Below are 57,372 nucleotides of genomic sequence, written 5' to 3' on the forward strand. Positions count from 1 at the left end.
AACTGATCGGCATTAACGCCTAGCGTGGTCTTTTTGTATCTACGTCTTATGCATCATTTGCTGACTGTCTTGTCACTGGTTTCTCTTAGTGGTATCACCTGACTCTCTTTTCTTAGCTACCCTTCTCGTTAACTACTAATAGTGACATCCCTATAGTTTGCTTTCTGATAGTAATGAACTAATGAACTAATGAACTAATGAAAGCAACGCGAGAGCACTAATAAAAAGAAAGGGCTGCGATTATGCAGCCCTTTGTCGTTCTTGTTTATGGTAAGCGTTTATGCCAGTGGTTATGCCGCTTTAATGTGCGTGGTAATGTACGGTTGCCATGCTTGTTGGTAAAGCTCTAAAGATTGGCGTCTTAGGCTTTTGATTTGTGCCGATTCGATATCGTTGATTGGGCGATGTTCTGCAATTGCGTGACGCTCAATGCCTTGGATGATTTCGTAGAGTTCGTGCTCAGGGCCACTTTTCACATCAGCAATCGCTTTTAAGTGAAGTTGAACCTCTGCAATGATGTTGGTCTTTGGCAAACGAACCAACAAGTTAAGGTCACGGTAGCCAGAGTCAGCTGGTGATTTAAACTTGTTTTTCAGCTTAACAACGTCTGCTTCACGGCTTAGCGCTTCGTAAACTTCAACCAAGCTCTCTACATCGTTCGCGATGATAGTTGCGCGGGCTAAGTCGGTAATTTTTGTTACATCACCATCAAGCTCAAGGGCGATTTTTTCTTCTGCACGAGCTTGAGATTTAACGCCAGCAAATAGCGCTTCAGAATTGGTGAGTAGGGCAGTACTTTTACAGATAGTTTCTAGTTCAGCTTGGCCTTGATGCGCTTTGCTGTACAGAATATCGAAGTCGGTGTAAGGCTGAGTCGGGCGTGAGTCGAAGGCTTTGATGCCGTAAAGGCCGCTCAAACTATGACGGAATACGTTTGATGAAACTTGGTTTTGCGCAGGAGTGCGCGTTTGATCAGTCGAACTTGTTGAAACAGGTGCTGCTGCGAATGCAGGCGCTCGGCTCAATACCAATAGCATTAGGGCCGTCGTACGGAGAAATACACTCATTCAAACTCCAAAATACAAGGTTACAAAAACGGGTAGTTAAAAGGGGTAACCAGTAACGCACAAGAGTAAAAACAGCTTAACTAAACTCACTACATATTAAATGGGGCTAGCTAAGACAGAAACCAACTCTAACGTTTAATATTGCTTTAAAATGTGAAGATATAGACAAATAATCCAACCGTTAGTTCCGCAATTATTAGAACTTTGAACTTAGCCAGTTTCTGATTTCATCGAAACCAATTTGGTACTTTAAACCAAGCTAAGGTTGCTCTTACCTCTCTATACTGTACCCTTGCATTATGACTGTTTAACATGAATGAAAGATGAATAATCCTGAATTTTGGCACAATAAATGGGCAGCCAACCAAATTGGTTTCCACCTCGAAGATGTAAACCCACTTCTGATTAAATTTTGGGAAAAGACTGAGCCTAACTACGAGAAGAGTGTCTTTGTGCCTCTTTGTGGCAAGAGTGAAGATTTGATTTGGTTAGCGACCAAGCATGAAGAGGTTCAAGGTGTCGAGTTAAGCCAGATTGCGGTTCGCGCATTTTTCTCTGAGCATTTATACACACCGACAGTGACTCAAATCAGTGGTCAGCATGAGCTGTATCAATTCGATGAACTGAACATCTACACGGGCGATTACTTCTCAGCGCCAATCCAGCCTGTCGATACCATTTACGATCGCGCGTCTTTAGTCGCATTGCCTGAAGAGATGCGAGTGCAGTACGTAGAGCGTTTGAAACAACTACTGAAACCGGGTGGTAAGATCCTTCTAGTGACGCTGGATTACGACCAAAGCGAGATGGCAGGGCCTCCGTTTAGCGTACCTAAACTAGAGATTGATCAGTTGTTCGCGGGATACAAAATCACATTGTTGAATCAAGATATTGCAGACGATGAACATCCGAAGATTGCCAAAAAAGGCTTGTCTCGATTCAGTGAAGAAGTGTACTTGATTGAGTCAGACGCTTAAGCGCAGTGAGCTCTCTAGCGAAAAGACCGCTTCAATAAAAAAGATAACACCAACAAAAAGACGGGCTCGATAGCCCGTCTTTTTTATTGTTCAGATTTGAAGTCGTGATTGTTCAGATGCGAGAACGTAATGGTTCAGATCTGAGTTAGTCGTTACCAATTAGTAGTCTAGTTGTCATTAGCTAGAAAATGGTAATTAACAGTTAGTAAATTACTTTTACTTTAGAAGCACTCTCAATTGCATCTTCAATCGCAGTCTCAGTGCTGTTGCGACGAGTCAGCGCCACACCTAGACGACGGCGACCATCGATATCAGGCTTACCAAACAAGCGAACTTGCGTTTGTGGTGCGTCTAGCGCCTCTGTAAGACCTTCAAAACGAATGTTGGTTGAAGTGCCTTGGCCCAGAATAACCGCTGATGCACATGGGCCGTATTGCGTGATGGATTTGATCGGCATACCGGTAAACGCGCGTACGTGCAGTGCGAATTCCGATGAGTCTTGAGACATAAGAGTCACTAAGCCAGTATCGTGTGGGCGAGGGGATACTTCGTTGAAGATAACGTGATCGCCTTTAACAAACAGCTCGACACCAAAGATGCCGTGACCACCTAGTGCGTTAACCACTTGTTCAGCCGTGTATTGCGCGGCTTTAAGTGCGTTGTCTGACATCACTTGTGGCTGCCAAGACTCACGGTAATCACCGTCTTCTTGGCGGTGACCGATAGGTGCACAGAAGTGAACACCGTCGACTGCGCGAACGGTAAGTAACGTAATTTCGTAATCAAAGTCGATGAAGCCTTCAACGATTACGCGACCCGCGCCAGTACGACCGCCTTCTTGTGCGTAGTCCCAAGACTTTTGAATGTCTTCCTCTGTTTTGATAACGCTTTGGCCTTTACCTGAAGAGCTCATTACTGGCTTAACAACGCAAGGCATTCCCACGAATTCAACAGCGGCAGCGAAGTCTTCAAAGGTGTCTGCAAAGCGGTAAGGAGAAGTGCTCAGTTTTAGCTCTTCTGCCGCTAGGCGACGGATACCTTCGCGGTTCATCGTTAGCTTGGTCGCATTCGCAGTCGGAACGACATTTAAGCCTTGTGCTTCTAGCTCTACCAACTTGCTGGTGGCAATAGCTTCAATTTCAGGAACCACATAATCTGGCTTTTCTAGTTCAATGATCGCTTGAAGTGCATCGCCGTCTAACATGTCTAATACATGGCTACGATGCGCAACTTGCATCGCGGGTGCGTCTGCATAACGGTCACAAGCAATAACTTCCAAACCTAAACGTTGGCACTCGATAGCAACTTCTTTGCCGAGTTCACCTGAACCTAATAGAAGTACACGAGTAGCATTTTCACGAGTAGCAGTACCAAACATAGAAATTCCTTCCGATCTTTTGAACGATTGATTGAAAACGGGGTGATCATACTTATTTCAATAATAAAAGCAAACGTTTGCGCAAGTTGTTGCGTTAATTACAGGTATAAAAAAAGCAGCCCCGTTAAATAGGGCTGCTTATTTGAATTTTTGTTAATTAGATGTACTTAGATTGCTAAGTAAGTCACTGGAATGTCGGGATTAATCGCTTCTAATGTAGATTGCGTATCCGCTAGGTGACTGATGCTACCTTCGGCGATTTCAACCAAAGCTGCACTTTCAATTTGTTCAAAATCGAAGCCAGCCAGTTTAAGTTGAATTAACGCGACTTGCAGAGGAGGTAGGCTCGGGTTGAACGCTGCGTTTTCAGCGTAAGCACCCGTAAAAATTTCACCTGACGTCAGTTGTAGCGAAACACCACTTAGGTTTTTGGTGTAAGGCGCATGGCTGCGGTTTAGTGCTGCTAGCGCTTCTACAACAATAGGTGTTGTTTCTTCGGTCGTGTACTTATGATCAAGCTTTGTCATTAGGCCTGTTGTTACACCTAAATCAGCAGGGCCGAAAGAGTCAGGTAGGTATTCTTGCAGTGACATTTCATCACGCTGTGGTAATTGAACTTTAAGTTCTTTTGCCGTCGTCAATTCGTTCATGAATTGGCGACAGTGACCACAAGGGCTGAAGTTGATCGTGATATCAGAAAGGCCTTCTTCACCCTTCATCCACGCGTGGCTGATGGCTGATTGTTCAGCATGAACCGTTTGACCAAGTTGCGCACCTGCAATTTCCAAGTTTGCACCGAAGTACAGACGACCAGATAGGCCACGCACGATGGCACCCACATAGAATTCAGATAGCGGCGCGTAAGAATACGCAGCGGCAAAAGGAAGTAGCGCAATACGTAGCTCGTCATCCGCTAAACCACTTGCTTGCAGGAGGCTAGCAAATTGTTCTGGAGACAATGTCGCGTCAAAGTTGTCTGCTAATACGATGTCACTCAAAAGTGCTTTGATTGCTGTTGGAGCACTTTCCAGCGCCAGGGTAATACGACTGTTCATGTTGAATCCTTATTTGACCTTAGGCTTTAATTTTATGCAATGTGTAGGAATTTTCTGTGATAGCGATCACTATTGTATTGTTGTTATTACATTGGTTTGCATAATTAGAGTGAGGTCACAGATGAAATCGATTGCAAGCGCAAAAACCATCGTTGATATCGCACTTATTGGCCTAAACAGGACGCGACTTGGCTGCTATTGCTGATTAAATGCGAATAAAAAGCCCAAGCAGGCACTGAAATCAACAGTATTCTGGTTGGGCTGATTCGTGTGGTGAGGTTTTAGTTAAGAATAGAACCAAACCACGAGCGAAAATATACTCGGTGCGATGATTGAGGTAATGACGCCACAAAGCACAAGCGCTAGAGAGCTGAATGCTGCATCTTCTTGGTTCTTTTCAGCACAGGTCGCAGTACCTAATGCGTGAGATACCGTGCCCATGGTTAAACCACGCGCGATAGGGCTCTTAATACCAATGAGATTGTAGATTGGATAAGCAAAAATTGCCCCAAATAGACCAACAATCAATACCAGTATTGCCGCAATCGCTGCTTCACCACCTAAATGGCTCGATACTTCCATCGCAATTGGTGTGGTGACTGACTTACCTAATAAACTCGCAATCAAACTCAAGTCCGCTTTAAAAGCCACTGCGATCAATGCTGTCGTTGTCATCGACATCACACTGCCTAGCGTGCAAGCAAAGGTGATGATGCGCCAGTTGGCTCTGATTTGAGGTAGCTGCTCATAAAGCGGGTAAGCAAGTGCAACAACAGCAGGCTGAAGCATGTAAGTAATCCAGGTGTTGTCCGCATAGTAAGTCTCAAACGGTACTTTGAAGAACGTGAGTATCGGAATGATGATACCAATGCTGATCAGCAGGGGATTACACAGCGGTGAGTTTACTTTTTGACTTACCCAGCGAGCAAACAGGAATACCACGATGGTGAGTAGAATCCACATGATCAGTTACCTCTCGAAAGCAAGCGGTCTAAGAACCATGATAAAGACACCAACACCAACAACGTGCCGCCAACGGCGCTCGCCATAATTGGCAATGCGTTTGCGATAAGCATGTCGAAGTGATCCATCAACCCTACACTGATCGGAACAAACAGTAAGATCATTAGCCGGATAATCAAGCTTGCACCGGGTTGTACCCAGTGCGAAGGAACAATACCAATCACCATGGCGGCAAACAGAATCAACATGCCAAAAATACTGCCTGGGATTGAGGTATCCAAAAAGTGCTGTAACGCGTTACCTGCTGTAAGTGCACCTATGATTAAGGTGAAGGAGATTAAGCAGTAAACCAGTTGGATCAATCTTTCTTTCAAAGTGTTACGTCTCTTGATAATGGAATTAGCTAGCTAACTTTTCTACGTATTGATAAACCGCCTTCAAGATAGCCATTTTCTTCTCGTCGCTTTCATGTTCATGCGCGAGGTTTTCAAGGTTGAGCATGTACTCTTCTAAACGGCTTTCATAAAACTCACGACAATGGTTCGCCCATTTCAATTGCTCAGCTTCGTCGAGCGTCCATGGGAAATGACGAGCACGGTAACGGAACAGTAACGGTTTAATACGTTCATCACCGAAGGTGATATCTAAAGCTGCCAAGTTATTTGGGTCAGTTTCGCGAATGATGTTCATCGCTGTTTTATCAGCAGGTGAAAAGAAACCGTCGTAAAGGTGGGTATCAACATCATCACTTTTTTCGTACTCGCGCTCTTGAGAGTACAGGCCAATGAGTTTTTCGCGGATCTCTGGGTGTTCGCGCAACAGGGCCAAGTTCTTCAAGCATTGTTGGCGATCGATGCCAATGGTTTCGGCATTTTCAGCCGTCAGCGTTTTGGCTGGAGCAAGAATAGGGCACTTGTTCAGTTGAACCAATTTGATTGGCACGGGTAGCTCGTCTTCACCCAGTTCACTGCGCTTGGTGTAGAGCCTTTCTCTGAGTTCATCAGCATCCAGTTCTAACAGTGGGCTTGGATCTTTAGCTAAATCAACCACGATAACCGCATTTTGATTGGTTGGATGCCAAGCCATAGGCACAACCCAGCTTGTGTAGTTGCAGTCACGGCCAAACATGCCTGACACGTGCATTAGAGGTGTCATGTTTACGATGTCGACAAGCTCATTCAACTTACGCTTGTGGCGCATGTTGTAGAGATAATCAAACATCTTAGGTTGTGCAGCTTTTAGCTTTTTCGCCAACTCGATAGTCGCAATAACATCGGCCATTGCATCGTGCGCGTTCTCATGTTCAATGCCGTTTGCCACAGATAAGTGTTCCAGTTTGAAACTTGGATAACCTTCTTCGTTCTCTGGCCAAACAATGCCTTCAGGGCGCAGTGCGTGAACAGCGCGCATTACATCGAGTAGATCCCAACGAGAGTTGCCGTTCTGCCAGCTCCACGCATATGGGTCGATGAAGTTTCGGTAACAGGTGTAACGCGTTACCTCGTCATCAAATCGAATACTGTTGTAACCAAGGCTTGTGGTGTTTGGTTTGGCCAACTCAGCATGGATCTTAGCGATAAACTCTGGCTCAGGGAGACCTTGTGAAGCCGCTTTCTGTGGCGTGATACGGGTGATCAGCGCAGCTTCAGGCGCAGGGAGGTAATCAGCAGGAGGTTGGCAATAGATAACCAGAGGCTCTCCAATAACATTGAAATCTTGGTCGGTACGAACACCCGCAAACTGACTCGGACGGTCTTTTGCTGGGCTAACGCCCCACGTTTCGTAATCGAAAAAGAAGTAGGTCGGCTGATTATCTGAACTCATTGAATTTCCTGAACAGTAAGCGTGGAACATTTACTGTGGCTGAAGGTTAGTTTTGTTCAGTATCTGATAGTATGCGGTACACGTGCAACCCAGATCACAAATAAATTGCCGTAAAACGGTGCTTTACTATTCAACCGAGCCGCGTGGGTATGCCTTTGGAGCGCATTGTGGCGGTTTGTTACTATCTATTACTCGTTTAATCTGACGGAGGCGAGAGTATCAACCGGACTTTCTGTTTCATGGTTAGCTCTCGGTTTCTCAAATCTTTGAATATAGCCTTCCATTCTTGAAAGGTGACGATTATAGGGTTAAAACTGTTTACGGGTTTGGTGACACCGTAACGCACGGTTTCAATTTCAGGCTCGAACGTACCAAACAATTTATCCCAAATGATTAAAACACCGGCGTAGTTCTTATCGATGTACTGCGGGTTTTTACCATGATGTACTCGATGATGCGACGGGGTATTAAAGATGTACTCAAGCGGCCCCAAGCTTCGTATCCATTGTGTATGGACAAAGAACTGTAAACCTAGGTTGAGAAGGACCACAAAGATCACCCATTTAGGGTCGAAACCTATGATGACGAGCGGCACCCAGAACAGCCACATCCCAGCAAGTGGATACATAAAACTCTGACGGAAAGCCGTACTGAAGTTCATGCTTTCTGAACTGTGGTGCGCGACGTGCGCGGCCCACATCCAGCGAACACGATGGCTTGCTCTATGGAACCAGTAATAGCAAAAGTCTTGTAATACCATCAATACAACAAAACTCAGTACGCCCATTTCAACGTCCATTAAGCGCCAACCAAACAGCCAAAGATACAACTGCACGACCAATAACCCGGTGAGCAAATCGGAGAGTTGATGCATTCCCGCCAGCGTGAAGTTACACATCACTTCTGAAAGTTTATAGTTGGAATTGTCTGGTAGTCGACCTTGCTTCTGACCGATAAAATACTCAGCCAACATGCACACCACGAATAAGGGCGCTAATACCAGCAGTAGCCATTCTGGGTGATTGATTAATGCGTCGATATTCATGTTTTATCCTTGTTGAGACGCCATACGCGTTCTTAGTATCAAGTTTACTTAAACTTGCTCGCCTGAGATTCAATCAGCAGAATTACGTTACCAGCGAGCAAAGTGATCTTCTGTTAGGCCAAGAACACCATCGAGGTGATGTGTCACTCCATTGTTGTCTTCAATCGAGCCAGAAAAGTGACCAATGAACTGACGAAAGTTACTCTTTAACAGCCATAAATTGAGCTTTTCGCTGCGGTTATTTAAGGGCGTAAAGGTCAGGTTTATACGTCCATCTTGTGATGTTATCTGCCAAGGTAAATTCGTGTCTTGGCGACTGAACGTAAACTGTACCGGGTTAAGTAAGTGTCTGGTTCCATTGACCCATAACACGTTTTCGCAGCCTCCGGTTTCATTCACGCCCGCCGCGAGGTTTAGGCCAATATCTGTGCCATTGGATTGCGTGTTGATGCTTGCCCAGCGCCAACTGGTTTCACGTCTCATGTAACCCGCTGAAAAGTCATAACCAGCACGAGCTTGTTCGAGAACGAGTGATTCTCCCTTGATTTGGATGTCACCGCTGATGCGCAAAGCATTGTGCTTTTGGGTGTAAGTCCAACCTGAATAACCCGTTGGGCTGCACATCGCCAAGGGCAAGCTGTCGGCTTTAGGCTCTAAAGCGATATCGGCCTTGATGAGTTTGGTATTCAATCGAACTTGCCATTGCCCGCCTTCAATATTAAAGATGATGCTTTGGCCTGCAATGTTTGTCGTGCCGTCAAATGGCGAAGCGGTAACTTGTTTATCAAACCCTAATGGCCTCAACCAAGATGACTCTTCTAGATGGTTGTTTTCAATATCGTACAGATAACAAAATGCCGAGCCTAAGTAGCGAATATCCGCGATAGCGACACCAATAATGTGCGTGTCGGTGACGATGCTGACAAATTGAAATTGCTTGTAGTGGAAGTGCTTCTGCCAAAGGTTTGCTTTTGAATCCATTGCGTTTCGGTAGTCAAAGTTCTCGATGTTCAGGTGCTTTGGGATGCCATCGAAATGTCCAATGGTTGGCTGGCCATTAGAATCAATCAAACTGTATGGGGCTGGGTTCGTTTTTATCATTGCGATGGTTCACATAAATTTAACAACTAAAGCCATTGTGCGATGAGTAGCGTAGAATTGGGAGGTCATATTCGGACAAGAGCGCGTTGCCAATCACGATTTTGTCAGTAGTGTTGTTGAAGCTGAGTAGTCATGTTGATGGGAATGAGCTCGATATAAGGAGAGACGATTGGAGATTATCGCGGAGTATAAGCCAACCGGACATAGGCATCAGTTGGGTACATTAGATATCGCGCTGCTGTTGAATACGTTAGAGCAACGAGGTATCGATATTGAAAGGCTACTCAATGATGTGGGTTTGCCGAACATGGATTGGCGAGACCCGAATGGAAAGCTGACTTACGCTGATAAACTTGCGTTATTTAGCGTGGCGAATCAGAGCTTTCCTCACGATGGCTTAGGGCTTTGGCTGGGGGAACACGCTAGCTTGAGCCACTTTGGTGTGTTGGGTTATGCGTTATCGACCAGTCAAAATGTCGGGGAGGCCATCAAGTCGGGCTTTAAATATCTGCGCCTGAACGGTCCTATCTTCTCGGTTAAATTGTTTCTAGATTCCAAGCAAGCAGTGATTCAGATTGAGAACACCTTGGAAGTGGGCGATCTCCTACCTTTCTGCAGTGAGTATTTCTTGAGTTCAATCGTCTCTTTGTTCGAAGAACTGACTGGTCATGAGTTGGATATTCATACTTTGGCTTTGCCTTATGCTCGCCCTAATTACACCAAGCTTTATGACGAGCGTTTCCAGTGCCCGGTGATTTTTGAACAAAACCATTGTGAACTGCGTTTTGATGCCTCGGTTTTATCAAAAACCTTATTGACTCATGATGCCGCGACACTGAAGCGCTATCTTGCGTCTTGCCAGTCGATAGTGGAAACGCTGGACTCTGAGCATCTGCTGACTAACCAAATCAAAACGATCTTTTATCAAACCGCAGGCAGTTTCCCGAATATAGAGCAACTCGCGGATGAGTTTGGGTGTAGCTCTCGTACGCTCAGGAGAGAGCTAGTGACCCATGATTCCAGTTATCATATATTGCTTACCGAAGTTAGAGTGGAACTGGCCAAAGAGCTGTTACTCGGCACAACCATGAGTATCGATGACATAGGTGAAAGGCTCGGTTATAGCGACCCCGCAAATTTCAGAAGGGCGTTTAAAAGTTGGATCAATAAAACGCCAGCGCAGTTTCGTGATGGTTTAAGTTAAAGCGTTACTTGCTAAAAAACTGCTCCCTGAAGTCGGTGACTTGCTGTTGATAATAACTGTCCCAATTTTGTTGAGTCCAAGTGGCATAACTTGATGAGCGCTGAGAGCCTAAGGTCGCTTTGAGCTGATCCAGTTGCTCGTGATAACTCATCACGGTTTGTTGCTGTTGTGCGACTTGTTGTTCTCGCGTGGCAATGTTGCTGGCCTGCGCTTCATCTAAGTAGGCATCTTGGAGGCCGGTTTTGACTGATGCTACTTCAGCAGGGCTATAGCTGCTGGATATCAAAGATACTGCCAGTTCATATTTTTGAAGCTGTGTTTCGGCGTTTAACGTGCCCGTATTGTTTTGCCATTCATTAAGCAAATCTTGATAGTTGGCCAAAAACTGGTTCGCATCGTTTTCTTTAAGGATGTTTGCGTCGAGCGTAAAATCTAGATGCGCAAACTGGTCTGCGAATAGCTGGTGGGCCAACTCGCCCCATATTTGCTGTGCAGACTGCTTGAATAAGGCAACACGATCTTCAAGAGTCTCTATGGATTCAAGTGGGATGGTACTTTGGGCTAATTGCCAGTCGACTGATAGCTGCGGATAGTCGCTCAGTAACTTAAACCATATACTCGGCAACTCTGATTTCAATCGTGCGAGTTGCTCAGTGCAGTCATCACGTTGTTGGCAAAGCTTCCAGAACCCATCGAGTTCATCGAATAGAGCTTTACCTTCAAGTTCGCTCAAGTTTTCAACATGCGTTTCTCCGCCCGATGATTCTGCTTCGGCTTGTTTGTTCTTCGATGCTGCATTTCCCGAACTGGTGGTTGCAGTGGGCGTGGAATTATCGTCATCAGTTGTCGTAGAAACACGGGGCTTAGCTTCTGCGTGTTGAGCCGAAGATAGCGGTATTCCGTTCGATTTTGATGACCATGAGTAGCCAATAATGCTCGTCACCGCGACGAGCATTAGGATTAATATAACTCGATGCATTATGGGTTCACCGCGCTACTTGATCACGGCACTGACAGGGAAGTGGTCTGAAAGGTTGTAGTGCTTCCATAATTCACTGCTGGTTGAGCGAGGAACATCAACACGGTTATTGTTGTGAGTTTTTTGTGCGTACTCCGAACTCACCACTACGTAATCCAAGTATTCGACATTTTCCCCGCCAGACATAGGTTCGCCCGCAAAGTTGTTGATGCGTGGATCAAAGGTTGAAGCGGTATAACCTGAATACTCCGGCTCATCGGCTTGCAGGTTAGCGAACATTTGTTGGTAGTCGCCTGGGAACTTCAGCTTGTTCACGTTGAAGTCACCGCTGTAAATAACCGTCTCTGAAGTTGGTATTTCCAGTGATTGAGCAAGCTGACGCATCTGCTTGAATTGACGTTGTCGGTAGTCACGAGCGGTGTCTGTATCGAACGATGCGGTGTGAGTGCCAAACACGTGGTAAGCCTGACCGTTTTTGATGACTTCAGCGTAATTCACGCCTTTATCAGCGAAACAATCTGTGCCTGTACAATCAGGAAACACGTATTGCGCTTCGTTGACAATAGGGTAGCGGCTCACAATTATCACACCGCCGTCATAGATGTTAATCCCATCTTTATCGAGCATTTTGGTTTGATAAGGATACTCTTTTGCAAGTTCACGCAAGAATTCATCTCTGCCGTTAGCAAACACCTCTTGTAGAGCCAACACGTCATAGCCCTTTACGTATTGAGGGGTCAGGTCATAGCGGTCACCAATATGCGAAGCGATGGCAGGCAGTGCCCAGATGTTATAAGTCATGACTTTGAGTGTATTGGCATCTGGCTCTGGTTGCTCATCCACTTTTGGTGGAGTGATGGTGTAATAAATATCATCGTAGCGCGCCGTAGAATCGGCTTTAAGTGCTAGCTCTGCATTGACCCCGAACGCATCGGTTGTGCTGCGATGAATATTGCGGTCGTCATGCAACGTTAGGTTGACGTCTGCGGCGCTTAAACCATGTTGCAGTGTCGAGTTGTACCAATGACCCTTCATGGTTTGGTTGAGCGTGACACTCTCACCCACAGCGTTCGATACCACAGTGTCAAACTCATAGGTCTTCCCAGATTTCACACCAGTCCAGCGATTGAAACTGATCAGCTTCTTCGTCTCCCAAGGGCCAATCTGTTCAACATGTTGCTGCCACTCATCACCGAATTGAAGCTGGTCGGTACCCGTGTGATTGGTTTGAATCGTCATTACTTGGCTCGTGTTATTGGTCAGGTACACATCGGTATCTGCAATAGCCGAGGTTGAAATGAATGAAGCTGATGCAAGTATTGCACTCAGGCAAGTCCATTGAGTTTTCATTTTAACGTTATCCTTACTGATTGGTTTAAAGAATAACGTAGTAAAGAGTTGTGACATTGGAGTTATAACTCTATGGGAATTATCCAAATATTAGATATATGCCATGGTTTTATAAATTAGATTACTCATTGAAAATTAACATATTGCTTTGCCTGAATGATAAGTGATACGCGCGCACGCTAAAAAATAGAGGAACGATTTGGGTTTAAGGGTAAGTCACTAGTGGTTGTTTTCGTGGAAATCATAGGTCGGTAAATAACCAGAAATGGATGCTGTGAATCAAGATAAGGGAAAACGCTAACCGCCTTGCTCTATCAGCATAAATTTTGCCATTGTTCAGTAAACAGATTCCTCAAAAACAGGTATGATAGTGTCGTTTTTAATCCTGAACTGGGAAAGTCATGGCAAAGTTAACACTCCAAGAGCAAATGCTTAAAGCTGGCTTGGTAAATGAGAAAAAATTAAAGAAGGCGAAGAAGGGCTCTAAAAAGTCTCGCGTTCAGTCTCGTGAAGCAAAAGCGGCAGCAGAAGAAACTAAACTGGCGCAGCAAGCGAAAGACAAAGAGTTAAACCAACAGTTGAAAGAACAGCAGTTGAGCAAAGAAATTAAAGCTCAAGTGAAGCAACTGATTGAGATGAACAAGATCGAACAGAAGAACGGTGAGATCAAATACAACTTCACCGACGGTACGCTAGTTAAATACCTTTACGTAGAAGAGCTGACTCAAAAGCAACTAAGTAAAGGCATTCTAAGTATTGCGCGCCAAGGCGAAAGCTATGTTGTTATCCCAACAGCAGTAGCAAACAAGATCGCGATGCGTGACGAAGAATCTATCGTTGATACGCAAGCTTCAAGCTCAGATGAAGTAGACGAAGATGACCCGTACAAAGACTTCGTGATCCCAGATGATCTAATGTGGTAATTGCCCGTTAGTACTGAGTAGAAGCACGAATTAAAAATGCAGCTGACAATCCTTCGATTGTGGCTGCATTTTTTGTTTATGAGCTGTGAATCTTCTAGATACTAAATGACCACTAGCCAAATAGCTAAATAACTAACTAGTTAGATCATGGTTGAAGCGATCAGGCGTCACCGGGCTTCTCACGTTTGCTGTTCCAACCCATAAAGTTGTAAAGGTTGTAACGAGCAAAACCCAATTGTTCATGCAATGCAAAGTCTGTAACTGCGAAGTTGTACCATAATGGTAACCATGAAATTTGAGCAGCCATGTAGTCGGCTCGTATTGGGACGACGTTTAATCCAAAATGATTAAAGTAGAGTTCACTACGACGAATATGTAGGCCTGATGAAACAAGAACAATGTTGTCGAACTGGTGATGCTTCATTAGGTCACTGGTGAGCTGCGCGTTTTTCCAAGTGTTGACGCTATTCGATTCTTGAATGATATCGGCTAGTGGAACGCCGAGTCTAAGCAACTGCTGTTGATAAACTTCCGCTTCGGTTACACCATTATTTTGTGCATCTCCACCACTAACAATCACTTTGCATATGGTTTGAGCCTTCGCACAGTTTTTATATTGGCTTGCCGTTTCATTGATACGACCGAACGAGAAAAAGGTCGGCTCAAATTCTTGTGTACTTGCGATGAGCTGAGTACCTGCACCAAGCAAGACAATGGCATTGTGAGAGGTCCACTGAATGTCAGGTTTGCGCTCATAATTGGCTTGCAGGTCGTTTAGTAGATAGCGAGGGATTAAACCCGAACCAATCAATATAAATAAAGAGATAAGAAGAAGTTTGATAAAACTAGAGGTTTTTCGCCACTGAAATAAACGTGTAACGCCAACGAAGACTAGAAGAAGTAATAATATAATAAAGCTCATGAGGATCCTGTTATCGAACGGGTGCCAGAATGATGTGACATATTGAAGCGGTGCATCATATATCAGTTTGGCTGATGTTTCATGGCTAACTTATTGTACTATTGAACAAATATAGAGTTTTGCGTTATAGACTGTGGATGATCGTAAAGTAATAAACAAAACTAATAAGCAATAAAAAACCGACGCATGTGCATCGGTTTTTGTGTAACGAGACTCAAGTTATTGGATCAATCGAACCCATTAAGCGTTCGCTTGTTCCAAATCTTGCTGCTTGTCCTTTTTAGCCAATAGGCGGCTTGTGATCGTACCGGCTGTCATTGCACCAGATACGTTAAGCGCTGTACGTGCCATATCGATAAGGGGCTCGATAGAGATAAGCAGTGCTGCAATCGTTACAGGAAGGCCCATAGCAGGAAGTACGATAAGTGCCGCGAACGTTGCACCGCCACCTACGCCAGCAATACCGAATGAGCTCACTGTGATAATAGCAATCAGAGACAGAATGAAGTTGATGTCCATTGGGTCAATGCCAACCGTAGGTGCAACCATTACTGCTAGCATTGCAGGGTAGATACCCGCACAACCGTTTTGACCAATTGTTGCACCGAAAGACGCAGACAGGTTAGCAATCGCTGGTGGTACGTTTAACTTAGTGATTTGAGCTTCAACGTTCAGGGGAATAGTTGCTGCAGAGCTACGAGACGTGAAAGCGAACGTCAGTACTGGCCAGATCTTTTGGAAGTACTCTTTCGGGTTGACACCAACAAAAGAAACCAACACACCGTGAACGACGAACATCAGGATAATAGCGACGTAAGAAGCAACGATGAAGCCCAATAGGCTTAGGATGTCAGAAGCACTTGACGTTGCGACTACCTTCGCCATTAATGCTGCGATGCCGTATGGCGTTAGTGCCATGATCATCTTAACTAAGCGCATAACGATAGATTGAGCCGCTTCAACGAACGTACGGATTGGAGATTCTAATTCTTCTTTCTCTGCCATCACCTTACGAGCAGCAATGCCCGTTAGCACGCCAAAGATAACTACCGCGATGATAGAAGTAGAGCGAGCCCCTGTTAGGTCTGCAAATGGGTTAGTCGGAATAAAGCTAACCAGCATTTGTGGAATAGTTAGATCTGAAACGCTGCCGATGCGGCTTTCTAGTGTTGCGATACGTGCTGTTTCACGAGCGCCTTCAGTTAAACCTTCAGCCGACAAGCCGAATGCTTGTGTTACAACAATACCAACAATCGCAGAAATTGCCGTTGTTGCTAGCAACACAGAAATGGTGATGCCGGAAATCTTACCTAGTGAGCCGCCTTTCTCAAGCTTCACTACTGCCGCAATCATTGAAACTAACACTAATGGCATGATGACCATTTTTAGTAGGCCAACGTAACCACGACCCACAATGTTTACCCAGTCGAGCGTCTCTTTGATAATAGGATTGCCTTCACCAAATAGCAGTTGAAGACCAAGGCCAAAAGCACTACCGAAAACTAAACCGAGTAAAACGAGGCGAGAAAGTGTGTTTTCTTTTTTCTGCTGTCCGTAGAGAAAAAAGAGGATACCAGTGAATACCGCTAAGGCAGCGATAGCTGAAAATGACATTGTTTTTCCTTATGAATAACCATGAATCGATAGGGCGCTTAGATATATGGGCGCAAATACTGTTAGCTAAAATAGCGACCTGTAACAAAACGTAAAATAAGGAAAAGTAATTTATTAGAACGATTAGTAATATCCACCCAATGGGTTGGATGGATATTCAACATTGTGGTGAATAGATAGACGTTTTAATGATATTTCGCTAATAAATTAAGCATGTCAGTCGAGGTGTAGATTTCGATACTTTGGAAATTATTTTCGAACAATCGGAATAATATTGCTTTCGCTACATCTTCCGATTGGATAGGGCGTAGGTTTTTGAATTTGCCAAACATTAACGGAGATATTAAAGGGAAGACTCTTTGTAGGAGCTTTTCATCAGTTCTGGGTTCGGCACGTTCACCCACCAGCGGGCCTGGACGAGCGATGAAGAGCTGCTTGAAGCCAATACGTTTTAGGTTTTGCTCCATTTGTCCCTTACAGCGCAGATAGTGTGAATAGGAGTCTGGCGAAGCGCCATAGCTAGAAACGACTGCGACACGTTGAACTCCAAGGAATTTCATCGACTGTGCCACTTGGCTAACCAGTTCTACATCGATCTTTCGCAGCGCTTCTTTTGAACCTGCTTTTTTCTTGGTTGTGCCTAAGCAGATAATGCCTAAGTTGGGCGTCGCTTTGGTGTCGTCCCAACTCGTTACTTGTAGATCGTTGTGGATGAGTGTATCGAGTTTGTTGGAGTGAAATTCTTCACCTAATGCTCTTCGTGACAAAGCATAGATGTGTTCTACAGCGGGCTCGTTAATGAGCAGTCTCAGGACATGATGACCAATTAGCCCTGTCGCACCAGCTATAACAACCGATGTTTTATCTCCATTAATACTCATTCTATTCCTTACTCGCTCTACAAGTGCTTGTTTAATATAAACAGTTTTTGAATTTTAAGCGAACAAAAGTTTCATGAATGAGCGTTAGAAGGATCGGGTTTGATGATGGGCTTTTACACGGAAGGTATGTGCTTGGCTAGGTAAACCTCTATTAAAGTGTTAAAGATAACAAAGCCCGCTGGGCGACGGGCTTTGTTACTTACTTTGCTAGTTTGCTAGTTTGCTACTTTGTTGTCTTATTGCTTCGACAACTATTAGGTGAAGGAGAGTGGGATTTTCCTTACCTTTTTGCTGGTTTTCTTACTCGATTTATTTGGTTTTCTTTTACTTGTGTTTGGAATCATTTCACCTCCTAAATCATTGTTTGGTTTTGTCTTTCAATCGATTGTTTTCTTTTAAAGCAACTGCGATGTGGGTATTCACAGTATGGGCACTCATCAATGGAGAGATTAACAAGTACTTTAGATAAAGCATAAACGATGCCAAAATGTAAGTTATTGATAAATCCATTATCAGTATTGTAGGTGTTTCGGGTTCGTCAATTTGACTGTCAATTTGAGAAAATACCGGTGTGATCTGTTTAAATTAAGAACACTCTCTACCGTTTCTGTTGATTAGGCATAGATACAGCATTGCTTAACACGTAAACTGAGTCGTAATTCACATAGACCAAGGACGTGCTATGAACCTCAAACTTGATACTCTTGCTCCCACTCAGATTTATCACCTGATGACACAAACCGTTGTGCCTCGCCCGATAGCGTGGGCATTAACGGAATCTTCCGACCAAGAGTACAACCTAGCGCCTTTCTCTTATTTCACGCCTGTTTCCAGCAATCCGCCGCTACTGATGTTATCAGTTGGGAAAAAGCCGTCGGGCGAAATCAAAGATACCACCCGTAATGCCCTTGAAACGGGTAAGCTAGTGATTCACATTGCTTCTTCAAGTTCTGCCGAAACCATGACGGCGACAGCAGCTACCCTTGAACATGGTGATTCGGAAGTCACCGCGAATAACATTGACCTGGTTGAATTTGAAGGCTTCTCTTTACCGAGATTGAAAGAGTGCGCGGTCGCTTTTGGATGCACCTTGTACGAAGTAAAAGAGGTTGGAGAAGTGCCACAAAGCCTTATCTTTGCTCAAGTCGAAACCGTGTACATTTCCGAAGACGTGATCGATAAAGAGAGTGAACGTCTTAAGATTGATGCGTTGGCATTGGACCCACTGTCTCGACTTGGTGGCGGTGAATACGCGACGCTTTCCAATGTGTTTTCTGTCGCACGCCCTAAGTAACAATCCCTAAGTAGCAGTCCTTAAATCAACGTACCCAGAATAAGCGTTTTTAAAAACTATGTTAGATACCCAATACTCGCAGTACATCCAACACCGAATTGACCAAAAAACCAAGCCACTCGGTGCGCTTGGCTTATTAGAAAAAGTCGCACATCAACTGGCATTGATTCAGAGCCAAGGCAAAGAAACTGCGGTTGAGCACATCGAATTGAATAAGCCACGTATCATCATTTTTGCTGGCGACCATGGCATAGCAGATGAAGGTGTGAGTATTGCACCAAGTGCCGTCACGCAACAGATGGTGTTGAACTTCTTAAGCGGTGGCGCAGCGATTAATTGCTTTTGTGCGGTAAACAACGTCGAAATTACAGTCGTGGACACTGGGATTTTGTTGCCTGTTGAATCTGACAGCGACATGTTGATTTCTCAGCGCTTAGGTACGCGAACCAATAACTTTGCCAAAGAAGCGGCAATGAGTTTAGAAACTGTTGAACGTGGGATTGAACTGGGAGCTGAGCTTGTATCTAGAACCATTTCGAATGGCACGAATATCATCATGTTTGGTGAAATGGGCATCGGCAATACTAGCAGCGCGTCTGCCATCTTAAGTGCGCTAGCAAACCGAACTGCAGATGAGTGTGTTGGTTTAGGCACTGGTATCAACAATGAACAGCTTGCACGTAAAGTGGCGGTGGTTAAGCAAGGTGTTGCTCGTTGCATAAATCCTGACGCAAAAGAGGTGTTAAGCCAAGTCGGCGGTTATGAAATCGTTCAAATGGTGGGGGGCTTCCTTGGCGCTTACGAAAACAGAACCCCTGTGTTGGTCGATGGTTTTATCGTGTCGGTTGCGGCGTATGTCGCGACTCTAATTGAACCGAGTTGCCGTGATTACATGATCTTTGCACATCGCTCTGAAGAGTCAGGGCACAAAATTCTATTAGAGCTGCTAGACGCTGAGCCACTGCTCGATCTTGGATTGAGATTGGGCGAGGGCACAGGTGCTGCGCTAGCTATGCCAATAATTCGTGCGGCGGCAGAGTTCTATAACAACATGGCGAGTTTTGCGAGTGCTGGAGTCACGGTTTAATGAGTGATGCACCAAAAAGATCGTTGAAAGATAGCATCACATACCAATGGGAACTTTTTTCGTTGGCGATGGGTTTCTTTTCTCGTTTGCCGATGCCGAAGAATACGCCTTATTCAGAAGAGCGAATGAACCGTTCTGGTCGCTACTTTTCAACGGTTGGTTTGTTACTTGGTGTTCTGTGTGGCGGTGTGTTCTTGCTACTCGATGCCATACTGCCGAGTGCAGTGGCCATCTTTTTGATGATGAGCTTTAGCTTGATGCTAACCGGTGCTTTCCATGAAGACGGCTTAACCGATATGGCGGATGGTATTGGCGGCGGTATGACCTTAGAACGCCGTTTGACCATCATGAAAGACAGTAGAATTGGTACTTATGGCGCGTCTGCACTGGTTATGGCTCTGCTTGGCAAGTGGGTTCTATTAAACGAACTAGCGAATATGACAAATTTGTTTATGGCTATCGTGACCAGTTATACGTTTAGCCGCGCGATTGCCGCATCACTTATTTTTGATATGCCTTATGTCAGTGATTTAGATACCAGTAAAAGTAAGCCATTGGCGAACAAGCAAACTAAAGGTGAACTTGTCTTTTTATTGCTTGTGGGCGTTCTGCCTAGCTTGTGGTTTGGTCTTGAGCTCGCTTTGGTTTTATCTGTCGTCGCCTATCTGTTTAGATTAGGTTTCAAAAAATGGTTATTGGCTCGAATTGGCGGCTTTACTGGCGACTGCTTGGGTGCGGCTCAACAGTTGATGGAGTTGCTGATTTACCTTGTGTTCATTACTGCTTTTTACAATGGTTTTCTATAACAGGTTCCTATGACAAACACGAATCAAGCTAATCAAATTAATCAAGTAAGTCAGCGAAATAGCCATCTGGTATTGGGCGGCGCTCGTTCTGGTAAGTCTAGTTTTGCAGAACAACAGGCATTATGTGCGCTTGAAGCATGTTCAAATGGACGCCTCAACTATATTGCGACGGCCACTTATTTGGACGACGAAATGCGTGAGAGAATTGCGCATCATCAACAACGTCGTGGCGAGCTGTGGGTTGAGCATGAAGCCCCTGTTGAATTAGCCGAAAAACTGCAGTCTTTTGATCAAAACGATGTGGTGTTGATTGACTGCCTAACTTTGTGGTTGAACAACATTATTTTTGAGTTGGGTGATGATGCGATCAATGAACAGGTTGAGGCCGTGGTTGAAGTTTTAGTGAAAAGCGTAGAGCAAAGCCCAGCGCAAATTATCATGGTTTCTAACGAAGTCGGTTTAGGTGTGGTGCCGCTAGGTAAAGTGTCGCGCCTATTTGTCGACAATGCGGGTCGCATGAACCAAGCGCTAGCTCGCGTCGTTGAACGCGTTACGTTGGTTGCAGCAGGATTACCATTGAGCTTAAAACCGTCGAGCCATTCGACTCAAAGCTCGACTCATAATTAGATTGGTATCAAAGGTTAGTTGAACAAATGGAAAATGGAACAACCAAGAACATCTATCTACTAAGACATGGCAAAGTCGAAGGCGAAGCGGCACTTAATGGTTTATCTGATGTGTTGGTTAATCCTGATCTTCAAGATCGGATATGTGGGGCGCTGATAAAACAAGATATTGCCTTTGATTGCGTGGTTACCTCACCATTAAGGCGATGCAGCGACCTCGCAAACAGATACGCACAGCGTATGTCTGTGACTTTATCTGTAGCACCAGACTTTCAGGAAATGAACTTCGGTGACGTTGATGGTGTCCCATTTGATGAGCTTGAAGACAAGTGGGGAATGCTAGAAACCTTTTGGCAAGATCCTGCTAATCATCAACTGACTGGTGCAGAAAGTTTACAGAGCTTCCACGACAGAGTAACTCAAGCTTGGTCGCAACTTTTGGACGATCCAAGTGACAATCTATTATTGGTTACTCATGGTGGTGTGATTCGCATATTGTTAGCGCACTGCCTTGATATCGATTGGAAAAATCCGAGTTTGTACTCGAAGCTATCGATAGAAAACGCGTCGATAACTCATATTCAAATCACTCAGTTTGCGCAGAGCTTTACCAGTGTCAAATCGATAGGGCTACCTGTTCTCTGAGTGTTCAAAAAACACAGTTTAAGAGTTAACAATCTATTGGACCTGTAAATTGAAACAGAAACAGAAACAGAAACAGAAATAGAAATAGAACCAGAAATAGAAGTATAAAGCGGCGTTCACAGCCGCTATACCAGATTGGTATTACTACCTACGTGAAAGGAATTTAGTCATGACAACACCGAGTTGGGATCTAAGCATTGCTTATCGTGATCTTGATGATGCAAAAATCGAGCAGGACATTGAACTCATCCAGCAGTGCATTGAGCTGTTGTACCTACACGTTGAAAAGCGTCATATTATCCTAGCGATGCAAAACGCCATTCAAACTTCTGAAGCGGCAGGCACGTTACTGAGTACAATCAACACCTTCGCTAACTGCCACGCATCGGTAGACGCGACACACACAGAAGCCAAAGCACTGCTTGGTCGAGTTGCGAAACTGAATTCTGAAATGTCTCAAGCGTTCAGCCCTTATGAAGACACGCTAATCCACGCAGAACCAGAGTTTATTGATGCAGTTTTAGAGCATGACAGCGCAGATGTAGCAGGACAACGCTTTGCGATTGAAAGCTCGCGTAAGTTATCAAGCAGCCGCCTTAGTGTTGCTGAAGAGCAGTTATTGGCCGCGATGAAGGTTGATGGCCGTGATGGATGGGGTCGTTTGTACGATAACTTAACCGGTTCTTTAAAACTGTCGCTAAAGCTGAACGGTGAAGACGAAGCGCTAGGTTTTTCACAAGCTGCGAGCTTGTTGTACGGCAGCGAATTCGACAAACAAGAACCGGCATGGCGCGCAGTCCAAGGCGCAATGAAGACGCACCAAGAGTCTTTTGCTTCAATTCTAAATGCGCTTGCGGGTTGGCGACTGACAGAGAACAAAAAGCGATCGAAAATAAGCGACGTGCATTTCCTTGATCCAAGCCTACACGCCAGCCGCATCGTACCTGAAACGCTAGACACCATGATGTCGGTAGCAAAGGCAAATCGCGAATTAGGCCAGAAAGCAGGTCTGTTAATGGCAAGAGTTCACGGGCTCGATGAAATGAAGCCTTGGAACCATTTAGCCGCGATGCCTCCGCTGGGTGACAGCGAATCTAAGGTTTACCCATTCGATGAAGCGATCGAAGTGATTAAAACCGCCTTCGCTGAAGTCAATCCAGAGATGGCTGATTTTGTTGCATTAATGGTTGAGAACGGTTGGGTTGATGCCGCACCAGCAGCCAACAAACGTCTAGGTGCGTACTGCACCAAGTTTGCTGCGACACGTACACCGCTTGTGTTCATGACATGGAGTGGTAGCCGCTCAGACTTAATGACATTGGCGCACGAGCTAGGCCACGCGTTCCATAACTGGGTGATGAAGGACATGCCGTTGTGTCAGACACGCTACCCAATGACGCTAGCAGAAACCGCTTCAATCTTTGCTGAAAACATCGTTCGTGACCATTTGTTAAAGCAAGCACAAACACGCAACGAGAAACTTGAAATGCTGTGGGAAGAGCTTTCTTCTTCACTGGCTTTGATGGTGAACATTCCAGTACGTTTCGAGTTTGAAAAAGCCTTCTATGAGCAGCGTGAAAAAGGTGAGCTAACGGTTCAGCAGCTGTGTGACTTGATGGAAACCACTTGGAAGGAGTGGTATGGCGATGCAATGACAGAAGCCGACCCTTACTTCTGGGCAAGCAAACTGCACTTCAGCATCTCTCAAGTGAGCTTCTACAACTACCCATACCTGTTCGGTTACCTGTTCAGTAAAGGTGTTTACGCTCAGCGCGATGCTAAGGGCGAACAATTCTACGGTGATTACGTTTCCTTGCTTCGTGATACGGGCAGCATGATGGCGGAAGAAGTCGTTCAAAAACACTTGGGAATGGACCTGACTCAAGCTGACTTTTGGCAACAAAGCATCGACATGGTCAAAGTTCAAATCGATGAATTTGAAAGATTGCTCGATCAGGAAGATTAATTGATCTCTATCTGTTCATGGTAGGTAAGAGCTGTGTTAGCTTACGTGGCTCTTATCTTGCTGATATAAACAGAGATAACCAAAAGTTGTTCTAAATAGGTGAAATTATTTGGAACAGATGTCGGTTAGTAAAGTCAGCAGGTAATACAAAAATATATGGGTAGTATTTGTGAGTGATAACGGAGTTTCTATTGATAAGTGCGATCCTAGCAACACAATTTCTATGTACAATTTATTAACATACGGCCGTGCAATTAAGGAGTAGCGCATGACGAAGACCCTCTTTCGCCAATCATTTCTTTTTGACAGCCTAGATCTTGAGCAAGAAGTGGTTGCAGGACAGACCGTACTGAGTAACGGTGTTCAAATTAAGCTTCATCAACGCGGTGTATTGGAAGTGATTCCCGCAGAGTATAATTCTGAGACCAAGAACATCATCTTTTCAACAGGTGTTCATGGCGACGAAACTTCACCAATGGAGCTGATTGATAAGCTCATTGAGGATATTGAAACCGGCTTCCAAGTCGTGACAGCAAGATGTTTGTTCATCATTGCTCACCCAGAAGCGACCAATGCGCATACGCGTTTTCTTGATGTGAATATGAACCGTCTGTTTGATGAAAAACAGTACGAGAGTAATCGAGAAGTGGACATCGCGAAGAACCTTAAGTACTTGGTTACTGAGTTTTACAAGGAAACGGTGCCTGCCACTCGTTGGCACTTAGATCTGCACTGTGCGATCCGTTTGTCTAAGCATTACTCTTTCGCCGTAAGCCCTAAGGTTCGACACGAAGTTCGCAGTAAAGCCTTGTTCGATTTCATTAACAGTGCTCACGTTGAAGCGGTGTTGTTATCCAATGCGCCAACGAGTACTTTCAGTTGGTACAGCGCTGAAAACTTTGAAGCCCAAGCACTGACAATGGAGCTAGGGCAGGTAGCAAGAATTGGTGAGAACCAGCTTGATAAGTTAACTGCTTTCGATTTGGCAATGCGCAATTTGATTGCTGAAATAGAACCAGAGCATTTGCCAAAGAAAACCATTACTTATCGCGTAAGCCGAACCATTGTTCGTTTGCATGATGATTTTGATTTCATGTTCTCTGATGCCGTTGAAAACTTTACGGCGTTCAAGCACGGTGAAGTGTTTGGTCATGATGGTGATAAGCCATTGATGGCGAAGAATGAAAACGAAGCAGTAGTGTTCCCAAATCGCAACGTTGCTATCGGTCAACGAGCGGCCTTAATGGTGTGCGAAGTTGAAACACGATTCGACCACGGTCAGCTTGTGTACGATTAATACCGACTCGGGTTTAAACGACGAAAACAACCGCTCAACTGGTTGAAATATCAAGGTTCACATTACGGTGTGAGCCTTGAGTTTATTTGGGGATACAGGTAAGGTTACGCGAACAATTTCAAAGTAGCTTGATATGGATTTCCAACAACTTCTTCACCAAAAACAGCGCAAATGGACCCGAGCCATTTATCTGATGGCAGCACTGCTTGTCGCGCTGAGTGCGATTTACCTAATGGTTGGCGATCTTTTCATTTCCCCTCTGGGCACCTTGTCCACGTTAGAACAAAAACTACTGATTGATTTACGCTTACCTCGACTATTGGCGGCTATTGCTATCGGGGCAGGGTTAGCCGTATCTGGCGCAAGCTTACAAGTCTTATTGGGTAACGTATTAGCAGAGCCCGGTGTGCTCGGCATTTCTGGTGGTGCAAGCTTAGCGATGGTGATCGTGCTGTTCTTCTTACCGTTTGCTCCTACACCAGAACTGTTCATGATTGCCGCCGTTTTAGGGTCACTCTGTTTTACCGTGATTCTAGTGAGCATGGTTAAAACGATGCGACTGACTACGGCCAAGTTATTGCTGGTGGGTGTTGCGTTAGGCATTCTTTCTGGCGCGATGGTGACGTGGGCGTTCTATTTTAGTGATGACCTCAGCCTACGCTTATTGATGTATTGGCTGATGGGCAGCTTAGGTGGCGTCACTTGGTACCAACACTCGCTCACCTTAGTAATGATCCCCGTGATTATCTGGCTGTGCCTGCAAGGTAGCAAGCTAGACAAACTCATGATTGGCGAGACCCATGCTGCGCAGTTAGGCGTGAACGTTCCGAGATTACGTTGGCGTCTAATCTTCGCTGTGTCTATTTTAGTCGGCTGCGCAGTAGCGTTAGGTGGCGTGATCAGCTTTGTGGGTTTGGTGGTGCCACACTTACTCCGTTTAGCGATTGGTACCGACAACCGATACCTTCTTCCTTTGTCTGCCGTTGCAGGTGCCGCGTTACTGGTGTTTGCTGATATTTGCGCACGTACATTACTCGATTCTGCAGAATTACCCTTGGGTGTGATGACCACCAGTATCGGTGCACCAATCTTCATTTGGATGTTAATTAAAAATCATGATTCAAATTAAGAGCCTGAGCGTCGGCGCTCGTTTATTACCACTATCATTTGAGCTCAAGCAAGGGCAGGTGACTCATGTCATCGGTCCTAATGGCAGTGGGAAAAGTACCTTATTAGAAGCGATATCTGGCGTTGGTGATGGCTACAAAGGTGATATAAAGCTCGACGGTCAAGACTTGTCAGTATTATCACTACAAGATTTATCATTGCATCGCGCTTATCTTTGTCAAAGTGCAAGACCCGCCTTCAACTTGGAAGTGTTCCAATACCTTGCGTTATCACTGCCAAGTTCATCACATGGCCTTGATACTGAAATCAACACGGCTTTGGAAGAGATAAGCCAGATGTTGGACATCACAGATAAACTTCATCGTTCAATTCAGACACTGTCTGGTGGTGAATGGCAACGCGTTCGTTTGGCGGGAATGTGCCTGCAAATTTGGCCGACGCTTAATCCTTACGCAAAGCTCCTGATCCTCGACGAACCTGCAGCGCCGTTAGATATTGCTCAAGAAGCGTTGCTGTATAAGCTTATCGAACGAGTGGCTGAGAAGGGCATTGCGGTTATTATGGCTAACCACGACCTGAACCGAACCTTGAGGCATGCCGACCAAGTACTGCTGCTCGAAAAGGGCGTACTACAAGCATCAGGCAGTGCAGAGCAAGTGCTTGTGCCTGAACAGCTAGAATCCGTATTTAATACGCAAGTAAAAAGCATCTCGGTCGACAATCAAACTTCCCTATTGTTTGGTTAACTTAGGCTCATCAATACAAGGCAATCTATATGTTTAGATATATTCAACGACGACGAATCAAGAAAGTAATCAAATCACTTTCTGCAAAGTTGGTGAAAGCGTACGGAAGCAGTGACTTTTTCTCTATTGGGCAAGTAGAAACGAGTTCATGTGAATTGAGTAAGCGCCAACAACTGGTTGCCTTAGCATTGTTTGCTGATCCACAAGACCTTGCTGCTGAAATTGCTCCAGCCATTCAACTGCTGCGTAATGATGTGTCTAATGACTTCTTCGGTGGTGAGGAATATAACGCGCGTGATGTACTTAATTTGTTGGGCGGTGGCGGTTGGAAGGGCGGTCGTATGGACGATGATATGTCGAATCGCTTTGGTATGCATAGCCGCTATTAGTTTAGCTCTTTCAAACTAACGTTTAGTGGTTTAGCGATTTATAAACGTATACGCTTAATAGCTTAGTCACTTAGCGACTTTGCAACAGTCTCAACAACGTTTTGATGATGATCAAAAGCACTCAATATCATTATTTATGCGAGCGTTTCACTCCAATTGATTCCCTAAAAAAATACCTTCCTAGTGAACTATTTTCTTAGGGAATGCGTAATTCGTGTCGGTAAAAATCGATAATTCGAAGCAATATCATCTATCTCTAACACATTTCTTTGAGTTGTGTGACTCTGATTCCTTTCAAAATAAATCCCACTTTTATTGATAGTTATGACGTATATATTTTCCGTGTTCTTTAAGTCAGAAACTATAAACCCTCGAACTGCAATCTTGATTAGTAAATATCCAATCAATATTGCATATGGGGGTAAAATAATAGAGAGTGGGAAAGTGAAAACAGCAAATAATAATATTCTAAAAATAGCAGTGGGGATGGCTATGCTATCCAGCGTACCATCAGTAGCAAACGCTCATGGTTGGTCTGAATTTCCAAGTGCACGTCAGAATACGTGTTATGAACAAGGCGGAGTTTGGTCTGGTACGCCACCAAATGCGGCGTGTGCTCAAGCAAAAGAGATTTCAGGGTCATATCCTTTCGTTCAACGCAACGAGTATGCGAAAAATATCCAAGATTTCAACAATATCAATGCTGTGAAAGCTGCGATTCCAGACGGCACTTTGTGTTATGCCAATGATTCGCAAAAACGTGGCATGGGTGCTCCTCATACTGGTTGGACTCGCACCGAGCTAAGCACTGGTACATTTGAATATGTATTCAACGCGACTGCACCACACAACCCGTCATTCTGGGAGTTCTATCTAACAAAACCAAACGCCGACCTGAGCAAAGGCCTAGCGTGGGGTGATTTAGATCTTATCCAAGAAGTTGGGAATGTTCCTGTAAGTGGTGGCAAATACCGTATCAACGTAACGATTCCTTCAGACCGCTCTGGCGACGCAATCTTATACGTACGTTGGCAACGTGACGATGCCGCGGGTGAAGGTTTCTACAACTGTTCAGACATCACTATCGCGGGGGGAACAACTCCTCCACCAGAGCCGGGTCCTCAACCTGATCTAGTCCGTGGCGACCTGTTTGTTTCTGACCAGTTTGGTACGCCAGAAATTGGTGATACGGTTAAATATGACATCATCAACAAGTACGGTGAAGTAGCGCGTAGCTTCGACGTCGTTATCGACGCTTCAAACGTTAACGATTGGGCTCGCTTGTTGGCTTCAGAGATTAACGGCTGGCATGAAGAGTTTAAAGATGGCGCGATCTTCATTGGTGACTGGCACGCTGAAATGCAGCACTACATGTATTTCCAAAACGATCCTTCACGTAACTTCTTCAACTCAAAAGATAGCCGTGCTTCTGGTCAGTTAACGCTGATTGATGGTGGCGACGGTGGTGTTGAACCATTGAAAGGCGACATCTACGAGCTAGTAAAGAGTGACAACGTAGTGAATGCTGGCGACAAAGTTGTGATTGCAACAAGTGAAGCGGCGACATTAACTCAAACTCAAGGTTCTGCTGTAAGCATCCAAAATAACGGCACTGCGTCAGTTGTCGTAGATACGACTGGTATAGTAGCTAATGAAACCTTGTCATTCATGGCTAGTTCTATTGAAAGTGACAGTGTTGAAACCTTCACTTTTGAAGTAATTGCCGATGACGGTGGTGTAACACCAGACCCAGATCCAACGCCGGATCCTGATCCGACTCCAGACCCAGACAATGGCACGTGGGACTCATCAGCGACTTACCTTGGTGGCGAAGTCGTGACTTACTCGAACCAGTCATGGAAAGCGCAATGGTGGGTTCAAGGTGGTACAAACCCTAAAGCGACCTACGAAAATGATCAGTGGGGCGTTTGGCGTCCAGCTAACTAGTCAGCTAGTCAAACTAAGTAACTAAATAAATAAGACACCACACTCGATTGATGAGTGTGGTGTCTTTTCTTATGGGAGAGATAAACAAGTCGACCGTGAAGGTAATTGGGTTTAGGGTAGGGCTTTGTTATACCTGAATGTCTGAGTACTTCGAATATTCACGGTTTAGTAATATTTTACACATTAGATAGAAAAGACTTTTTGATGAAAAAATCTCAGATACTCGCCAATACAATCAAGAATCAGATAGAACAAAACATCTGGCTTAGTGGTGAGAAGATCCCATCAATAAGAGACGCGTGTAAGCGCTACAAACTCAGTATCGAGACGGTACTTCAGGCCTATCAACAGCTTGAAGACCAAGGCTATGTGCGCTCAAAGCCTAAGTCTGGTTATTTCGTGTTACCGCGTAGAAATGTATTCACCTCAGAACACACGCAACAAAAAGCCATCAAGCCGTATCCCGTTAAAATCAGTGACCTGCTTTACGATGTGCTTCAACGAGCCAAAGACCCTAGCATCATTCCACTCAGCTCGGCATTTCCAGACCCTGCCTTGTTTCCGCATCAAGCGTTGTCGCGCAGTTTAGCCAATGCCAGTCGTCAAATGCCCGATAACAGCATGCTTACTAATCTGCCACCGGGCAGTGAAACATTACGCAGGCAAATCGCTCAGCGCTATCAAGCTGGTGGGCTAGATGTATTGCCCGACGATATTGTGATCACGTCAGGGGCAATGGAAGCACTTAACTTATGCCTGTAATCCTGTACCGAGCCGGGTGACTTAGTCGCGATAGAGTACCCTGCGTTTTACGGTGTGTTACAGACTATTGAAAGGCTAAACCTGACGGCAGTTGAGATACCTACAGACCCAGAAACCGGAATCGATCTTGATGTGTTGGAATCGGTTTTCGCTTCAATGAACATCAAAGCGTGCTGGTTCATGACCGAATCGCAAAACCCAGTGGGTTATTCGATGAGTGATGGAAACAAGCTGCGGTTGGCCGAGTTGGTGAATCAACATAAGATCCCGATGATCGAAGACGATGTGTATCGAGAACTTCATGTCGGCAACCAAAGCTCATTGCCTGCTAAAGCCTATGACACTGGCGAGCAAATCATGCTGTGCGGTTCGTTTTCCAAATCATTGTCGCCCGGCTTTCGAATCGGTTGGGTAGTTGCAAGGAAACAAGCGTTAAAGATTCAGAGATTGCAGCACCTTTCGACGCTCTCAAGCAGTATTCCTATCCAACTTGGACTGTCTCATTACCTGACGTTTTATAGTTATGACAACCATCTTAAAAAACTTCGCAAGCTTTTGAATGAAAGGAAGAAGGCACATATTGCATTGTTAGAATCTAGCTTACCTTCAAGTGCGATGGTGCATAAAAGCCAAGGTGGTTACTTCCTTTGGATAGAGTTGCCTCATTCTGTTTGTGTTGAGAAGCTTTATGAGCAAGCACTTGAACACAACATCTCTGTCGCGCCGGGAATTATATTCAGCAGCGACAAAAAGTTCTCTCATCACATCCGTCTCAACTGCTCGTACGCTTGCGACGACAAAATCGCAGAAGCCATTCGTACTCTAGGTGGTTTGATTCAGACAATGGAATTACAAGCCTAAGTCGTTAGCTGAATTACCGGCTGCTCCATACTTCAACGCTAGTCTCTACTGACTGGATAAACAATCTGTTCTGTTTTTTAACAACCAATCTGTTCTAGTTTGGTTTGTTCGAACTGTGCTGAAATACGCTCCAATTCTTAAAATGAAATCCATCATTATGATGTTTGGAGCTTAAATGTTTGATGTAGTTGAATTGTCGCGTTTACAGTTTGCGCTAACCGCTATGTTTCACTTTCTCTTCGTCCCTCTGACTATCGGTATGTCGTGCTTACTGGCGATCATGGAGTCGATCTATGTACTCACCGGTAAACAAATCTATCAAGACATGACCCGCTTCTGGGGCAAACTGTTCGGCATTAACTTTGCCTTGGGTGTCACGACCGGTTTAACCATGGAATTCCAGTTTGGCACCAACTGGTCTTATTATTCTCACTATGTCGGCGATATTTTCGGTGCACCTTTAGCCATCGAAGCGCTTGTCGCGTTCTTCCTAGAATCCACCTTTGTTGGATTGTTCTTCTTTGGGTGGGAAAGATTATCGAAACGCCAACACCTTGTGGTTACTTGGCTGGTGGCGTTGGGCTCGAGCTTTGCTGCACTGTGGATTCTAGTTGCCAACGGCTGGATGCAAAACCCGATCGGGTCAGAGTTCAATTACCAAACCATGCGTATGGAGATGACCAGTTTTTCCGAAGTGGTGCTCAACCCTGTCGCACAAGTTAAATTCCTGCATACCGTGGCATCAGCGTATACCTGTGGCTCAATGTTTATCCTTGGTGTGAGCTCTTACTACTTGCTTAAAGGTCGTGACGTTGCTTTTGCAAAACGTTCGTTTGCTGTCGCAGCTTCGTTTGGTATTGCTTCTATTATCTCGGTGATCGTATTAGGTGATGAGTCGGGCTATGAACTGGGTGATGTTCAAAAAGTGAAGTTAGCAGCGATTGAAGCGGAATGGCACACCGAACCGGCACCTGCGGCGTTTACCTTGTTTGGATTACCGAACCAAGAAGAAGGCAAAACCGACTTCGCGGTCAAAATCCCTTATGTGATGGGGATTATTGCAACGCGATCTTTGGACGAGCAAGTGACGGGTCTTCATGACTTGCGCGACCAGCACCTCGTCCGTATTCGCAACGGAATCATCGCTTACGAATTGCTAGAACGTTTACGAGCAGGCGATTCCTCTTATGAGACAGAACAAGCATTCGATCAAACCAAGCACGATCTCGGCTATGGCTTATTACTTAAGCGTTACACCGATACCGTAACCGATGCGACTGAACAGCAAATCCAACAAGCGGCAGATGATTCTATCCCAACAGTGTGGCCACTTTTTTGGTCATTCCGAATCATGGTGGGCTGTGGCTTCATTATGTTGTTTGTGTTTGGTGCTGCCTTCCTGCAAACCTACCGTAACAATATTACGCAAAAGCCTTGGTTACTGAAAACGGCGCTATGGTCAATTCCATTACCTTGGATTGCGATTGAAGCTGGCTGGTTTGTTGCGGAATACGGTCGTCAGCCTTGGGCTGTGGGTGAAATTCTTCCTGTGACCGTCGCGGCTTCTTCTCAAACCGTTGAAAACCTGCTTACGTCTCTTGCTCTCATTATTAGCCTGTATACCGTATTCATCATTGTTGAAAGTTACTTGATGATTACCGTGGCTAAAAAAGGCCCAAGCAGTTTAAAAACGGGTCGCTATCACTATGAACAAAATACAACTTCTCTTGAAGCCAAATTGGCACAACAAGTTCAACAATAAGGTGACTGACTCATGTTTGAATATGACACATTGCGTTTAATTTGGTGGGTTCTGATTGGTGTACTGCTGATTGGTTTTATGATCACCGATGGCTTCGATATGGGAGTAGGAGCGTTGTTACCGTTTATCGGTAAAACCAACTCTGAAAGACGAGTGATGATTAACTCCATTGCACCCCATTGGGACGGCAACCAAGTTTGGTTAATTACCGCAGGTGGCGCTTTGTTTGCAGCGTGGCCGTTAGTGTATGCGACATCGTTTTCAAGCTTATATGTTGCGATGTACTTGGCTCTTATCTCATTGTGGCTACGTCCTCTTGCACTTGAGTACCGAGCCAAGATAGATAACGACCAATGGCGAAAAGTGTGTGATTTAGCGATTTCGTTTTCAGGCTTTTTTCCGCCGATTTTATTTGGTGTCGCGTTTGGCAACTTGATGCAAGGGCTTCCATTCTCGCTCAATAGTTTACTCATGCTTGAGTACCACGGATCGTTTGTTGATTTGCTTAATCCGTTTGCTCTGTTGTGTGGCTTCGTTGGTTTATTGATGGCGTTGTTGCAAGGCAGTGCTTGGCTGATGATGAAAACGACAGATGCGCTATACAACAAGGTAAGATTGGTTGCTCAGGTGAGTGCGATACTTGTGGTGAGTCTCATGGTGCTAGGTGGTTTAACAATAAGTCACATTGATGGTTATCAGATTGTCAGTGAGTTGAACCATAGCGCGGTTTCAAACCCGTTGAACAAACAAGCGATAGCAGAAACTGGTGCTTGGTTATCTAACTTCGAGATTCACCCTTGGATGTGGTTTGCGCCAATTGGCAGTGTGCTTAATCCATTGATGGCTTTGATCAGCGCAAGGTTGAAATGGGATGCGATTTCTTTTATTAGTTCCAGCCTGACTAACGCTTGCATCATTTTAACCGCTGGTTTCGCGATGTTCCCATTCATTATTCCGTCTAGCGTTAATCCAAGCCATAGCTTAACCCTTTGGGATTCAACCTCTAGCGAACTGACCTTGAACATCATGACAGGTGTCGCGTTTGTGATGGTGCCTATCATTCTTTGTTATACCGCGTTCAGCTACCGAACCATGTTTGGACGACTCGATAACGAGTATGTCGAACGCAACGGCAATTCACTGTATTAAGGAGTTTCTCATGTGGTATTTTGTTTGGATATTAGGCTTATTTCTAGCCTCTGCATTTGCAGTTTTGAATGTCATCAGCCTAGAGAAAAGTGACTCAGAAACTGAGTTTTGATTGACCTTTGATTCATAAAGAGACCAGAAGCATGATGCTCTGGTCTTTTTATGAGCCTTCCTAAAGCGTAAGATTTGGTTCTTCCTTCGAGGTACAAGATGGTAAGACTTAAATCGAGTGAGCTGCATTCTTTTAAGTACACCTATATCTCAGCTCTATATAAGATTTAATAAAAACAATTTTATCTAACCTATTGTTAAATATTTACTATTTGATAGTGTGTCTAGGTGCACATTAAGGATGTGTTTCATATTTAGCGATGAAAATAGTAGGAGTTGCGATGAGTATTATAGTGAGACGGTCTGAACCGTCAGATGCAAAGGGAATCAAAGAAGTTTACGAATGCACAAACGCTTATACCGGTACGCTGCAACTCCCAAATCCATCTCTGGAAAGCTGGCAGAAACGAATCTCAAATATGCCCGACAACGTGTACTCGTATGTCGCGATGATCGACGATGAGATTGTTGGTAATTTGGGAATGGAAGTGTGTGTAAACCCGAGAAGGCGTCATGTTGCTTCATTCGGTATGGGTGTTAAAGACGATGTATTAGGCAAAGGTGTCGGTAGTCAACTGCTCGCGACCGCGATCGACTTGTGTGATAACTGGATTAACATCAAACGACTGGAGCTAACGGTGTACACCGATAACGAAAGAGCGATCAGTCTCTACAAGAAATTCGGTTTTGTTATTGAAGGAGAGTCGGCTGGGTTCGCTTTCAGAAATGGCGAATATGTGGCGGCTTATCACATGGCACGACTGGTATAGTGTTCTGCTTCTAATACAAGGCTCCAATTACCACAGCTAGGGTATTCTAATAGATAATAAAACGCCACGTTAAAATAACGTGGCGTTTTCGATTTCAGTCAACTGCGGCTTTAAAGTGCTTCAGTTGTAGCCTTACTTAAGCCGTTAGAGACTCAAGGTTCGCAGGGCGGTAATGTACTGATTTTAGTACTTTACCTTGGCGAACTGTCTTGCCTTCCGATACGAAATCTTCCGCACACTTAGCGATGATGTATTCACCTTTTTGAACAGCCATCAGTTTGATGTTCTGCTCAGCATAGAAAGCTTCAGTTTCTGCGTATTCTGTTTCGTTACGGCACACTTTACTCATGTTGCTTGAGTGTACTTCGTCCCAACAAGGCAGAAAGTCGATTGAGCGGCTTTTAGAAACATTCAACAGTAGGTCGATCAGGTAGCTGATTGCTAGGTTGTCTTCTACCTTAGCTTGGCCAAGGTGAACTAAACGTCCCATCAAAACATAAACGCTGTCTACAATAGCGTCCGCTTGTTCGATTTTAGAGTCAGCTTCTGCAAGTTCTGTTAGTTCTTCGATCGCTAGAGATGTGTGTAGCGTATCGCCTTTTTCGTCCATTGTTTCAGGAGCAGCAACAGGCAGATCAAAAGTACTGCGGAACTCTTCAATGTCGCGGTAAAGGTGATCGTAGATTTCTTGGCTTAGTTGAGAAAGGTTCATTTTCCTATCCATTCTGTTTCGTTAATGGGGTATTTTACCAAAGCTGGGAATAGGGTGCTAACGCAAAGTCGACTTTTATTCATTGGTTTAATGAGGTATCTTGCATAAAAACTAATTGATTAATATATAATTTACAGTAGGCCACACGTAATATTGCCAATCAGTTCTCCGTCGTAGGATCACAGTTATGCACCAAGCTAATGAAAGTGAAGTTGTTATACGTCGTTTGTATCAAATCACCAATGATTATCGAAAAGGGTTCGATATTCAGATCGCTCAGCTGCTTATCATGGGGCTTGAACGCTTCAACCTTGATATTGGTATCTTATCTAAAGTCGAGGGTAATACTTACTTAGTTGAACACTCTGTCACACCTGAAGGGGTTGAGCTCAATAGTGGCGATATCTTCGACTATAGTTCGACCTATTGTGAGATTACGTGCAAATCTGTTGGCCCTATTTGTATTGAGCATTGCGGTAAACATGATAAGTATGCGACACATCCTGCCTACCAATCTTTTGGGCTAGAGTCTTATATTGGTATCCCGATTTTCGTCAATGATGAGCTTTATGGCACCTTAAACTTTTCAAGCCCAGCTCCCTATCATCGCGAGTTTAAAGAGTTCGATATCGACGTTATGCGGTTAATGGCGTCATGGATTGAAGTGGAACTCGTGAGAAGACAGCAAGAACGTAAACTGACAGAGTTAAATGAAAAACTTGAATATCAAGCTTTGTACGATCCTCTTACACACTTGCCGAATCGACGTTGCTTGTTCAAAACGTTGAATGCAGAAGTGGAGCAGTTAAAAGGCTCTCTAGGTAAAGGGACACTAGCCGTCGTAGACATCGATTTCTTTAAGGTCGTTAATGACACTTACGGTCACCAAATGGGTGACGTTGTTTTAAAGAAAGTGGCAAACGTTCTGCGCAATAATATTCAAGATGGAGAGTTTGTGGCGCGTTTTGGTGGTGAAGAGTTCATTCTTTGGTATCCAAATAGTACACCAAGTGGTGTTGAAGATAAGTTCATGACTCTTTTACAAGAAATGAAGAAAATCACACTAGATAGTAAGCCTATCACCATATCAATCGGTGCGTGTCATTTTGAGTTGAGTACTGGAGATAGCAAAGGGGAGAGAATGTCGGCATTAGACTCGCTAATCAAAGTTGCCGATGAATGCCTGTACATTGCTAAACAAAATGGACGAGATCAGTTTATATCTCGCCCATATCATCAAGAACACTCAGACTCGTAAGTTGAAGCTGTCAGCTCTTAAAGCTCAAAGGTTAGTTCTTAACTGAATAGATAAGGGAACAACTTACGACGCTCTTCGGGTGTTAAAGATTCAACTCTCGCGATGTTGGTATCAGGAATCGCTTCAGGGTTGGGGTAGTGCTTCAACACTTTTTCCATACTCGCTTCACGAATCAAATGGTAAACCGGATACGGAGAGCGGTTAGTAAGATTTTCATCGTCTTCTGGATCCGCACCACCAAAGCAATAGTCTGGGTGGAAGGTTGCCACTTGATAAACGCCTTCCCAATCTTCTTGCTTGATCAAGGCCTCAATCCAATCAATGAACATGTTGTAGTCGAAGAAATCTTGCAGCATGTTAGGCACAACCACCAACGTCGTCTCTAATTCTGGGACTGGCGTGTTATCTAACTCTACGAAATGCGTCATGATGTCTCCCAACAACGCTTCTTCCGTATTTGCTTCACTCACAAAGATCTTAATCTGTTTATTGCGTTGCGGCTTGGCTGCGAATGGACACAGGTTTAGGCCAATAACGACATCGTCTAACCACTGTTTTACTTGGTCATGGATGGTTTTAAGATCTGAGCTTTGAGTGTTCGACATAACAGGTTCCGAAATGAAATTTTGCGTAGGATATCAGAACGGACGTTAATCAAAAGCAATAATTGAGTTACAACCTCGGTCGTACTTATGCTTGTGCGAGTTTAGAGGCTGACACTTGAAGTTGTTTTAACTGGTAGACCCATGCAAATATCGCGACATAAAAGATAGACCCACCGGCGATAACACCATTCCAACCGAACAACTGCCAGCAATATAAGAGTAAGAAACCACCTAAGCTCCCGCCTATGTAATAGTGAACTAAGTAAAGTGCGGTTGCTGTCGCTTTCGCGCTCGATGCTTTTTGACTTACCCAAGAATAGGCTAGGGTATGGGCGAAAAAAGCTCCGCTACTGATCAATAACAACCCAGCTAACATGAATGGGACTTTGTCGACGGCAGAAACCAACATTCCGATTAAGCTAATACACACGCCCATCAATATACCGTTTAACGGGTCAAAGCGAAGTGTCCATTTGTTGGAGAGCTTAGAGCTTACCGTACCGGCCAAGTAACATAGGAATATCAGTGAAGCTAAGCCCACAGGCACTGAGTGAGGTTCGGATACCAACCTAAAGCCCATTACTGAATACAGGTTAACGAATAGCGCGAAGTTAGCGCCACCAATCAACATCGCGAGCCACAAGGTACGGTTTCTTAAGTGCATCACAACCGAGCGGTTATGATGAAAGAACAACCCTTTTTGAGGTTTGAAATTTTGTTGGTCAGGCAGACTATACGCAATATAGAGAGCGCCGATTAAGGAGCCGACCACGAAAAACAAAACCGTTGCGTGCCAGTCAAAATAATCCGTAATCAAGCCACCCAATACACGTCCGAAAATTCCACCCAATGAGTTGGCTGCAATATAACCACCGATCGCGACTGCAAATGCTTTGGGTGATAACTCTTCGACCATATAGGCAACCGCCACGCCTGCAAAAGCAGCGACTGCGATTCCCATTAATGCTCTGGCAATAACAAGTTGCAGTAGAGTGGTTGTGAACACCATGCTCAATCCAATCAAAGGAATAGCGAACAGACTGAATAGGATAATAGGTTTTCGACCAAAGGTTTCAGAAGCGATTGCCCAAGGCACCAAGCTGATGGAAAGCCCAAGTGTTGTCGCGGCAAACAGCCAGTTGATCTGAGTTTCAGATACTTGGAAGTGCTCCGCCATGTGCGGCAAGATAGGCTGAAAGAGGTAAAGGTTACAGAAAATGATAAATGAACCAATCGCCAATGATTGGGTGATGCGTTTGTATTGAGGACTGCCTTTATCAAACATTTACGTTGTGCCTGCGCGAGTAAGTAAGCTATTTGTGAACAAGTTATCAGTACAAGTGTGATTAAAGAAATATATTAAAAATATCACCTCTATATATTAAATATATCGCCATGCTTGAATCAAAACCTCTTCGACATTTTCTGGCCGTTGCTCAGTTTGGTAATTTTACCCAGGCTGCAAAAGCGCTGCATATCGCACAGCCTGCATTGAGTATCTCCATTAAAAAACTAGAACAGACGCTTGAGTTGATTCTATTTCGTCGAGGAGATAAATCCGTCACCTTAACGGAAGAGGGAAAGGTACTGTTTGAGCATGCAAAGCGAATCGCCCAGCAGTTTGATGATGCTCAACTCGCAATGAATGAGCTAAAGGGACTAGAAAAAGGCGAGGTTCGATTAGGCGCTCCAAGTATGATGGGGAGCTACTTTTTCCCACAGGTGGTGATGGTCTTTAAAAGCCAATACCCAAACCTAAAACTGACGCTTATAGATGCTGGTACCGCTTCGATTCGTGAAATGCTGTTAAACGGCGAACTGGATATCGGGGTTATCAATCATGAAAATGTCCCAGATGATCTCGAAACCGATCACTTGTTGAGTTCTGAGATGCTAGCTGTTGTTGGTAAAGAACACCCATTAGCGTCACAACCATTCATTACCTTTGAAGAGTTTTTCGCTCAAGAACTGATTATGTTCAAGTCGGGTTATTTCCACCGTGATTTCATTGATGCGACCTGTAAAAAATACAATCTCGATATGACCATCGCCTTCGAAACCAACTTATTGCCAATGATTCTTTCTATAGTAAAACGAGAGTTTGCCATTACTGCGCTGCTGAGTTTGGTCACAGAATACGAAGAAGACGTCGTGGGGGTGCCATTTAAAGATCCTGTAAAACTCAATCTATCTTTGGCTTGGAGAAAGGAAGGGTACTTGTCGAAGGCGGACCGAACCTTTATTGATTTCGTTAAGCGCTACGTGTGATTGTCTTGTTGTGTTATCTATCAATACAAATTTACGTAAAATATCTACTACATTTCAATGTGTTATTTTGTGATTTTTATGGCATTTAAATGATGTTCTTTTACTGATTAATTGCTCAGTATCACACTATTTAAATATAAAACTGTGAGGTGCGTTGTATTATTATTTGGTGAACGTGTGATTGTTAACTTACATTAGGTATTAAATATGTCGCCTCCCACGTTAAAAAAACTGAAGCCATTAAGTATGAAGTGTAAATGTAAAGAACAAAGAATTGTTAGAGTTCGTCGTAATATTTTTGACAGAATCCTTGGTATTAAAGAAAAATACAAATGTGCTAATTGTAATGCAGCTTTTAAAATCAAAGGCTAGGCTAGGCTAGGTGCATCGACTTTTTTATCGAAAGACTTTTTATATGAGAAGCTTGTCTGACAAGGATTTAGTAAATAGAGAAACTGCAAGAATGCGACCTGTTTATTTTCGATATACAAGTTGTCATGAATATAGAACAACAAAGCCCGAGTATCCTAGATTGGACATTCGGGCTTTATTATATAGAAGTATTACTGGCTTAGAGCACTTAGGTACTCTTTGAGTTATACATCTTATCGAAGTTCTTCTGATTCCAGCCGACCATCACCTGGTCGCCGATTTTAAGTACGGGGATAGAGCGAGCCCCCATAGCTTGCAACTCTTTACGACCACGCTGCATCTTTGCATTCGTTAGGCGGTAAACAATTTTCTTTGAATCCAAATAGCGCTGTGCATCTTTACAGTGCGGGCATTTGTCTGCGACGTACAATACAACACGTTTCATTTTTATAATCTCTTTTTGAGTCTAGCTCTTGGTGAATCTCGCTAAAGTGTAACGAATCCTAGGTGATTAGAAAAGTGTGATCAGTTACACTATGCGGCTCAATTTTCAAGACCACAACGTATTGTCGTGGTGTAACTTGTACGGTCTTTCAGCATGCATCCTTCTTTACGCTATATCCAAGGCTACCCGAAGCACATTCTCGACCCGGTAACTCAACTAGTTGAATCGGGAAAGTTGGTGCCGTGGTTCGAAGCTCGCTACCCAAAGAATCATGAAATAAAAAGTGAGAAAGCCCTGTTTGACTATGCGATTGAGATTAAAAATCGTTATATGAAAAAAACACCACCGATCAGTAAAGTGATTTATGACGGCAAGATACACCTAATTAATAATGCATTAGGTCTGCACTCTTACGTCGCGAAGAATCACGGTGGAAAGATCAAATCGAAGAATGAGATTCGTATCGCCAGTGTTTTTAAAAATGCGCCAGAACCTTTGCTGAGAATGTTGGTGGTACACGAACTGGCGCACATCAAAGAGAAAGAGCACGACAAAGCCTTTTACCAACTATGCTGTCACATGGAACCGGAATATCATCAACTTGAGTTAGATGCCCGTTTATTCATGATGTATTTAGATTTAAAGAAGTAGCCCAATGAGCCAATCACAAAATAGAACTACGCTAAGCCTGTCGAAAAACAGTACCTCATCAACAAAAACAAAAACAAAAGACAACCAAGCTGATCAAGGTAACCGTAAGCACGGTGATATTAAGCCAAATGCAGGCAAGCCAAGCAGCGACAAGCGTATTTCTACAAAGAACACATCAGACCGCAAAAACAGTGCTCCCAAAGGTGCTGACAACAAAGCAAAGCGACCTTTTGCAAAAGATAGCAAAGGTAAACCGGGTGCGAATAAAGGATCATCGAATAAGGGTTCTTTCAATAAAACTGCATTTAACAAGAATGCAGCACAGAAAAGACGTTCGGCAGAGAAGCCTCAAGGTGGATTACACCCAAGAAACCAACACACAGGTCGCTACGACTTTGAGTTATTGGTTGCAGCGTTGCCAGAGCTAAAAGAACACCTGATCAAGAACCCGGTGGGCGAAGACACCGTTAATTTCTCTGATCCATTGGCTGTTAAGCTACTTAACAAGGCTTTACTGGCGCATCACTATGGCGTTAAGCATTGGGATATTCCTGCTGGTTACTTGTGCCCACCAATTCCTGGCCGTGCAGATTATATCCACAGAGTGGCAGACATCTTAAATAGCGATGGACAAGGTGAACCTTATAATCATGCCTCTGTGAAAGCATTAGATATCGGTGTTGGTGCAAACTGTATTTACCCAATCATTGGCGCGACAGAGTATAAGTGGCGCTGTACGGGTACGGACGTCGATTCAGTCTCCATCAAAACAGCGAACTTCATTGCGGAAAGTAACCCTAATCTAAAAGGTAAGATCCGAGCTCGCCTGCAAGCGGACTCTGAATCTATCTTTAAGGGCGTGATTAAGGATAATGAACGTTACGATGTCACTATTTGTAACCCTCCATTCCATAGTTCTCTAGAAGAGGCGGAAAAGGGATCACAACGTAAATTGGATAACTTAGCGGCAAACCGAGCTAAGAAAGCGGGCAAGTCATTCAAGCCCGAGATGAATAAGAAGCCAGCCCAATCGATTAAGCAAGAGAAACCAACCTTAAACTTTGGTGGCCAAAAATCTGAACTTTGGTGTCCGGGTGGCGAAGCTACTTTCATTATGAAAATGGCGAGAGAGAGCCAACTTTTTGCTACTCAAGTATTGTGGTTCACGACATTGATTTCTAAGAAAGATAACGTCGATATGGTTCGTTCAGAGCTGGGTAAGCTAAGAGCTAAACAAGTAAAAGTGGTTGAGATGTCGCAAGGCCAGAAGGTGAGTCGCTTTATCGCATGGACCTTTATGGACGACGAGCAAAGACAAGAGTGGATCGCGCTAAAATAGCGGCAGCACTGTGTTAAGACATTAAGTTGAAATTACGTACGGGCTTGTTGTTAACGCAACAAGCCCGTTTTTTGTGTTTTTCATATGCGCTAAGCAGAAAGTAACTCATCTAACTTACTCTGATATTTCTTCTCTAGAGCACTGTTACCTGCTTTGTTTTCGAGATCGACCAAGATTTTAAGCGATGGAATTTGGTAGCCATAACGCTGGTGGAACTTGAATAAACGAAGCCTAGCGTCGTTGTAATCGGCGTCACTCACTTCAATTTTTGATAGCTGTAGTATCGATTTTACGCGATTTGGATCGTGGTCAATCGCTCGTGTGAAGTAGTATTTTGCTTGGTCGGTATTACCAGCCTTAAACGCGCAGAATGCCGCATTCTCATAACTTGCAGAGACAAGGTAGTAGTAGGGTTGGTCAATAGCGCGATTGAAATATTTATCAGCTTGCTCGTATTCGCCTTGTTTACACAAGAACGTACCGTAGTTATTCAATACATTGCCGTTTCTTGAATCTAGACTGAGTGCTTTGCGGTAAGTCGTTCTTGCTTCATCTACTTCGCCAACTTGCTCGTAATAATGTGCCATCGAAAGTTGGGCGCGGTAATAGCTAGGAGCGTGTTTGATAGCGAGCTCTAGATTTTCACGTGCCTTGACCATATTACCTTGTCCCATGTAGCCCAAACCTAATTCGATGCGTGATTGAGACATCGCAATTGGATCACTTGCCATTTTTGGTGGACCTTCGGTTACAGAAACACAACCTACCAAAGAAACAGAGACGAATAGCGTGAGATGAAATATCAGGGTGGATTTTGGTAATAGCGACTTGTTAGGCATGTGCAGCTCCTTTTGAACACAAACCTATGATATGAAATTGAACACACTTAAGTGTTATGTCGATTATGGAATGCGACTCAAACACCATAAAAAAAACCGTCTCCCATTTGGTGTTTTATCAACAACCTATGGAGCACGGCTTTATGTGCTTGTGAATCGAAAGAAAGAACTTAGTCGTCCTTGGTGAAGTTGTCTTCGCTGAAGTGATCCAGATCGTAAGGCGTTTGTTGGTAAACACAGTAGTTTAGCCAGTTTGAAAACAATAAGTGTCCATGACTACGCCAACTTGCTACAGGCTTGTTGTCTGGATTGTTGTTCGGGTAGTAGTTAATTGGAATAACAGGCTCCATGCCTTCACCCAAATCACGAATGTATTCGTTGTGAAGTGTATGAGCATCGTATTCAGGGTGACCAGTTACAAACACGTTTCGCTTATCTTTAGTCGCCGCGAGGTATACGCCCGCCACATCAGAAGTCGCAAGAACATCAAGGTCAGTATGTTCGGCTAAGTATTCCTGAGAGAAATCAGCATAGCGAGAGTGCGGTGCCAAGAAGGTATCGTCGAAGCCTCGTAAAATTGGGTGGTACGGGTTATGTATCTCGTGGTTGTAAACCCCAGAAAGCTTATCTTTACGAGTTCGCTTTGGTAAATCATACAAGAGCTTTAAGCCAGCTTGAGCAGCCCAACACACATACAAGGTTGAGGTCACATGCTTGTTTGCCCATTCCATGATGGTTTTTAGATGATCCCAGTAGATAACGTCTTCAAATTGAACCAAGCCAAGTGGCGCACCAGTGATGATCAATCCATCAAAGTTTCTCCCTTTGACCATTTCAAATTGACGGTAGAAGTTATCAAGGTGTTCTGTCGGCGTGTTTTTACTTGGTCGGTCATCAATACGCAACAGCTCTACATCGACTTGCAGTGGGCTGTTGGATAGTAGGCGTAAGAATTGAGTTTCAGTTTCAATCTTCTTTGGCATTAGGTTGAGGATCAAGACTCGAAGTGGACGAATTTCCTGTGTCGATGCTCTTGATAACGGCATAATAAAGATGTTTTCTTCACGAAGAACATCAGATGCTGGCAATTGGTCTGGAATGCGAATAGGCAAAGCTTTCTCCCTAAGCTAGATATGTAGACGTCTATACATCTAAATCTATAGTAGTTTGATACGCTTGTCGATATACAAAATGGATAGTTGTAAATTATTTGTGTTTGCTATCAGAAGTCATTCACCGACGTAGAGGGGAGTCTCATTGTATTCAGTGATTATCTGAGTCGAGTATAAGGACTCGGTTTTCGGATGTTGAGCAACGGCAGTTATCAGAGAAACTCGTCACTATTTAAGATAAACTCATGTTTTAAAATTAGCCTGTAAAGTGACAGATGAAGTTAATACTCATTCGAGGGTTGCCCGGTTCCGGCAAGTCGACAAAAGCAAAAAACTACGATGCATTGCATGTCGAAGCGGATATGTACTACGTGAATGAGCAAGGCGACTATAATTTTGACCCAAGGCAGTTGCAGCAAGCGCATGAGTGGTGTCAGAACACTGCAGAAGATGGCTTGAAGCAAGGATTAGACGTTGTAGTGTCGAATACCTTTATTAAGCAGTGGGAAATGAAGGCTTACCGCCAACTCGCACTCAAATATAAAGCGGATTTAGTTATAGAAGTGTGCCGAGAGCAATATGGCAGCATTCACGACATTGAACCGTCGGTGATTAAGCGCATGGCAAAAGATTGGCAAGAATAGCCTCGTTCTTCCTCTACTTACGTGGCTGAATGGTAGCTAGAATTAAATTAATAGAACAACTCCAAGGTAACGATTGAAATGGCAAAGCGCTCTGTTGTGGTCGACATGACATCTTATGGCATCTATACAACGTGGGATTCCAAATCTAAAGATCTTCCAAAAATCCAAGAGTTCACCACTACCGTTGATGCTGAAATCGACGTGGAATTTGGCTATATCTTGAATATCAAAAAAGCCAAAGGTGAAAAAATCCGTTACTGCATCTATCACCCGAACATCACAACCGACACGGGTGAAGTACTCGAGCCGTTCGATGGTGAAGAGCACGTCGGCAACAATGACTGGGATTTTTACTTAGGCGATACTATCTGGGCTCCTATATCCAACAAACTAGGTAAATGGCGTATGACGGTCGAGCTAAAAGGCAACATCATTGCTGATAAGACATTCGACCTTGTAGCGAAAGATGAAGGGCAGTTTTGGAAGCGTAGGGGTTTTTAGATTAGAACTTCTGTCTAAATTAATACAACAAAAAAGCCGAGTCACACGTTACATGTGAACTCGGCTTTTTGACGTTAACTAGATGGCATTTTCTATTTCGTCAACGACTAAGATAGGCTTGTTAACAAATAAGGCCGGCTAGTTAACCAGTAAGACTATTGAGTCACGTAAGCCACAACAAACTCAGTGATTGCGACCATGTCTTTCACTGCAATGTACTCTTCAGTGGTGTGAACTTTCGCCATACCAGTAGAAAGGTTAACTGTTGTTAGGCCTTTCGCGTTGAAGTTGTTTGCATCGCTACCGCCGCCAGTGCGTTTAGTGTTCGCTGTTACGCCAAGCTTCTCGAATGCGGATTTGATAGAAAGAATGTGTGGGTGATCGTCTGCGATAACGAATGCATCGTAAGCACGAGTCGACTCGATTTCTACTTCAGCGCCGAACTGTTTTGCACTCTCTTGGAATGTTGAGATCATGTGCTCAACTTGAGCCGTTAGCTTTTCGCCGTTTAGAGAGCGTGCTTCAGCCACTACTTTAAGCTCTGGCATTACGATGTTGGTCGCTTGACCGCCTTCAACAATACCGACGTTTGCCGTCGTTTCTTCATCGATACGAAGTAGGTTCATCTTAGTGATAGCGTCTGCAGCAACTTGAATTGCGCTGATGCCTTCTTCTGGCGCTAAACCAGCGTGAGCAGGGCGGCCTTTGATCTTAGCAACAATTTTCTGCTGACCCGGGGCTGCGTTTACGATGGTGCCAATTGGGCCGCCTGTATCCAGTACGATAGCGTGCTCAGATTGAATGTAAGACATATCGAAGTTCAAAGAGCCGAACAGACCGCCTTCTTCGAAGACAGTGAACGCAATCTCGATAGTTTTGTGCGCTTTGCCTTCAGCTTTTATGCAACGAACCGCTTCCATGATAGCTGCGATACCAGACTTATCGTCGCCACCGAGAATTGTGTTGCCTTTTGAACGGATGATGCCGTCTTCAATGATTGGCTCAATGCCGATACCTGGCGTTACTGTGTCCATGTGGCAACTGAATACTGTGCTGCCTGGAAGAGTGCCATCTAGACGAGCGTAGATGTTGAAACCGTTAGACACTTCTGTAGGAACGGCCAGCTTGTGAACTTCAAAACCTAGTTCACCAAGTTGCTCAGCCAAAGCTTCAGCAATCGCTTTTTCATTACGAGATTCACTATCAATTTTCACTAGATTGCAGAAATGTTCTACAAGACGTTGTTCATTAATTTGGGTCATTGTTAATTCTCATTATGCTTCCGCTTGTTCTAAAGAAGCCGCGGAGGTAGGAACAGGAAAATTACTATAACGCCAATGAGGTAGATGATTATCTGAGTTAAATCAAGAAAGTTGCCTGATTATTCTAATTAGTGAGAATAACCTTGCTCAGTTCGTCGGGATGACAACATTTTAATCTGTGTAGGGCTCGGGTATAATAAGTTTCTAATATAGATAAACAGCAGTGATATGGTCATTCAATTTGTAACGGTCTTAATACATGAATAAAAACAACGTTTTAGGTTCGTTTCTACTCGTTGTAACAATGAGTGCCGTACTCGGGCTTTATTTGTTGTATCCGCTCAATGATGTGGACTTGAGCTCTCCTCAAGCCGACAACACTTCTGTCTACACCCCAGAAAAAGAACTCTCTCAAACTGAATATGGAAAAAAGTTAATTCATATTCTCGGTTTATCTCGCAGTGACCCCTCTGTTGCAAAACATCAGCTTGTTCTACTACGGTCGCCCACTGGCGTTAATGACAAAGCAATATACCAAGCTTATCGACTTATGATTTTGTCGAATGTCGCTCAACATCAACGAGACGCCGACGCCGTGATGGCCTACGTAGAACAAATAAAAGCGTTATCTGAGCATGAAGGTATGTTGTGGTTGAAGTCAGAATCATTGGTCGAATCTGCGATTGAATACCTAAAGGAAGGCGAACTCGCAATTGCTGAAATTGAAATTCGGTCCGCGATAGGCATTGCTGAATCTATTCGTTACGACAAGCTATTGGTTAAAGCGTATAACACCGCGGGAGCGATCAATAACGTGCGGAACGACTTGCAAGACGCTCAGTACTTTTTCTATAAAGGGCTGCAACTTGGCAAGCAGTATCCAACGCACATTTATAACAGCAAGCTGATGTCGAACATGGCGTTGCTCTATATCTATTTAGAGGATTGGCCTAAAGCCCTGCGTATTATCGAGAAAGCAAAAAAACTCTACTTTAAAAGTGGCTTACTTGAAGATGACGCGATTGGCATTCTTTACATTAACGAGTCATTTCTGCATTTGAGCAGTGGTGACGTGACTAATGGCCGAATTGCTTATGAGAAGGCAAAAGCACTCGATAGCAAAAGAGTCAGTGCTCGATACAAAATCTTATTACTGAGAACCTACAGTGATGTACTGCTATCAGAGGGCAATTTCAACAAAGCATTACAAGTGGCTAATCAATGTCTTCAAGCGCCGAATATTAAGAAGTACACGCTTCAAAACGGGCAGTGTTACCTAAACCGAGCGTTAGCTAACATTGGACTGGATCAAGATGACGCCATATTGAATGATCTTGAACGAGCACTTGCAATCTTTGACGTGGTTGGGAGCAGAAGTTGGAAGGTACTAGGCTTAAAAACACTGGCTGAATATTACGAATCTCAGGGTGACCTTGATACTGCACTGAGTTATTACAAACAATATTATCATGGCAACAAAGCGTTATTGTTTGATAAAAGGCAGAGTGATATTTTCTTGCTAGAACAAGACTATGCAAAACAGACACTTGCTAACGAAAATGAACTACTCAATACAGAAAAAGACCTCAACGAGTTGCTGCTTCAAAAGGAACAACTGAGAAACAGAATCGTGGTGGCATTGATCATAATGGTCAGTATTAGTGCTGTATTACTTGCGATTCGGCTTCGTAGCATTCAAAGTGAAAATAAAGCGCTGGTGACTCAATCTACAACGTGTGTGCTAACGGGTTTATACAACCGACGCTATCTAGAGCAGTTGTTAACTCAGCCAATGCCATTTAATACTTCACGGTTTGGAATCAGTCTCGTCATTCTAGATCTTGACCACTTTAAGCGCGTTAATGACACCTTTGGACATGATATTGGTGATGAGGTTTTAGTGGAAGTCGCAAGGCGAGTAAAACAACACTTATTCCCAAATGATGTAGTGGCTCGTTGGGGGGGTGAAGAGTTTGTTATGCTGCTGTCTGGTTCCATTGATCCTGAGCAACAGTTGAACGTTATCCGTTTAGCTATTTCCGAAACACCCATTGATACGCACTCCGGCTCTTTAGACCTCACCACATCGATAGGAGCGTCGATTGGTATCGCTCATGAGCAACTCAATCAAGATACTTACAAGAAGTACCTCAAAGCCGCGGATGATGCATTATATCAAGCGAAAGAGTCGGGTAGGAATCAAGTCATCATCGCTGAAAGTTAATCGCTAATCTGGAAACAAAAAGCCATTCTGATCTTCGTGAGATAAGAATGGCTTCTGGAACACTCTGAGATCGCTAATATCAAAATTTGAGTGAGAAGTGGGGTTTACTTAGCGATATGTCGAGTTTATCTATATCAACATTTTCTAAATGAGTTATTTAGCGGCACCTTGCAGCATTTCAACCAGTTCGCCCTCTGTAGCCGGTTCTCTTGCTAGTTCAATCACCGCTGAAGCACCGCCTTTTAACATATAAGCTCGAGTTCCGCAGTGGTCATAGTGGAACCATTTACCGTCTACACATACGTCCGTATAACATCTTGGGTCTTGTTTGAGTTCCATATCAATTTCCTTATTAACATTTGCCTAACGTTTTTCAGGTTAGTTGATCACAAATTTAGGTAAATTGATCTAAATCAATCTAGAGTGTAATTGATGAGTTGATTAGCAAATAGGAGAGGTGTGTCTAGCGTATGAGCGACCTCTTGTTGATTACAGCATTCAAAGGCCGTGATTCTGGTTGGCAACTCTCGCTCTTTTGCTTGCCACGTGAGGCTTTTCTACATACGCTAGCCACTCTCTTAATCCCTATACAGACGTGATTGTGTTGGAAAATGACTAATATCTTTATCGTTGTAATTGTTCTGGTTATGTTCTTTTACTTTATCCAAAAGTATCTAGTGAAGCATGACGACACCAAAGATCATGCTTACCAGAAAAAAGGGTCGTTGATGTCGGCGCAACAGGCGACATTTTATAACGCACTTAAATCCGCGGTGGGCAACCATGGCGAAGTGTTTGCCAAGGTCAGCATGTCGAACGTTCTTGTTCCTGCTAAGGCGAACAACAAGAAGAATTGGTTTATCGCCAACAACAAAATCTCACGTAGCTACTTTGATTTTGTCGTGTGCGACCCGCGAACGTTAGAGCCCCGCGTGATCATAGAACTTGATAACGGCAAAGAGCTCAACAAGGGAAAGGCCGATCGAGAAAAGCTACTGATCCACGTGTGTAAATCGGCAGGCTTGCCACTGATTGGTGCATCTATTAAACACAGCTACCAAGTGAGCCGTTTGAAGAGGTTACTGGCAGCACACATCGATTTAATCGAGCCATCAAAAGAAGTTCGATTCTGTAAGAAGTGCGGCAGCCCGATGATCATCAAACTGGCCAGCCAAGGCGATTACAAAGGCCGACGCTTTTTCACTTGTAGCCGTCAACCAAACTGTACGTATACAGAGAACTACAACGTTGTATTCGATGTGGATGAAGATTCTAACTAATATCTTGAGTTAAAATGCTTTATTAGAGGGGTAAAACATGAAACAGGCAGATGTATATAGCTATTGAACTAGAGGCGAAATGTGATCTACTTCAAGCCATTGATCTGCTTTGTGTTTAAAATTTATTCTGATTGTTGTTTTTAAAAGCAAACGAACCGTTTTGTGCAAATTTATCCTTGCACGCTACCCATTCACTCGTTATTATCCATCTCGTTCTGAAGCGTTAGCCACTTAGTAAATCGGCTAGTTATGTTTCAAAGCATTGCCCGCTTAGCTCAGTTGGTTAGAGTACTTGCATGACATGCAAGGTGTCACTGGTTCGAGTCCAGTAGCGGGCACCAAATTAAAAAGAAAGCCCACCTAGTGTGGGCTTTTTTGTGCCTGTAATTCCTTGCTTTATCAGACGCTTAGCTATTTTACAGTTCCATAAGATTCCATAGTATGTTGTAAAATCCACCGTTTAAAGTAATCTCTGAAGTAGTCTTTTAAGAATTAAGCAATTTCGAGGTTACTTCAGGGGATTACGATGGCGAAAAAAGTACAGCCTTTAACGGCAACTCAAGTTAAACAAGCAAAGCCTAAAGAGAAAGAATATAATTTAGGTGACGGTGATGGTTTATCATTGAAGATTAAGCCTATAGGAACAAAGCTATGGCGTTTTTCTTATTATCATCCCATTTCACGAAAGCGCTTGAACCTAGCCTTGGGTAAGTACCCTGACATCTCACTAGCTAAAGCAAGAACTAAAGCTATTGAAGCAAGAGAACTACTTGCTGATGATATTGACCCTAAAGAGCACCGTGACACTACACTTAAAGAAAAACAGTTAGAATTGTCGAATACGTTACAGTTGGTATTTGATGATTGGATTGAAGTGAAGAAAACAAGCGTCAAAGAGCAAACGGCTAAAAAGTTAAAGCAACGAATTGAGAAGTACCTCTTGCCCGATCTTGGTAAGTTCCCCCTTGGTGACATTACGGCACCACAAGCGATTAAAACCATTAAACCTATTGCGAACCAAGGTAAATTAGAAACAGTAGGGCGCTTGTGTCGCAACCTCAATGAGATAATGACCTTTGCAGTAAACACCGGTGTGATTGAGCACAACAAGCTCGCAGGTATTGGTAAAGCTTTTGAAACTGCCAAGGTAACCAACCAAGCGTCGTTAGCACCCGATGAACTTCCAGAGCTCCTCAAGACAATCAACTACGCATCCATTAAACCCATCACTCGCTGCTTGCTAGAATGGCAACTTCACACCATGACAAGGCCCTCTGAAACGGCTGGAGCACGTTGGGATGAAATTGACAGAGAAAAGAGGCTTTGGGTCATTCCTGCTGAACGAATGAAAAAGGGAAGAATGCACACCATTCCTTTAACAAAACAAACTTTAGACCTATTAGAGACGATTGATTTCATCACGGGGGATAGTGAATTTCTTTTCCCAGCAGACAAAAGTAACAACAATCACATCAACAAAGAGACAGCAAATAAAGCATTGGTACGAATGGGCATGAAGGGCAGGCAAACGTCTCATGGTTTGCGCGCATTGGCCAGTACCACTCTAAATGAACAGAACTTTGACCCAGACATTATCGAAGCTGCACTTTCTCATGTGGATAGAGATAAGGTAAGAAGCGCATACAATCGCACAGATTACCTTGAACGTCGTAAAGTTCTCATGGCGTGGTGGAGTGATCACATTGAAGAAGCTGCAAAGGGGAGCTTGTCGATGAGTGGTAAAAAGAGCCTTAAGGTTGTGGGTTAATAGGAAGTATGTAATTTGATCTCAGCAAATCCATGTTACGGCGTCACAAAGGGCCTTTACTGAATTTAAAGGCTGGGCATAGGCATAGGGTACGGCTTTTCTATGGTGCATATAACCTAAATAATTTCAGACATATGTCATTTAAGTGAAATCCACTCACTTGTAAGGTGTCAATATGTCAAACGTAACCACTCGCTTAATCCGTCTCAATGAAGTACTAGTAATGACTGGCTTATCAAGGTCGGGAATGTATCGCTCTATAGAAAAACAGCAGTTTCCATCACAGGTGCCTATTGGTGACAGAGCTGTCGCTTGGGTCGAAAGTGAGGTTCAAGACTGGATTCTTGATAGGATAGTTAGTCGTTGATTCGTGATGTGATGGAGAGTGAATAACTCTCCATTTTGGATCTGAATGTAGACTAAAATATTAAATCCATTAAAAATCAATTGGATGCATACGCGATAGCCTTCGCTTTCAATTATTAACCACCAATTCAACCACCAGTGGTTCACTTCCTAGATACGAGCCTATTAGGTTATGAATTACCTTAACTCAACCCCTTGCCTGATGCAAAGTATCAGCTTTGAGTTTCCTTCTCCAGTTACGTGATAGTCATTCCTATCTATATGGATGTTATGGTATCCATAAATTACAAAATAACGCTATAATAGACATTACTGTATCCAATAAGGCTGCGTATGAACTTTTCACTTTTAGATGATACCGATGTAAGCCAAGCTTTTGCTACTCATCTGCGTGGCTTACGCAAACAAGCGAAGCTATCGCGAGAGGCACTGGCCCAGCGTAGTTGTGTACCTGCTTCGACCATAAAAAAGTTTGAACTCACCGGACAAATATCATTTCGTCAGCTGCTGCTTTTGTGGCAGTCGCTGGATTCACTAGACAGACTTTATCAATTGACACAAACAACGTCTGACCGTACCGCTTTACCGACCAGTATAGAAGAGGTGCTTAAAGATGAGCTTTAAATCCATCCAAAAGTTGAATGTGGAGCGCACTCTTACAACGGGCGAAACGGTATCGGTGGGTGTATTAGCGCAAAACCGCCAAGGTGTTTTCTTTCAGTACGATGAAAACTATATAAGCAGGTTTGGCAATTTATCCCCTTTTACGCTTCAAGATGATGCGCGATTGCAGCAAGCACCGAAAGGACCGCACCAAGGCATTCACGGCGTTTTTGGTGATAGTCTTCCCGATGGTTGGGGTTTGCTGTTGCAAGATCGAGTATTCCGCCAACAAGGTATTTTGCCAGCACAAGTAACAGCAATGGATAGGCTGGCTTTTGTTGGCCAGCAAGGAATGGGGGCATTGTCTTTTACGCCTGTATCAGAGCTCTCATTAGAAAATCGTTCAGATATTGATTTGGAAACACTTGGCCTTGAAGCCCAAACCTTGTTTGACCAGTCCCTCTCTGATGAGTTAGACGGTAGCACTCAGCAAGTGTTAGCAACCTTGGTAGCCGTCGGTAGCTCTGGCGGTGCTAGACCTAAAGCGCAAATTTATATGCCTGCTGGCGACGCGACCCAATGCCGCACCTATGTACAACCTGGCGATGAAGCATGGTTAGTTAAGTTTACTTCTAAGAACTTAGCCTTGGGCCACGAAGAAGGTTTGTGTGAAGCGGCCTATTTAGAAATGGCTGGGTTGGCAAAATGTCAGCCACCGACGTGGCAGTTAATCGAAGCACCTACAAGTAGTGGTGCTAAAGCATGGCTTGCGTTAAAGCGTTTCGATTATTTACCCGCGCAAGAGAAGGCTGGGCGTTTACATATGCACAGTGCCTGCGGCTTATTGGATGCTGATTTTCGAAGCCCGAGCTTAGACTACAGCGACCTTATTAAAGCCAGTCGTCAACTCTGTAAGTCACCAGCTGCTGGGCAACTTCAATTTCATCGCGCAATGTTTAACTTATTTGCCGCGAACCAAGATGATCACAGTAAGAACTGGGGCTTTTTACAGGCAGATAATGGAAGCTGGCAACTCGCACCATTTTACGATGTAACGTTTAGCCCTCACCCTTTTAACGAGCATGCTACTGCCTTTGCTGGCTACGGAAAAGCGCCACCACTCAAAGTGATGCAAAAGCTGGCTGCTAGTGCAGGCTTTGCTAATTGGAAGGAAGCACAGCAATGCATTCAAGAGGTAGTTGATGCCATTAGTCAGTTTAGGCAGCTTGCTAAGCAACACGGGGTGAGTAAGACCACTGTGTCAGCGATAGAAAAAACACTTGCAGAGCGTAAGCAAGAAAATGCGGCATTGCTGGTTTGAGATGGCGTTTCTTAAGTTGGCGTAGCATTAAGATAAAATAAGACGAGTAGATAAAACATGAAACCAGGTCGAAATGAACCTTGCTCTTGTGGCAGCGGTAAAAAGTACAAACGTTGCTGCATGAACAGTATATCTAAGCAACATGCATCAATGCTGGATGATATTGAGCAAGTTGCTGCAATGAACCCTAACTTGTCTATAGAAGAACTTAATATTGTTGCAGAGCAAAAAATGAAGGCGGCTAATGATCGGCCTCATCCTGACTTTTGTGGCCTTTCGCCAACACAAATGAGTAATTGGTTTTATGCACCTTTCAAGGAACTGGAACAGGTCACGATAAAGACTCCAGACGATCTTAAGACCAGCCCGGTGATGCGTTACTTAAAATTGATATTGGATGAAGCAATGCAAAACGATGGCTCATTTAAAGCCACCAGCAAGGGCAACTTACCGACAATAATCGTCAAACAGGCCAGTGAATTATTGCCAGAGTTTGCAGTATCTCAATTTGAACGGCATATTAGTATCAGTGAATATGCAGGCAGTAACGAAGATAAATTTAATGCATTGCATTACAGCCGGGTACTGGCAGAGATAGCGGGTATCATCTATCGTCGAAGCGGGCGTTATCATGTTAAAAAAACGGCTCAAAAGCAGTACCTAGCACACGGCATTCAAGCGTTCTTCATCCCTATGTTCGAAGCGGCAACCTCTCAGTACAATTGGGGCTACCTAGATGGATGGGAGCACGATATTGATCTAAGAACCTTCTGGGTATTTATGCTGTGGCGCTTGCAAAGTCATGGCAATACGGAACAGTTGATTGAAGAGGTAATGACCGCATTCCCTGACTTACTGCTGAGATGCCCTGAAGATGAGTACTCGTCCCCAAGTCAGCTACTAGGCACAATGATTGAATCGCGTTTTATTAAACGGTTTCTGGAGTTTTGGGGCTTTGTGACAGTTGTGCCAATGAGGCATGTCAATGAGTTTAGGATGCCAAATAAAGTAGAAGTGCAGCCATTGATGAAGCAAGCTTTTGAATTCAGGATTGAAGTCTAATAAAGAGGTAAGGGCAGAGCATGTTAAATATTTCAGAGATAGATAAGGCCGTCAGTAAAGCTCAAAGTGTTATGCCCTGGATTACTGGCATTACTTCACCAGAACAATATCAAGAACTGATTGCCACGATGGAAGTGCTTATCGAAGATTATGATGCTCATCAGCCAGTGATCGACTTGATGTTTCCGGTGATTGAAAGATATGAAGAAGCGGAGCCGTTTAATGAATTTAATCAAACTATTGATAAGCTTGAGCCAGGCATCGCCATGCTAAGAGTTATCATCGATCAGCACCAGTTGACGTTAAGTGATTTCAAAGAAGAGATAGGTGCCAAATCGATGATCTTAAGCGGAAAGCGCTGTCTAACGCTCAACCACATTAAGGCACTATCAGCGCGTTTTCGTGTACCAGCCTCATTGTTTATCGGCTAGTGGTAGTTTTGGCAGCCTGTAAACAAAGAGGATACAGATATATTTCATCTTCCTGGATAAACCAATAACCAGGAGAACATGATGGACATTATTCAGAATCGTAGTGAGCGTTTCCTGCGCTTACGCGATGTTATGGAAACGACAACACTCTGCCGTAACAGTATTTATAACTTGATTAAAGCCGGTGACTTTCCTAACAACTACGCCATTATGGGTAAGTGAAAAGCGTGGCTTGAAAGTGAAGTGCAAGCATGGCTTCAAACCAAAATCATACCGTATAACTGAGAGCCTGTTAAAGATGAAGCGACTTTGGGCCGCCTCCACTTTAGGAATATTAGTTGTCTGTTAGTGATGAGTGTTGCTCTTGAATAAGTTCTTTTATTACCGTTCTTTCGCTCTTTTTTTTGCGTTTTGATAGCTCTTTTAATTGAGCCTTTGATTTACTGCTTAAGCCAATGCTTTTAGCCTCTTCAGCATTATCATTGCCATTTTTTCTCACCCATGCCTTTCTCAGTGTTTCGATTTTTTTAGCGGCATCTTCGGGGTGCTGTAGGAATGATAAATCTAAATAAGTGAGCAGTGCATCATGCAGGCTTTCAGTGTCAGTGATGATCCAAGGGAGCTCGAACTCGGCATCTTTCGCCTGAAGGTTGTGGTGAAGCCATGCTATTTGATCTGCATTGTCATGTTCAATCCAAGAATGACTTGCATGTAAGAATACCTGTTGCCAGTCAAACTTTAACCGTAAAATAATCTCGGAAAGATTGAAATGTCGATAATCATCATTATCACCACGGCACTTTACTTGAGCTGAACTTAAATCGTAGAAAGCCTTAAGAATGGCTTGGAAGCGACTACGATGTGAGCCATAGCTGCTTTTAGGAATGACAGTGTCGGCATCAAAACCAGTAGATAATGAATTGATAAAGCTTTCATCTTTAATGCGTATAAAGTCCTTCCTTTGAGGCTCCTCCATCCTTAAATTTTCGTTATGATCTTGTTGTGCTAGCTTGTCATTATCGTAGTCATTTATGTCGTACGTCTTTCTACCTGGAAGCTTTTCTAAATCATCGAAGTTGTATGGATCTCGTGCATTTCTTACGTTTTTTTTGGAAGTCGTCTCAGTTGTATATTGAGACAAACTTGATGAATGAATCATGCTCATCTGGTCTAAATACCGCTTCTGAAATTCAGGTCTATTCAAAAGCGTCATAATACAAAAGCCTGAAATTCTAGGTGAGTTAATCCAGTCCAAAACATCGTCACTAGGGTTGATTTTCTCTTGATAAATGAGCGATAAAAGCTTTGCATGCTGCCTCGCTTCAGTCTCATTAAAATGGGTTAGCAATGAGTTTTCCGCATCAATTAAACTACCATTCTGTATCGATGAGTGAGAGTCTCTATCTCGAACTAACCTGGCTACTTCAGCAACATAAAAATCGCTCTCATCCTTGCTTCTAGCTTTGAAAAGCGGTTCTTTCTTCATGACTATTCCATTCGTTTTTATTGACTTGCCCTAAGTTTATTATGTTATTTATGTGTCTTTTTTACTATAAATTACGTATTATTTAGTTTATTTTTGGGTCTTTTTTGTTGCCTTTTGTGACGCGAATACTTGTTTCTATTGAGGTAGTGGCTGTTTTTTTGGGGATATGTGCATTTATCATTGTCTTGGTGTTG

Annotated in this window: 54 protein-coding genes, 1 tRNA gene and 2 pseudogenes; 35 read left to right on the forward strand and 22 right to left on the reverse strand. The window is 43.9% G+C overall.

Annotated features, from left to right (window positions below):
* Window positions 1-290: 290 nt before the first annotated feature.
* Window positions 291-1,067: a phosphoribosylglycinamide formyltransferase gene (locus tag AB4589_RS06490; RefSeq protein WP_372099822.1), complete on the reverse strand. Its 777-nt coding sequence runs from the start codon at window positions 1,065-1,067 to the stop codon at window positions 291-293.
* Between the two features lie 323 nt (window positions 1,068-1,390).
* Between AB4589_RS06490 and AB4589_RS06495 the strand changes: the two genes are divergently transcribed.
* Window positions 1,391-2,044: a thiopurine S-methyltransferase gene (locus tag AB4589_RS06495; protein WP_372099824.1), complete on the forward strand. Its 654-nt coding sequence runs from the start codon at window positions 1,391-1,393 to the stop codon at window positions 2,042-2,044.
* A gap of 202 nt (window positions 2,045-2,246) precedes the next feature.
* Here the strand turns inward: AB4589_RS06495 and purT are convergent, their stop codons facing one another.
* The 7 genes from purT to AB4589_RS06530 all read right to left on the reverse strand — a co-directional run bounded on the left by purT (window position 2,247) and on the right by AB4589_RS06530 (window position 9,410).
* On the reverse strand, window positions 2,247-3,422 hold the full coding sequence (gene purT, locus AB4589_RS06500) for a formate-dependent phosphoribosylglycinamide formyltransferase (protein ID WP_017070928.1): 1,176 nt from the start codon (window positions 3,420-3,422) through the stop codon (window positions 2,247-2,249).
* 167 nt (window positions 3,423-3,589) lie between these two features.
* On the reverse strand, window positions 3,590-4,477 hold the full coding sequence (gene cdd, locus AB4589_RS06505; RefSeq protein ID WP_017102198.1) for a cytidine deaminase: 888 nt from the start codon (window positions 4,475-4,477) through the stop codon (window positions 3,590-3,592).
* A gap of 285 nt (window positions 4,478-4,762) precedes the next feature.
* Window positions 4,763-5,440 carry an LrgB family protein gene (locus AB4589_RS06510; RefSeq protein ID WP_012604141.1) on the reverse strand — a complete coding sequence of 226 codons (678 nt, stop codon included), beginning with the start codon at window positions 5,438-5,440 and terminating at the stop codon, window positions 4,763-4,765.
* Window positions 5,441-5,442: 2 nt separating this feature from the next.
* Entirely contained in the window at window positions 5,443-5,814 is a 372-nt protein-coding gene (locus AB4589_RS06515) for a CidA/LrgA family protein (RefSeq protein ID WP_004734867.1), read from the reverse strand.
* Window positions 5,815-5,839: 25 nt separating this feature from the next.
* On the reverse strand, window positions 5,840-7,264 hold the full coding sequence (gene sbcB, locus AB4589_RS06520) for an exodeoxyribonuclease I (RefSeq protein WP_372099826.1): 1,425 nt from the start codon (window positions 7,262-7,264) through the stop codon (window positions 5,840-5,842).
* 196 nt (window positions 7,265-7,460) lie between these two features.
* A complete protein-coding gene (locus AB4589_RS06525; RefSeq protein ID WP_372099827.1) occupies window positions 7,461-8,309 on the reverse strand; it encodes a sterol desaturase family protein in 849 nt (282 codons plus the stop codon).
* A gap of 87 nt (window positions 8,310-8,396) precedes the next feature.
* The gene (locus AB4589_RS06530; protein WP_135384422.1) at window positions 8,397-9,410 is read right to left on the reverse strand and encodes a DUF2804 domain-containing protein; all 1,014 of its coding nucleotides are present in this window, start codon (window positions 9,408-9,410) and stop codon (window positions 8,397-8,399) included.
* A 169-nt stretch (window positions 9,411-9,579) separates the two neighbouring features.
* On the opposite strand from AB4589_RS06530, the gene AB4589_RS06535 reads away from it, so the two are divergent.
* On the forward strand, window positions 9,580-10,614 hold the full coding sequence (locus AB4589_RS06535; RefSeq protein ID WP_372099829.1) for an AraC family transcriptional regulator: 1,035 nt from the start codon (window positions 9,580-9,582) through the stop codon (window positions 10,612-10,614).
* Between the two features lie 4 nt (window positions 10,615-10,618).
* Here AB4589_RS06535 and AB4589_RS06540 read toward each other — a convergent pair whose 3' ends face one another.
* Together AB4589_RS06540 and AB4589_RS06545 are read right to left on the reverse strand one after the other, a co-directional pair.
* Window positions 10,619-11,569: a chromosome partitioning protein ParA gene (locus AB4589_RS06540; protein ID WP_372099889.1), complete on the reverse strand. Its 951-nt coding sequence runs from the start codon at window positions 11,567-11,569 to the stop codon at window positions 10,619-10,621.
* Between the two features lie 39 nt (window positions 11,570-11,608).
* Window positions 11,609-12,943: a sphingomyelin phosphodiesterase gene (locus AB4589_RS06545; protein WP_372099831.1), complete on the reverse strand. Its 1,335-nt coding sequence runs from the start codon at window positions 12,941-12,943 to the stop codon at window positions 11,609-11,611.
* A 401-nt stretch (window positions 12,944-13,344) separates the two neighbouring features.
* Here AB4589_RS06545 and AB4589_RS06550 point away from each other — a divergent pair, with 401 nt between their 5' ends.
* Window positions 13,345-13,866: a DUF2058 domain-containing protein gene (locus AB4589_RS06550; RefSeq protein ID WP_012604134.1), complete on the forward strand. Its 522-nt coding sequence runs from the start codon at window positions 13,345-13,347 to the stop codon at window positions 13,864-13,866.
* Between the two features lie 160 nt (window positions 13,867-14,026).
* Here AB4589_RS06550 and AB4589_RS06555 read toward each other — a convergent pair whose 3' ends face one another.
* The 3 genes from AB4589_RS06555 to AB4589_RS06565 form a co-directional block, all read right to left on the reverse strand.
* The gene (locus AB4589_RS06555; RefSeq protein ID WP_372099833.1) at window positions 14,027-14,788 is read right to left on the reverse strand and encodes a YdcF family protein; all 762 of its coding nucleotides are present in this window, start codon (window positions 14,786-14,788) and stop codon (window positions 14,027-14,029) included.
* A gap of 240 nt (window positions 14,789-15,028) precedes the next feature.
* On the reverse strand, window positions 15,029-16,402 hold the full coding sequence (locus AB4589_RS06560; RefSeq protein WP_009846939.1) for an L-cystine transporter: 1,374 nt from the start codon (window positions 16,400-16,402) through the stop codon (window positions 15,029-15,031).
* 185 nt (window positions 16,403-16,587) lie between these two features.
* Window positions 16,588-17,283: an NAD-dependent epimerase/dehydratase family protein gene (locus tag AB4589_RS06565; protein ID WP_017099715.1), complete on the reverse strand. Its 696-nt coding sequence runs from the start codon at window positions 17,281-17,283 to the stop codon at window positions 16,588-16,590.
* Between the two features lie 682 nt (window positions 17,284-17,965).
* Between AB4589_RS06565 and AB4589_RS06570 the strand changes: the two genes are divergently transcribed.
* The 16 genes and pseudogenes from AB4589_RS06570 to AB4589_RS06645 all read left to right on the forward strand — a co-directional run bounded on the left by AB4589_RS06570 (window position 17,966) and on the right by AB4589_RS06645 (window position 34,629).
* Window positions 17,966-18,577: a flavin reductase family protein gene (locus AB4589_RS06570; protein ID WP_017099714.1), complete on the forward strand. Its 612-nt coding sequence runs from the start codon at window positions 17,966-17,968 to the stop codon at window positions 18,575-18,577.
* Between the two features lie 58 nt (window positions 18,578-18,635).
* A complete protein-coding gene (gene cobT / locus AB4589_RS06575) occupies window positions 18,636-19,664 on the forward strand; it encodes a nicotinate-nucleotide--dimethylbenzimidazole phosphoribosyltransferase (protein WP_372099835.1) in 1,029 nt (342 codons plus the stop codon).
* Window positions 19,664-20,470, forward strand: coding sequence for an adenosylcobinamide-GDP ribazoletransferase (locus AB4589_RS06580; RefSeq protein WP_372099837.1), 807 nt, complete (start codon window positions 19,664-19,666; stop codon window positions 20,468-20,470). The genes cobT and AB4589_RS06580 overlap by 1 nt, the downstream gene beginning before the upstream one ends.
* Before the next feature lie 9 nt (window positions 20,471-20,479).
* Window positions 20,480-21,097: a bifunctional adenosylcobinamide kinase/adenosylcobinamide-phosphate guanylyltransferase gene (gene cobU, locus AB4589_RS06585; protein WP_372099839.1), complete on the forward strand. Its 618-nt coding sequence runs from the start codon at window positions 20,480-20,482 to the stop codon at window positions 21,095-21,097.
* A 26-nt stretch (window positions 21,098-21,123) separates the two neighbouring features.
* Window positions 21,124-21,741 (forward strand): histidine phosphatase family protein, encoded by a 618-nt coding sequence (locus AB4589_RS06590; protein WP_009846933.1) that lies wholly within the window; start codon window positions 21,124-21,126, stop codon window positions 21,739-21,741.
* A 169-nt stretch (window positions 21,742-21,910) separates the two neighbouring features.
* Entirely contained in the window at window positions 21,911-23,707 is a 1,797-nt protein-coding gene (locus tag AB4589_RS06595; protein ID WP_372099841.1) for a M3 family oligoendopeptidase, read from the forward strand.
* 268 nt (window positions 23,708-23,975) lie between these two features.
* Window positions 23,976-25,004 (forward strand): succinylglutamate desuccinylase, encoded by a 1,029-nt coding sequence (locus AB4589_RS06600; protein ID WP_017102184.1) that lies wholly within the window; start codon window positions 23,976-23,978, stop codon window positions 25,002-25,004.
* Window positions 25,005-25,137: 133 nt separating this feature from the next.
* Entirely contained in the window at window positions 25,138-26,133 is a 996-nt protein-coding gene (gene btuC, locus AB4589_RS06605) for a vitamin B12 ABC transporter permease BtuC (RefSeq protein ID WP_004734896.1), read from the forward strand.
* A complete protein-coding gene (gene btuD / locus AB4589_RS06610) occupies window positions 26,120-26,878 on the forward strand; it encodes a vitamin B12 ABC transporter ATP-binding protein BtuD (RefSeq protein ID WP_372099843.1) in 759 nt (252 codons plus the stop codon). The genes btuC and btuD overlap by 14 nt, the downstream gene beginning before the upstream one ends.
* Before the next feature lie 29 nt (window positions 26,879-26,907).
* Window positions 26,908-27,267, forward strand: a complete 360-nt coding sequence (locus AB4589_RS06615; RefSeq protein ID WP_017096953.1) for a DUF6559 family protein — start codon at window positions 26,908-26,910, stop codon at window positions 27,265-27,267.
* 492 nt (window positions 27,268-27,759) lie between these two features.
* Window positions 27,760-29,214 carry a lytic polysaccharide monooxygenase gene (locus AB4589_RS06620; protein WP_372099891.1) on the forward strand — a complete coding sequence of 485 codons (1,455 nt, stop codon included), beginning with the start codon at window positions 27,760-27,762 and terminating at the stop codon, window positions 29,212-29,214.
* 204 nt (window positions 29,215-29,418) lie between these two features.
* Window positions 29,419-30,837, forward strand: a pseudogene (locus AB4589_RS06625) (PLP-dependent aminotransferase family protein).
* Between the two features lie 175 nt (window positions 30,838-31,012).
* A complete protein-coding gene (locus tag AB4589_RS06630; protein WP_372099845.1) occupies window positions 31,013-32,599 on the forward strand; it encodes a cytochrome ubiquinol oxidase subunit I in 1,587 nt (528 codons plus the stop codon).
* A 12-nt stretch (window positions 32,600-32,611) separates the two neighbouring features.
* On the forward strand, window positions 32,612-33,748 hold the full coding sequence (gene cydB, locus AB4589_RS06635) for a cytochrome d ubiquinol oxidase subunit II (protein ID WP_372099847.1): 1,137 nt from the start codon (window positions 32,612-32,614) through the stop codon (window positions 33,746-33,748).
* Between the two features lie 10 nt (window positions 33,749-33,758).
* Complete coding sequence (gene cydX, locus AB4589_RS06640) at window positions 33,759-33,860, forward strand: cytochrome bd-I oxidase subunit CydX (RefSeq protein ID WP_004734907.1); 102 nt, start codon at window positions 33,759-33,761, stop codon at window positions 33,858-33,860.
* 280 nt (window positions 33,861-34,140) lie between these two features.
* Window positions 34,141-34,629, forward strand: a complete 489-nt coding sequence (locus AB4589_RS06645) for a GNAT family N-acetyltransferase (protein WP_017109820.1) — start codon at window positions 34,141-34,143, stop codon at window positions 34,627-34,629.
* A gap of 136 nt (window positions 34,630-34,765) precedes the next feature.
* Here AB4589_RS06645 and AB4589_RS06650 read toward each other — a convergent pair whose 3' ends face one another.
* Entirely contained in the window at window positions 34,766-35,341 is a 576-nt protein-coding gene (locus AB4589_RS06650; RefSeq protein WP_372099849.1) for a nucleoside triphosphate pyrophosphohydrolase family protein, read from the reverse strand.
* A 187-nt stretch (window positions 35,342-35,528) separates the two neighbouring features.
* On the opposite strand from AB4589_RS06650, the gene AB4589_RS06655 reads away from it, so the two are divergent.
* Window positions 35,529-36,599, forward strand: coding sequence for a diguanylate cyclase (locus tag AB4589_RS06655; RefSeq protein WP_017096949.1), 1,071 nt, complete (start codon window positions 35,529-35,531; stop codon window positions 36,597-36,599).
* 38 nt (window positions 36,600-36,637) lie between these two features.
* Here AB4589_RS06655 and AB4589_RS06660 read toward each other — a convergent pair whose 3' ends face one another.
* Both AB4589_RS06660 and AB4589_RS06665 read right to left on the reverse strand, forming a co-directional pair.
* On the reverse strand, window positions 36,638-37,204 hold the full coding sequence (locus AB4589_RS06660; protein ID WP_372099851.1) for a DUF1415 domain-containing protein: 567 nt from the start codon (window positions 37,202-37,204) through the stop codon (window positions 36,638-36,640).
* Window positions 37,205-37,289: 85 nt separating this feature from the next.
* Window positions 37,290-38,489, reverse strand: a complete 1,200-nt coding sequence (locus AB4589_RS06665; RefSeq protein ID WP_372099852.1) for an MFS transporter — start codon at window positions 38,487-38,489, stop codon at window positions 37,290-37,292.
* Window positions 38,490-38,599: 110 nt separating this feature from the next.
* On the opposite strand from AB4589_RS06665, the gene AB4589_RS06670 reads away from it, so the two are divergent.
* Window positions 38,600-39,472 carry a LysR family transcriptional regulator gene (locus AB4589_RS06670; RefSeq protein WP_372099853.1) on the forward strand — a complete coding sequence of 291 codons (873 nt, stop codon included), beginning with the start codon at window positions 38,600-38,602 and terminating at the stop codon, window positions 39,470-39,472.
* 580 nt (window positions 39,473-40,052) lie between these two features.
* Here the strand turns inward: AB4589_RS06670 and AB4589_RS06675 are convergent.
* Window positions 40,053-40,289: a glutaredoxin family protein gene (locus AB4589_RS06675; RefSeq protein WP_012604109.1), complete on the reverse strand. Its 237-nt coding sequence runs from the start codon at window positions 40,287-40,289 to the stop codon at window positions 40,053-40,055.
* A 153-nt stretch (window positions 40,290-40,442) separates the two neighbouring features.
* Between AB4589_RS06675 and AB4589_RS06680 the strand changes: the two genes are divergently transcribed.
* Both AB4589_RS06680 and rlmF read left to right on the forward strand, forming a co-directional pair.
* A complete protein-coding gene (locus AB4589_RS06680; protein ID WP_004734935.1) occupies window positions 40,443-40,940 on the forward strand; it encodes a YgjP-like metallopeptidase domain-containing protein in 498 nt (165 codons plus the stop codon).
* A gap of 4 nt (window positions 40,941-40,944) precedes the next feature.
* Window positions 40,945-42,279 (forward strand): 23S rRNA (adenine(1618)-N(6))-methyltransferase RlmF, encoded by a 1,335-nt coding sequence (gene rlmF / locus AB4589_RS06685; RefSeq protein WP_372099855.1) that lies wholly within the window; start codon window positions 40,945-40,947, stop codon window positions 42,277-42,279.
* Window positions 42,280-42,368: 89 nt separating this feature from the next.
* Here the strand turns inward: rlmF and pilW are convergent, their stop codons facing one another.
* Together pilW and metA are read right to left on the reverse strand one after the other, a co-directional pair.
* Complete coding sequence (gene pilW / locus AB4589_RS06690) at window positions 42,369-43,118, reverse strand: type IV pilus biogenesis/stability protein PilW (protein WP_372099857.1); 750 nt, start codon at window positions 43,116-43,118, stop codon at window positions 42,369-42,371.
* 170 nt (window positions 43,119-43,288) lie between these two features.
* A complete protein-coding gene (gene metA, locus AB4589_RS06695; RefSeq protein ID WP_012604106.1) occupies window positions 43,289-44,230 on the reverse strand; it encodes a homoserine O-succinyltransferase in 942 nt (313 codons plus the stop codon).
* 275 nt (window positions 44,231-44,505) lie between these two features.
* Between metA and AB4589_RS06700 the strand changes: the two genes are divergently transcribed.
* Window positions 44,506-44,874, forward strand: a complete 369-nt coding sequence (locus AB4589_RS06700; protein ID WP_135381744.1) for an ATP-binding protein — start codon at window positions 44,506-44,508, stop codon at window positions 44,872-44,874.
* A gap of 78 nt (window positions 44,875-44,952) precedes the next feature.
* Window positions 44,953-45,375: a DUF3859 domain-containing protein gene (locus tag AB4589_RS06705; RefSeq protein WP_102248849.1), complete on the forward strand. Its 423-nt coding sequence runs from the start codon at window positions 44,953-44,955 to the stop codon at window positions 45,373-45,375.
* Between the two features lie 155 nt (window positions 45,376-45,530).
* Here AB4589_RS06705 and AB4589_RS06710 read toward each other — a convergent pair whose 3' ends face one another.
* Window positions 45,531-46,637: a M20/M25/M40 family metallo-hydrolase gene (locus tag AB4589_RS06710; protein WP_061024866.1), complete on the reverse strand. Its 1,107-nt coding sequence runs from the start codon at window positions 46,635-46,637 to the stop codon at window positions 45,531-45,533.
* Between the two features lie 259 nt (window positions 46,638-46,896).
* Between AB4589_RS06710 and AB4589_RS06715 the strand changes: the two genes are divergently transcribed.
* Entirely contained in the window at window positions 46,897-48,861 is a 1,965-nt protein-coding gene (locus AB4589_RS06715) for a diguanylate cyclase (protein WP_372099860.1), read from the forward strand.
* Window positions 48,862-49,014: 153 nt separating this feature from the next.
* Here the strand turns inward: AB4589_RS06715 and AB4589_RS06720 are convergent, their stop codons facing one another.
* The gene (locus AB4589_RS06720; protein WP_004734943.1) at window positions 49,015-49,200 is read right to left on the reverse strand and encodes a hypothetical protein; all 186 of its coding nucleotides are present in this window, start codon (window positions 49,198-49,200) and stop codon (window positions 49,015-49,017) included.
* Between the two features lie 272 nt (window positions 49,201-49,472).
* Here AB4589_RS06720 and AB4589_RS06725 point away from each other — a divergent pair, with 272 nt between their 5' ends.
* The 9 genes and pseudogenes from AB4589_RS06725 to AB4589_RS06765 form a co-directional block, all read left to right on the forward strand.
* The gene (locus tag AB4589_RS06725; RefSeq protein WP_102442762.1) at window positions 49,473-50,141 is read left to right on the forward strand and encodes a DUF2726 domain-containing protein; all 669 of its coding nucleotides are present in this window, start codon (window positions 49,473-49,475) and stop codon (window positions 50,139-50,141) included.
* Between the two features lie 264 nt (window positions 50,142-50,405).
* Window positions 50,406-50,482 (forward strand) — tRNA-Val (locus AB4589_RS06730).
* Between the two features lie 185 nt (window positions 50,483-50,667).
* Window positions 50,668-51,909, forward strand: a complete 1,242-nt coding sequence (locus AB4589_RS06735) for an integrase domain-containing protein (RefSeq protein ID WP_017095368.1) — start codon at window positions 50,668-50,670, stop codon at window positions 51,907-51,909.
* A gap of 175 nt (window positions 51,910-52,084) precedes the next feature.
* Window positions 52,085-52,276: an AlpA family transcriptional regulator gene (locus tag AB4589_RS06740; protein WP_017095369.1), complete on the forward strand. Its 192-nt coding sequence runs from the start codon at window positions 52,085-52,087 to the stop codon at window positions 52,274-52,276.
* A 332-nt stretch (window positions 52,277-52,608) separates the two neighbouring features.
* A complete protein-coding gene (locus tag AB4589_RS06745) occupies window positions 52,609-52,899 on the forward strand; it encodes a helix-turn-helix transcriptional regulator (protein ID WP_017095370.1) in 291 nt (96 codons plus the stop codon).
* Window positions 52,889-54,199, forward strand: a complete 1,311-nt coding sequence (locus tag AB4589_RS06750; protein ID WP_372099864.1) for a type II toxin-antitoxin system HipA family toxin — start codon at window positions 52,889-52,891, stop codon at window positions 54,197-54,199. Before AB4589_RS06745 ends, AB4589_RS06750 begins: the two co-directional genes overlap by 11 nt.
* Before the next feature lie 57 nt (window positions 54,200-54,256).
* The gene (locus AB4589_RS06755; RefSeq protein WP_102502856.1) at window positions 54,257-55,261 is read left to right on the forward strand and encodes an SEC-C metal-binding domain-containing protein; all 1,005 of its coding nucleotides are present in this window, start codon (window positions 54,257-54,259) and stop codon (window positions 55,259-55,261) included.
* A 20-nt stretch (window positions 55,262-55,281) separates the two neighbouring features.
* Window positions 55,282-55,692: a type II toxin-antitoxin system HigA family antitoxin gene (locus AB4589_RS06760; RefSeq protein WP_372099866.1), complete on the forward strand. Its 411-nt coding sequence runs from the start codon at window positions 55,282-55,284 to the stop codon at window positions 55,690-55,692.
* A gap of 81 nt (window positions 55,693-55,773) precedes the next feature.
* Window positions 55,774-55,911: pseudogene (locus AB4589_RS06765) on the forward strand (AlpA family phage regulatory protein); the annotation flags it as partial.
* A gap of 115 nt (window positions 55,912-56,026) precedes the next feature.
* On the opposite strand, the gene AB4589_RS06770 reads toward AB4589_RS06765, so the two are convergent.
* Complete coding sequence (locus tag AB4589_RS06770; RefSeq protein ID WP_372099868.1) at window positions 56,027-57,178, reverse strand: hypothetical protein; 1,152 nt, start codon at window positions 57,176-57,178, stop codon at window positions 56,027-56,029.
* Between the last annotated feature and the right edge of the window lie 194 nt (window positions 57,179-57,372).

This window comes from Vibrio sp. 10N.222.49.A3, assembly GCF_041475145.1.
Classification (GTDB): Bacteria; Pseudomonadota; Gammaproteobacteria; order Enterobacterales; family Vibrionaceae; genus Vibrio; species Vibrio tasmaniensis_A.

What these genes read in the sequence shown, in the direction of transcription:
- AB4589_RS06525 (WP_372099827.1), bottom strand. Translation starts at nt 8,309, where the DNA reads ATGAATATCGACGCATTAATCAATCACCCAGAATGGCTACTGCTGGTA.
- AB4589_RS06495 (WP_372099824.1), top strand. Translation starts at nt 1,391, where the DNA reads ATGAATAATCCTGAATTTTGGCACAATAAATGGGCAGCCAACCAAATT.
- cydX (WP_004734907.1), top strand. Translation starts at nt 33,759, where the DNA reads ATGTGGTATTTTGTTTGGATATTAGGCTTATTTCTAGCCTCTGCATTT.
- AB4589_RS06550 (WP_012604134.1), top strand. Translation starts at nt 13,345, where the DNA reads ATGGCAAAGTTAACACTCCAAGAGCAAATGCTTAAAGCTGGCTTGGTA.
- purT (WP_017070928.1), bottom strand. Translation starts at nt 3,422, where the DNA reads ATGTTTGGTACTGCTACTCGTGAAAATGCTACTCGTGTACTTCTATTA.
- AB4589_RS06670 (WP_372099853.1), top strand. Translation starts at nt 38,600, where the DNA reads ATGCTTGAATCAAAACCTCTTCGACATTTTCTGGCCGTTGCTCAGTTT.
- AB4589_RS06560 (WP_009846939.1), bottom strand. Translation starts at nt 16,402, where the DNA reads ATGTCATTTTCAGCTATCGCTGCCTTAGCGGTATTCACTGGTATCCTC.
- AB4589_RS06565 (WP_017099715.1), bottom strand. Translation starts at nt 17,283, where the DNA reads ATGAGTATTAATGGAGATAAAACATCGGTTGTTATAGCTGGTGCGACA.
- AB4589_RS06580 (WP_372099837.1), top strand. Translation starts at nt 19,664, where the DNA reads ATGAGTGATGCACCAAAAAGATCGTTGAAAGATAGCATCACATACCAA.
- AB4589_RS06510 (WP_012604141.1), bottom strand. Translation starts at nt 5,440, where the DNA reads ATGTGGATTCTACTCACCATCGTGGTATTCCTGTTTGCTCGCTGGGTA.
- AB4589_RS06530 (WP_135384422.1), bottom strand. Translation starts at nt 9,410, where the DNA reads ATGATAAAAACGAACCCAGCCCCATACAGTTTGATTGATTCTAATGGC.
- cobT (WP_372099835.1), top strand. Translation starts at nt 18,636, where the DNA reads ATGTTAGATACCCAATACTCGCAGTACATCCAACACCGAATTGACCAA.
- AB4589_RS06700 (WP_135381744.1), top strand. Translation starts at nt 44,506, where the DNA reads ATGAAGTTAATACTCATTCGAGGGTTGCCCGGTTCCGGCAAGTCGACA.
- AB4589_RS06760 (WP_372099866.1), top strand. Translation starts at nt 55,282, where the DNA reads ATGTTAAATATTTCAGAGATAGATAAGGCCGTCAGTAAAGCTCAAAGT.
- AB4589_RS06770 (WP_372099868.1), bottom strand. Translation starts at nt 57,178, where the DNA reads ATGAAGAAAGAACCGCTTTTCAAAGCTAGAAGCAAGGATGAGAGCGAT.
- AB4589_RS06675 (WP_012604109.1), bottom strand. Translation starts at nt 40,289, where the DNA reads ATGAAACGTGTTGTATTGTACGTCGCAGACAAATGCCCGCACTGTAAA.
- AB4589_RS06745 (WP_017095370.1), top strand. Translation starts at nt 52,609, where the DNA reads ATGAACTTTTCACTTTTAGATGATACCGATGTAAGCCAAGCTTTTGCT.
- AB4589_RS06705 (WP_102248849.1), top strand. Translation starts at nt 44,953, where the DNA reads ATGGCAAAGCGCTCTGTTGTGGTCGACATGACATCTTATGGCATCTAT.
- AB4589_RS06665 (WP_372099852.1), bottom strand. Translation starts at nt 38,489, where the DNA reads ATGTTTGATAAAGGCAGTCCTCAATACAAACGCATCACCCAATCATTG.
- AB4589_RS06540 (WP_372099889.1), bottom strand. Translation starts at nt 11,569, where the DNA reads ATGCTCGTCGCGGTGACGAGCATTATTGGCTACTCATGGTCATCAAAA.
- AB4589_RS06750 (WP_372099864.1), top strand. Translation starts at nt 52,889, where the DNA reads ATGAGCTTTAAATCCATCCAAAAGTTGAATGTGGAGCGCACTCTTACA.
- AB4589_RS06545 (WP_372099831.1), bottom strand. Translation starts at nt 12,943, where the DNA reads ATGAAAACTCAATGGACTTGCCTGAGTGCAATACTTGCATCAGCTTCA.
- sbcB (WP_372099826.1), bottom strand. Translation starts at nt 7,264, where the DNA reads ATGAGTTCAGATAATCAGCCGACCTACTTCTTTTTCGATTACGAAACG.
- btuD (WP_372099843.1), top strand. Translation starts at nt 26,120, where the DNA reads ATGATTCAAATTAAGAGCCTGAGCGTCGGCGCTCGTTTATTACCACTA.
- cydB (WP_372099847.1), top strand. Translation starts at nt 32,612, where the DNA reads ATGTTTGAATATGACACATTGCGTTTAATTTGGTGGGTTCTGATTGGT.
- AB4589_RS06710 (WP_061024866.1), bottom strand. Translation starts at nt 46,637, where the DNA reads ATGACCCAAATTAATGAACAACGTCTTGTAGAACATTTCTGCAATCTA.
- AB4589_RS06715 (WP_372099860.1), top strand. Translation starts at nt 46,897, where the DNA reads ATGAATAAAAACAACGTTTTAGGTTCGTTTCTACTCGTTGTAACAATG.
- cobU (WP_372099839.1), top strand. Translation starts at nt 20,480, where the DNA reads ATGACAAACACGAATCAAGCTAATCAAATTAATCAAGTAAGTCAGCGA.
- AB4589_RS06555 (WP_372099833.1), bottom strand. Translation starts at nt 14,788, where the DNA reads ATGAGCTTTATTATATTATTACTTCTTCTAGTCTTCGTTGGCGTTACA.
- AB4589_RS06620 (WP_372099891.1), top strand. Translation starts at nt 27,760, where the DNA reads ATGCTATCCAGCGTACCATCAGTAGCAAACGCTCATGGTTGGTCTGAA.
- pilW (WP_372099857.1), bottom strand. Translation starts at nt 43,118, where the DNA reads ATGCCTAACAAGTCGCTATTACCAAAATCCACCCTGATATTTCATCTC.
- AB4589_RS06595 (WP_372099841.1), top strand. Translation starts at nt 21,911, where the DNA reads ATGACAACACCGAGTTGGGATCTAAGCATTGCTTATCGTGATCTTGAT.
- btuC (WP_004734896.1), top strand. Translation starts at nt 25,138, where the DNA reads ATGGATTTCCAACAACTTCTTCACCAAAAACAGCGCAAATGGACCCGA.
- AB4589_RS06630 (WP_372099845.1), top strand. Translation starts at nt 31,013, where the DNA reads ATGTTTGATGTAGTTGAATTGTCGCGTTTACAGTTTGCGCTAACCGCT.
- AB4589_RS06615 (WP_017096953.1), top strand. Translation starts at nt 26,908, where the DNA reads ATGTTTAGATATATTCAACGACGACGAATCAAGAAAGTAATCAAATCA.
- cdd (WP_017102198.1), bottom strand. Translation starts at nt 4,477, where the DNA reads ATGAACAGTCGTATTACCCTGGCGCTGGAAAGTGCTCCAACAGCAATC.
- AB4589_RS06755 (WP_102502856.1), top strand. Translation starts at nt 54,257, where the DNA reads ATGAAACCAGGTCGAAATGAACCTTGCTCTTGTGGCAGCGGTAAAAAG.
- AB4589_RS06740 (WP_017095369.1), top strand. Translation starts at nt 52,085, where the DNA reads ATGTCAAACGTAACCACTCGCTTAATCCGTCTCAATGAAGTACTAGTA.
- AB4589_RS06590 (WP_009846933.1), top strand. Translation starts at nt 21,124, where the DNA reads ATGGAAAATGGAACAACCAAGAACATCTATCTACTAAGACATGGCAAA.
- AB4589_RS06490 (WP_372099822.1), bottom strand. Translation starts at nt 1,067, where the DNA reads ATGAGTGTATTTCTCCGTACGACGGCCCTAATGCTATTGGTATTGAGC.
- AB4589_RS06645 (WP_017109820.1), top strand. Translation starts at nt 34,141, where the DNA reads ATGAGTATTATAGTGAGACGGTCTGAACCGTCAGATGCAAAGGGAATC.
- AB4589_RS06650 (WP_372099849.1), bottom strand. Translation starts at nt 35,341, where the DNA reads ATGAACCTTTCTCAACTAAGCCAAGAAATCTACGATCACCTTTACCGC.
- AB4589_RS06570 (WP_017099714.1), top strand. Translation starts at nt 17,966, where the DNA reads ATGAACCTCAAACTTGATACTCTTGCTCCCACTCAGATTTATCACCTG.
- AB4589_RS06680 (WP_004734935.1), top strand. Translation starts at nt 40,443, where the DNA reads ATGCATCCTTCTTTACGCTATATCCAAGGCTACCCGAAGCACATTCTC.
- AB4589_RS06655 (WP_017096949.1), top strand. Translation starts at nt 35,529, where the DNA reads ATGCACCAAGCTAATGAAAGTGAAGTTGTTATACGTCGTTTGTATCAA.
- AB4589_RS06735 (WP_017095368.1), top strand. Translation starts at nt 50,668, where the DNA reads ATGGCGAAAAAAGTACAGCCTTTAACGGCAACTCAAGTTAAACAAGCA.
- AB4589_RS06720 (WP_004734943.1), bottom strand. Translation starts at nt 49,200, where the DNA reads ATGGAACTCAAACAAGACCCAAGATGTTATACGGACGTATGTGTAGAC.
- AB4589_RS06660 (WP_372099851.1), bottom strand. Translation starts at nt 37,204, where the DNA reads ATGTCGAACACTCAAAGCTCAGATCTTAAAACCATCCATGACCAAGTA.
- AB4589_RS06725 (WP_102442762.1), top strand. Translation starts at nt 49,473, where the DNA reads ATGACTAATATCTTTATCGTTGTAATTGTTCTGGTTATGTTCTTTTAC.
- AB4589_RS06600 (WP_017102184.1), top strand. Translation starts at nt 23,976, where the DNA reads ATGACGAAGACCCTCTTTCGCCAATCATTTCTTTTTGACAGCCTAGAT.
- rlmF (WP_372099855.1), top strand. Translation starts at nt 40,945, where the DNA reads ATGAGCCAATCACAAAATAGAACTACGCTAAGCCTGTCGAAAAACAGT.